At 49.6% G+C, this 56,542-nt stretch carries 55 protein-coding genes and 2 tRNA genes (1 of these 57 cut by a window edge); 38 read left to right on the forward strand and 19 right to left on the reverse strand.

The genetic code is table 11. The features are described 5' to 3' along the window. Positions 1-89 precede the first annotated feature (89 nt). The 6 genes from rplS to AC9UFE_RS03730 are packed head-to-tail and all read left to right on the forward strand — an operon-like array spanning position 90 to position 4,401. A complete protein-coding gene (rplS, locus tag AC9UFE_RS03705; protein WP_509545859.1) occupies positions 90-440 on the forward strand; it encodes a 50S ribosomal protein L19 in 351 nt (116 codons plus the stop codon). A 24-nt stretch (positions 441-464) separates the two neighbouring features. Then, positions 465-1,220 (forward strand): signal peptidase I, encoded by a 756-nt coding sequence (gene lepB / locus AC9UFE_RS03710; protein ID WP_509545749.1) that lies wholly within the window; start codon positions 465-467, stop codon positions 1,218-1,220. After that, positions 1,192-1,863, forward strand: coding sequence for a ribonuclease HII (rnhB, locus tag AC9UFE_RS03715; protein ID WP_509545751.1), 672 nt, complete (start codon positions 1,192-1,194; stop codon positions 1,861-1,863). The genes lepB and rnhB overlap by 29 nt, the downstream gene beginning before the upstream one ends. Before the next feature lie 23 nt (positions 1,864-1,886). Continuing rightward, positions 1,887-2,210 (forward strand): DUF2469 family protein, encoded by a 324-nt coding sequence (locus tag AC9UFE_RS03720; protein ID WP_509545753.1) that lies wholly within the window; start codon positions 1,887-1,889, stop codon positions 2,208-2,210. A 60-nt stretch (positions 2,211-2,270) separates the two neighbouring features. Then, positions 2,271-3,509: a DNA-processing protein DprA gene (locus AC9UFE_RS03725; protein WP_509545755.1), complete on the forward strand. Its 1,239-nt coding sequence runs from the start codon at positions 2,271-2,273 to the stop codon at positions 3,507-3,509. Beyond that, positions 3,493-4,401 (forward strand): tyrosine recombinase XerC, encoded by a 909-nt coding sequence (locus AC9UFE_RS03730; RefSeq protein WP_509545757.1) that lies wholly within the window; start codon positions 3,493-3,495, stop codon positions 4,399-4,401. The genes AC9UFE_RS03725 and AC9UFE_RS03730 overlap by 17 nt, the downstream gene beginning before the upstream one ends. Here the strand turns inward: AC9UFE_RS03730 and AC9UFE_RS03735 are convergent. Further along, the gene (locus AC9UFE_RS03735) at positions 4,398-4,925 is read right to left on the reverse strand and encodes a M23 family metallopeptidase (protein ID WP_509545759.1); all 528 of its coding nucleotides are present in this window, start codon (positions 4,923-4,925) and stop codon (positions 4,398-4,400) included. The two genes, AC9UFE_RS03730 and AC9UFE_RS03735, sit on opposite strands and share 4 nt — an antisense overlap. 284 nt (positions 4,926-5,209) lie before the next feature. On the opposite strand from AC9UFE_RS03735, the gene rpsB reads away from it, so the two are divergent. From rpsB to AC9UFE_RS03785, 10 genes are all read left to right on the forward strand, one after another. Further along, complete coding sequence (rpsB, locus tag AC9UFE_RS03740; protein ID WP_509545761.1) at positions 5,210-6,004, forward strand: 30S ribosomal protein S2; 795 nt, start codon at positions 5,210-5,212, stop codon at positions 6,002-6,004. Between the two features lie 2 nt (positions 6,005-6,006). Next, entirely contained in the window at positions 6,007-6,831 is an 825-nt protein-coding gene (gene tsf, locus AC9UFE_RS03745; protein ID WP_509545763.1) for a translation elongation factor Ts, read from the forward strand. Positions 6,832-6,920: 89 nt separating this feature from the next. Beyond that, positions 6,921-7,631 carry a UMP kinase gene (gene pyrH, locus AC9UFE_RS03750; RefSeq protein ID WP_509545765.1) on the forward strand — a complete coding sequence of 237 codons (711 nt, stop codon included), beginning with the start codon at positions 6,921-6,923 and terminating at the stop codon, positions 7,629-7,631. A 24-nt stretch (positions 7,632-7,655) separates the two neighbouring features. Further along, entirely contained in the window at positions 7,656-8,216 is a 561-nt protein-coding gene (gene frr / locus AC9UFE_RS03755; RefSeq protein WP_509545767.1) for a ribosome recycling factor, read from the forward strand. 2 nt (positions 8,217-8,218) lie between these two features. Next, entirely contained in the window at positions 8,219-9,070 is an 852-nt protein-coding gene (locus tag AC9UFE_RS03760) for a phosphatidate cytidylyltransferase (protein ID WP_509545769.1), read from the forward strand. Beyond that, positions 9,063-9,614, forward strand: coding sequence for a DivIVA domain-containing protein (locus tag AC9UFE_RS03765; RefSeq protein ID WP_509545771.1), 552 nt, complete (start codon positions 9,063-9,065; stop codon positions 9,612-9,614). Before AC9UFE_RS03760 ends, AC9UFE_RS03765 begins: the two co-directional genes overlap by 8 nt. Further along, entirely contained in the window at positions 9,598-10,392 is a 795-nt protein-coding gene (locus AC9UFE_RS03770) for an HNH endonuclease family protein (protein ID WP_509545773.1), read from the forward strand. The genes AC9UFE_RS03765 and AC9UFE_RS03770 overlap by 17 nt, the downstream gene beginning before the upstream one ends. 88 nt (positions 10,393-10,480) lie before the next feature. Then, the gene (locus tag AC9UFE_RS03775; RefSeq protein WP_509545775.1) at positions 10,481-11,143 is read left to right on the forward strand and encodes an aggregation-promoting factor C-terminal-like domain-containing protein; all 663 of its coding nucleotides are present in this window, start codon (positions 10,481-10,483) and stop codon (positions 11,141-11,143) included. After that, on the forward strand, positions 11,143-11,439 hold the full coding sequence (locus AC9UFE_RS03780) for an Rv1322 family protein (protein WP_509545777.1): 297 nt from the start codon (positions 11,143-11,145) through the stop codon (positions 11,437-11,439). Before AC9UFE_RS03775 ends, AC9UFE_RS03780 begins: the two co-directional genes overlap by 1 nt. Then, a complete protein-coding gene (locus AC9UFE_RS03785; protein WP_509545861.1) occupies positions 11,439-12,143 on the forward strand; it encodes an alpha/beta hydrolase in 705 nt (234 codons plus the stop codon). Before AC9UFE_RS03780 ends, AC9UFE_RS03785 begins: the two co-directional genes overlap by 1 nt. On the opposite strand, the gene AC9UFE_RS03790 is transcribed toward AC9UFE_RS03785, so the two are convergent. Both AC9UFE_RS03790 and AC9UFE_RS03795 read right to left on the reverse strand, forming a co-directional pair. Beyond that, complete coding sequence (locus AC9UFE_RS03790; RefSeq protein ID WP_509545779.1) at positions 12,140-13,195, reverse strand: AI-2E family transporter; 1,056 nt, start codon at positions 13,193-13,195, stop codon at positions 12,140-12,142. The two genes, AC9UFE_RS03785 and AC9UFE_RS03790, sit on opposite strands and share 4 nt — an antisense overlap. 6 nt (positions 13,196-13,201) lie before the next feature. After that, positions 13,202-14,290 carry a hypothetical protein gene (locus tag AC9UFE_RS03795; protein ID WP_509545781.1) on the reverse strand — a complete coding sequence of 363 codons (1,089 nt, stop codon included), beginning with the start codon at positions 14,288-14,290 and terminating at the stop codon, positions 13,202-13,204. A 78-nt stretch (positions 14,291-14,368) separates the two neighbouring features. Here AC9UFE_RS03795 and AC9UFE_RS03800 point away from each other — a divergent pair, with 78 nt between their 5' ends. From AC9UFE_RS03800 to ligA, 5 genes are read left to right on the forward strand one after another with little or no spacing between them, the layout of a single operon-like run. Next, positions 14,369-16,075 (forward strand): DUF8094 domain-containing protein, encoded by a 1,707-nt coding sequence (locus AC9UFE_RS03800; RefSeq protein WP_509545783.1) that lies wholly within the window; start codon positions 14,369-14,371, stop codon positions 16,073-16,075. Continuing rightward, positions 16,076-16,909 carry a tetratricopeptide repeat protein gene (locus tag AC9UFE_RS03805; RefSeq protein WP_509545785.1) on the forward strand — a complete coding sequence of 278 codons (834 nt, stop codon included), beginning with the start codon at positions 16,076-16,078 and terminating at the stop codon, positions 16,907-16,909. 8 nt (positions 16,910-16,917) lie between these two features. Continuing rightward, complete coding sequence (locus AC9UFE_RS03810; protein WP_509545787.1) at positions 16,918-18,090, forward strand: cysteine desulfurase family protein; 1,173 nt, start codon at positions 16,918-16,920, stop codon at positions 18,088-18,090. Then, complete coding sequence (gene mnmA, locus AC9UFE_RS03815) at positions 18,091-19,197, forward strand: tRNA 2-thiouridine(34) synthase MnmA (protein WP_509545789.1); 1,107 nt, start codon at positions 18,091-18,093, stop codon at positions 19,195-19,197. Then, positions 19,194-21,287, forward strand: a complete 2,094-nt coding sequence (gene ligA / locus AC9UFE_RS03820) for an NAD-dependent DNA ligase LigA (protein WP_509545791.1) — start codon at positions 19,194-19,196, stop codon at positions 21,285-21,287. Before mnmA ends, ligA begins: the two co-directional genes overlap by 4 nt. Here the strand turns inward: ligA and AC9UFE_RS03825 are convergent. Then, the gene (locus AC9UFE_RS03825) at positions 21,284-22,456 is read right to left on the reverse strand and encodes a DivIVA domain-containing protein (RefSeq protein ID WP_509545793.1); all 1,173 of its coding nucleotides are present in this window, start codon (positions 22,454-22,456) and stop codon (positions 21,284-21,286) included. The genes ligA and AC9UFE_RS03825 overlap by 4 nt on opposite strands. Before the next feature lie 153 nt (positions 22,457-22,609). Here AC9UFE_RS03825 and gatC point away from each other — a divergent pair, with 153 nt between their 5' ends. The 3 genes from gatC to gatB are packed head-to-tail and all read left to right on the forward strand — an operon-like array spanning position 22,610 to position 25,911. Further along, on the forward strand, positions 22,610-22,906 hold the full coding sequence (gatC, locus tag AC9UFE_RS03830; RefSeq protein WP_509545795.1) for an Asp-tRNA(Asn)/Glu-tRNA(Gln) amidotransferase subunit GatC: 297 nt from the start codon (positions 22,610-22,612) through the stop codon (positions 22,904-22,906). Continuing rightward, a complete protein-coding gene (gatA, locus tag AC9UFE_RS03835; protein ID WP_509545797.1) occupies positions 22,907-24,406 on the forward strand; it encodes an Asp-tRNA(Asn)/Glu-tRNA(Gln) amidotransferase subunit GatA in 1,500 nt (499 codons plus the stop codon). Continuing rightward, on the forward strand, positions 24,406-25,911 hold the full coding sequence (gene gatB, locus AC9UFE_RS03840; RefSeq protein WP_509545799.1) for an Asp-tRNA(Asn)/Glu-tRNA(Gln) amidotransferase subunit GatB: 1,506 nt from the start codon (positions 24,406-24,408) through the stop codon (positions 25,909-25,911). The genes gatA and gatB overlap by 1 nt, the downstream gene beginning before the upstream one ends. A 64-nt stretch (positions 25,912-25,975) precedes the next feature. Here gatB and AC9UFE_RS03845 read toward each other — a convergent pair whose 3' ends face one another. From AC9UFE_RS03845 to AC9UFE_RS03865, 5 genes are all read right to left on the reverse strand, one after another. Beyond that, on the reverse strand, positions 25,976-26,845 hold the full coding sequence (locus AC9UFE_RS03845) for a carbohydrate kinase family protein (RefSeq protein ID WP_509545801.1): 870 nt from the start codon (positions 26,843-26,845) through the stop codon (positions 25,976-25,978). Then, on the reverse strand, positions 26,842-27,750 hold the full coding sequence (locus tag AC9UFE_RS03850; protein WP_509545803.1) for a pseudouridine-5'-phosphate glycosidase: 909 nt from the start codon (positions 27,748-27,750) through the stop codon (positions 26,842-26,844). Before AC9UFE_RS03850 ends, AC9UFE_RS03845 begins: the two co-directional genes overlap by 4 nt. 41 nt (positions 27,751-27,791) lie before the next feature. Beyond that, a tRNA-His gene (locus tag AC9UFE_RS03855) sits at positions 27,792-27,867 on the reverse strand. A 44-nt stretch (positions 27,868-27,911) separates the two neighbouring features. Continuing rightward, positions 27,912-28,508, reverse strand: a complete 597-nt coding sequence (gene orn, locus AC9UFE_RS03860; protein ID WP_509545805.1) for an oligoribonuclease — start codon at positions 28,506-28,508, stop codon at positions 27,912-27,914. A gap of 12 nt (positions 28,509-28,520) precedes the next feature. After that, on the reverse strand, positions 28,521-31,736 hold the full coding sequence (locus AC9UFE_RS03865) for an efflux RND transporter permease subunit (RefSeq protein ID WP_509545807.1): 3,216 nt from the start codon (positions 31,734-31,736) through the stop codon (positions 28,521-28,523). Positions 31,737-31,879: 143 nt separating this feature from the next. Here AC9UFE_RS03865 and AC9UFE_RS03870 point away from each other — a divergent pair, with 143 nt between their 5' ends. The 3 genes from AC9UFE_RS03870 to AC9UFE_RS03880 all read left to right on the forward strand — a co-directional run bounded on the left by AC9UFE_RS03870 (position 31,880) and on the right by AC9UFE_RS03880 (position 34,728). Next, complete coding sequence (locus tag AC9UFE_RS03870; RefSeq protein WP_509545809.1) at positions 31,880-32,872, forward strand: alpha/beta fold hydrolase; 993 nt, start codon at positions 31,880-31,882, stop codon at positions 32,870-32,872. 67 nt (positions 32,873-32,939) lie between these two features. After that, positions 32,940-33,983, forward strand: coding sequence for an LLM class flavin-dependent oxidoreductase (locus AC9UFE_RS03875; RefSeq protein ID WP_509545811.1), 1,044 nt, complete (start codon positions 32,940-32,942; stop codon positions 33,981-33,983). Positions 33,984-34,065: 82 nt separating this feature from the next. Next, on the forward strand, positions 34,066-34,728 hold the full coding sequence (locus AC9UFE_RS03880) for an aquaporin (RefSeq protein WP_509545813.1): 663 nt from the start codon (positions 34,066-34,068) through the stop codon (positions 34,726-34,728). Here AC9UFE_RS03880 and gcvP read toward each other — a convergent pair. From gcvP to gcvT, 3 genes are read right to left on the reverse strand one after another with little or no spacing between them, the layout of a single operon-like run. Further along, the gene (gene gcvP, locus AC9UFE_RS03885) at positions 34,725-37,562 is read right to left on the reverse strand and encodes an aminomethyl-transferring glycine dehydrogenase (RefSeq protein WP_509545815.1); all 2,838 of its coding nucleotides are present in this window, start codon (positions 37,560-37,562) and stop codon (positions 34,725-34,727) included. The two genes, AC9UFE_RS03880 and gcvP, sit on opposite strands and share 4 nt — an antisense overlap. Positions 37,563-37,572: 10 nt before the next feature. Continuing rightward, entirely contained in the window at positions 37,573-37,947 is a 375-nt protein-coding gene (gcvH, locus tag AC9UFE_RS03890; protein ID WP_509545817.1) for a glycine cleavage system protein GcvH, read from the reverse strand. A 21-nt stretch (positions 37,948-37,968) separates the two neighbouring features. Beyond that, positions 37,969-39,069 (reverse strand): glycine cleavage system aminomethyltransferase GcvT, encoded by a 1,101-nt coding sequence (gcvT, locus tag AC9UFE_RS03895; protein WP_509545819.1) that lies wholly within the window; start codon positions 39,067-39,069, stop codon positions 37,969-37,971. A gap of 136 nt (positions 39,070-39,205) precedes the next feature. Between gcvT and AC9UFE_RS03900 the strand changes: the two genes are divergently transcribed. The 10 genes from AC9UFE_RS03900 (at position 39,206) to AC9UFE_RS03945 (ending at position 47,825) form a co-directional block, all read left to right on the forward strand. Continuing rightward, complete coding sequence (locus tag AC9UFE_RS03900; protein WP_509545821.1) at positions 39,206-39,676, forward strand: DUF3817 domain-containing protein; 471 nt, start codon at positions 39,206-39,208, stop codon at positions 39,674-39,676. A gap of 74 nt (positions 39,677-39,750) precedes the next feature. Further along, positions 39,751-40,839 (forward strand): fatty acid desaturase family protein, encoded by a 1,089-nt coding sequence (locus AC9UFE_RS03905; protein WP_509545823.1) that lies wholly within the window; start codon positions 39,751-39,753, stop codon positions 40,837-40,839. Between the two features lie 67 nt (positions 40,840-40,906). After that, positions 40,907-40,979: transfer RNA gene (locus AC9UFE_RS03910), tRNA-Arg, on the forward strand. 280 nt (positions 40,980-41,259) lie between these two features. Continuing rightward, entirely contained in the window at positions 41,260-42,264 is a 1,005-nt protein-coding gene (locus AC9UFE_RS03915; protein ID WP_509545825.1) for an ABC transporter ATP-binding protein, read from the forward strand. A 12-nt stretch (positions 42,265-42,276) separates the two neighbouring features. Further along, complete coding sequence (locus tag AC9UFE_RS03920; protein ID WP_509545827.1) at positions 42,277-43,455, forward strand: ABC transporter substrate-binding protein; 1,179 nt, start codon at positions 42,277-42,279, stop codon at positions 43,453-43,455. Positions 43,456-43,554: 99 nt separating this feature from the next. Further along, positions 43,555-44,433, forward strand: a complete 879-nt coding sequence (locus tag AC9UFE_RS03925; RefSeq protein ID WP_509545829.1) for an ABC transporter permease — start codon at positions 43,555-43,557, stop codon at positions 44,431-44,433. 4 nt (positions 44,434-44,437) lie between these two features. Next, on the forward strand, positions 44,438-45,247 hold the full coding sequence (locus tag AC9UFE_RS03930) for an ABC transporter permease (RefSeq protein ID WP_509545831.1): 810 nt from the start codon (positions 44,438-44,440) through the stop codon (positions 45,245-45,247). 56 nt (positions 45,248-45,303) lie between these two features. Continuing rightward, a complete protein-coding gene (locus AC9UFE_RS03935) occupies positions 45,304-45,906 on the forward strand; it encodes a LysE/ArgO family amino acid transporter (RefSeq protein ID WP_509545833.1) in 603 nt (200 codons plus the stop codon). A 34-nt stretch (positions 45,907-45,940) separates the two neighbouring features. Continuing rightward, the gene (locus AC9UFE_RS03940) at positions 45,941-46,423 is read left to right on the forward strand and encodes a YqhA family protein (RefSeq protein WP_509545835.1); all 483 of its coding nucleotides are present in this window, start codon (positions 45,941-45,943) and stop codon (positions 46,421-46,423) included. A gap of 103 nt (positions 46,424-46,526) precedes the next feature. Beyond that, entirely contained in the window at positions 46,527-47,825 is a 1,299-nt protein-coding gene (locus tag AC9UFE_RS03945) for a hemolysin family protein (protein ID WP_509545837.1), read from the forward strand. A gap of 24 nt (positions 47,826-47,849) precedes the next feature. On the opposite strand, the gene AC9UFE_RS03950 is transcribed toward AC9UFE_RS03945, so the two are convergent. From AC9UFE_RS03950 to AC9UFE_RS03975, 6 genes are all read right to left on the reverse strand, one after another. Beyond that, the gene (locus AC9UFE_RS03950; protein WP_509545839.1) at positions 47,850-48,863 is read right to left on the reverse strand and encodes an alpha/beta hydrolase; all 1,014 of its coding nucleotides are present in this window, start codon (positions 48,861-48,863) and stop codon (positions 47,850-47,852) included. Between the two features lie 29 nt (positions 48,864-48,892). Continuing rightward, complete coding sequence (locus AC9UFE_RS03955; RefSeq protein WP_509545841.1) at positions 48,893-50,551, reverse strand: DUF885 domain-containing protein; 1,659 nt, start codon at positions 50,549-50,551, stop codon at positions 48,893-48,895. Next, positions 50,548-51,546: a TerC/Alx family metal homeostasis membrane protein gene (locus AC9UFE_RS03960; protein WP_509545843.1), complete on the reverse strand. Its 999-nt coding sequence runs from the start codon at positions 51,544-51,546 to the stop codon at positions 50,548-50,550. Before AC9UFE_RS03960 ends, AC9UFE_RS03955 begins: the two co-directional genes overlap by 4 nt. Positions 51,547-51,567: 21 nt before the next feature. Further along, positions 51,568-51,981, reverse strand: a complete 414-nt coding sequence (locus AC9UFE_RS03965; protein ID WP_509545845.1) for a DoxX family protein — start codon at positions 51,979-51,981, stop codon at positions 51,568-51,570. A gap of 9 nt (positions 51,982-51,990) precedes the next feature. After that, positions 51,991-52,794: a heliorhodopsin HeR gene (gene heR, locus AC9UFE_RS03970; protein WP_509545847.1), complete on the reverse strand. Its 804-nt coding sequence runs from the start codon at positions 52,792-52,794 to the stop codon at positions 51,991-51,993. 124 nt (positions 52,795-52,918) lie between these two features. Continuing rightward, the gene (locus AC9UFE_RS03975; protein ID WP_509545849.1) at positions 52,919-54,550 is read right to left on the reverse strand and encodes a DHA2 family efflux MFS transporter permease subunit; all 1,632 of its coding nucleotides are present in this window, start codon (positions 54,548-54,550) and stop codon (positions 52,919-52,921) included. Between the two features lie 113 nt (positions 54,551-54,663). Between AC9UFE_RS03975 and AC9UFE_RS03980 the strand changes: the two genes are divergently transcribed. Continuing rightward, on the forward strand, positions 54,664-56,169 hold the full coding sequence (locus tag AC9UFE_RS03980) for an SDR family oxidoreductase (protein ID WP_509545851.1): 1,506 nt from the start codon (positions 54,664-54,666) through the stop codon (positions 56,167-56,169). A gap of 6 nt (positions 56,170-56,175) precedes the next feature. Here the strand turns inward: AC9UFE_RS03980 and AC9UFE_RS03985 are convergent, their stop codons facing one another. Further along, positions 56,176-56,542, reverse strand: the 3' portion of a protein-coding gene (locus AC9UFE_RS03985) for a Pr6Pr family membrane protein (RefSeq protein WP_509545853.1). It continues 281 nt past the right edge of the window; the window shows 367 of its 648 coding nt (coding positions 282-648); its start codon lies beyond the right edge, outside the window — the gene reads right to left on this strand; the stop codon is at positions 56,176-56,178.

The raw sequence follows: 56,542 nt of genomic DNA on the forward strand, positions 1-56,542 counted from the left end.
ATGGACTCTGCCGCAGGGGAGATAGGGCGAAGCAAAAACCCAACATAACCGTTTTTGACCTGCGTGCTAAAAACAGGAAGCGACACAAAATGCACATCTTAGATTCAGTAGACAAAGCCTTACTAAAAACTGATGTTCCAGAATTTAGAGTCGGTGACACCGTCAAGGTTCACGTAAACATCATTGAAGGTTCCAGGTCTCGTATTCAGGTTTTCCAGGGAATCGTTATTCGCCGTTCCGGTGAAGGTGTTCGTGAAACTTTTACTGTTAGAAAAGTTAGCTTCCAGGTTGGTGTTGAAAGAACTTTCCCAATACACTCTCCAATCATCGACAAGATCGAGCTTGTTTCAAAGGGTGCTGTTCGCCGCGCCAAGCTCTACTTCTTGCGTGATCTAAGAGGCAAGAAGGCAAAGATTCGCGAAAAGCGCGAAAACGTCTAAAGGCCTTAAGGGGACACGCTTAGCGTGAGTGAAGAGCTATCGCTAGGCGAGCCAATGCGTCAAAAGAAAACTAAGCGGAGCCGTAAACAAGACCGGCGCCGCAAAAGCAGCAATTTGTTCGTTGCATTCTTTGTTGACCTAGTAGTGGTTATCGGGGCAGCCCTGATTCTTTCGCTACTTATTAAGACTTTCTTGATTCGCTCCTTTTTTATCCCCACCGGTTCCATGCTGGAGACTCTTCAGATAGATGACCGTATCATTGTCAATCAGCTCACTCCGGCTCTGTATCCAATTGAGCGCGGCGACGTCGTGGTGTTCAAAGATCCAGGTGGCTGGCTTGGCCCAGACATTACCGAACCAACTGACCCAATAGTTGTTTCTGTTGATTGGTTCCTGTCCGCTTTTGGCATCACTGCACCAGACAGCAAGCAGCACCTAGTCAAAAGAGTTATCGGAACGGCCGGGGACAAGATTGTGTGCTGTGATGCCGATGGAAAAATAACGGTCAACGGAGTGCCAATCACTGAGCCATACATAAGCTCCGGGCAAGCCCCATCAGCAATTGAGTTTGACGTTGAAGTGCCTAGTGGGTCGCTCTGGGTAATGGGAGACAACCGAGGAAATAGTGAAGACTCTCGCTATCACGGAGATCTACCGAGTAAAGGTTTTGTTTCAACCGAATGGGTTGTTGGCCGAGCTATCTTGATCAGCTGGCCCTTTGAGAATTGGACCTGGTTGGATAACTACCCCGATGTCTTCAAAAACATACCCAAGCCTTGATTCCGAGCGTCGAATCTTCGAGCGAGGCAACCGCTTCGTAATCGGAATCGATGAGGTTGGAAGAGGAGCAATCGCAGGACCGGTTGCTGTAGGCGTGAGCCTCATTGATAAAACCAACCCCAACTTGGAATCTTGGCCAGAAAAGCTTCAAGATTCCAAGCTCATGACCGCTAAATCTCGGAGCGAGATCACGCAGCCACTTGTGGATTGGGTCAGTTCCTACGCTGTTGGATTTAGTGCCAACACTGAAATCGACGCAGTTGGCATTTCCGAAGCATTGCGATTGGCAGCAGGGCGTGCTCTCGATGAGCTTTTCAAAGACGCAAATTTTAGAAAGATGATCGCTGAAGATGGCGCCGTTATCTTGTTAGATGGATCACAGAATTGGCTGGGAAAAGTCTCTTACGGACTAGATGTTTATCTCCAGGTAAAGGCTGACACCAACTGCGTCAGTGTCGCAGCCGCCGCGGTCTTGGCCAAGGTAACCAGGGACTCACTGATGCAGGACCTCGATCAGCAATACCCGGGCTATGGGATAGCCGGTCACAAAGGCTACGCCTCAGCAGCCCACATTGCCGCCCTAAGAAGCCTTGGCCCATCGGCTATCCACCGAGTGACTTGGCTGACTAGGATTCTGGCCTAGGGCTGGAATAGACTGAAGGCCAGATGGAAGAAAACGAATACGAAGACTACGACAGACAGGCTGAAGTCGCGCTTTATCGCGAGTATCGGGATGTTGTTGGAACCTTCAAATATGTAATTGAGACCGAGCGAAGGTTTTACCTTGCAAACGATGTCGAACTCAAAAGAGTAGACACCCCAAACGATTTCTACTTTGAGCTAAACATGAGCGATGTCTGGGTTTGGGACATTTACCGAACCGACCGCTTTATAAAATCTGTAAGGGTTCTTACATTCAAAGACGTGAACGTCGAAGAGCTATCAGGCAAAGCCTATGAGCTACCTAAAGAATTGGCTGTCGGCGAGTAGTTTCTCCACATCTCTAGTTTTTTCAAACATCTACACTTCGCTTCTTGGAATAGTTCTTCCATGCCAATCCTTAGCGACCAAGAACTACAAGATCTAACCCTCAGCTTTCAAGGTGACTCCTATTCACGAGGGCGAGCCTTGGATTTGGTTTCGGCAGCCACCATCAGCCTCGTTACCGAGCCTGGCGATCGCATGGCTGGAGCGCTAGCTAAGGCGTTAGGTAGACAGGCACTCTTACAGCTTTTGATTGATGGTTTTGACCCACATCGAGTCCTTGAAGAAATATATAAGGTCAGCGCCTCTGATTATCTTGTAGATATATTTGGTGATCTCCCTGGAACTATTAGCGATTCTAGGCAACGCTGGCTTCCTAGATTCTCTAAGAAAGCGGTCGCGAGCACTCTTCAAAGAGCAAAGCAGCTACAGCTTTCTTTGCTGCTAGCAGGCGATGATTTCTGGCCCATCGGATTAGATGATCTAGCAGAAGGAGCACCAGCACTGATTTTTGCTCAAGGAAACTATAAAGTGCTTGGAAGATTAGCCAACGGGGTATCGGTAGTTGGCTCAAGGGCATGCACCGAATACGGGGCAAAAGTTACCGCGAAGTTAGTTTCAGAACTTGCCTTCCACAAGCGCCCAACTGTCTCCGGAGGAGCACTCGGAGTAGATAGTCACGTTCATAACCAGAGCCTCAGAAACTCACTTCCAACGGCAGCCGTAATGGCAGGAGGGTTGGATCGTAAGTATCCAAGTTCGAATTCAAATCTGTTTCAAGTCATAGCTCGAAATGGAGTTTTGATCGCAGAGCTTTGCCCCGGGGTTGCACCGAGTCGCTGGCGCTTTTTGCAACGCAACAGATTAATAGCTGCCCTGACTCCAACAACGGTCGTTATTGAGGCAGGTATTCGCTCGGGCTCGATACGCACTGCGAATAATGCAATTGAACTAAATCGAGAGCTATTTGCAGTTCCTGGACCGCTGACATCAGCCGCCTCGGCCGGAACAAACTCTCTGATAGCCGAAGGCAAAGCTCGAGCGCTAGTGGATACCAAGCTGATTACCGCTGAAGTTTCCGAACCGGCAAGATTCCAAGACGGATCTTCATTGTTAGTGCGAGCCCAAGATGCACTTCGAGAACTCAGGCAGGCAACGGGTGAACAAATTGCCAAAACAGCCGGTCTAACCAATTTTGAGCTCAGCTTGGCACTCGATGAACTAAAAGCGCGGAATCTATTGACCATCATTCAAGACTCCTATGGGTTGCTCCATTACGCTTTGAAATATGCCAACCGAGCTTGAATACCTTCGCGATCAGTTCAGCCTTGAACTAGAAAACGGCAAAGGATTCTCGCTAAACACGGTCAAGGCTTACATCTCTGATGTCACTGACTTATTCGAATTCATGGAATCAAAAAAGCAATCAGAGATTCAAGACATCGACCTGGAGCTTTTGAGGGATTGGCTCTGGCGAGTCAGCGAGAAAGGTTTAGCGAAGACAACTCTGGCCCGAAAGAGCGCAGCTGTTAGAGCGTTCACTGCGTGGTTGTTTAAAAATGGAAAACTTGATTCCGACCCTGGACTAAAGCTTCGATCACCCAAAGCCTCCAGAACCTTACCAAAGGTTCTTTCCCGAGAGGCGATGTCTGGAATTTTTGATGTCCTCGAGCCACTTTCCACCAAAGACAACCCAACCGGTATGAGTGATTTGCTGATGGTGGAGATTCTCTATGGAAGCGGTATCCGAGTAAGTGAGCTGGTGGGTCTAAACCTTGACGACATTGACTACAGCCGCAAGATTCTTCGAGTTACCGGTAAAGGTAACAAGCAGAGAATGGTTCCCTATAGCGATCCCGCCAACGACGCACTTGCCCAGTGGATTCGCGAGGGAAGAGTTCAGTTTGTGAATGAGACCAGCGGCAATGCGCTTTTGATTAGCTCAAGAGGAAAACGTATTGGCGTTAGACAGGTTTACGCTTTGGTGGCTGGTCTCTTAGCCGACACGGCTGTGGGCGCTGCAGGACCGCATGCCCTGAGACACAGCGCGGCAACACATTTACTTGATGGCGGCGCAGATCTTCGAGCAGTGCAGGAACTCCTTGGCCACTCTTCGCTTGCGACCACCCAGATCTACACACACGTATCGGTTGATCGCTTGAAGCAGGGTTACTTGAAGGCTCACCCAAGGGCTTAGCTAGGTTCGATCCAGGGAAGAAGTATTGACGGAGAAAGCTCTCCGGTGAACCAAAGAGGTGAAAGGTATTCACCGTCTTGTCTGGTTGAAAAGTGCAGACAGAGAATATCTTTGCAGTGTTGAACATAATCTTGCGAGGCTTCACAAACTTCCGCAACTAGATCCCCAGCTGCTACCTCTTGGCCAACAGTCAACGAACTACAAACCGGCTCATAAGAACTGATAGTTCCTCCTTGGTGCAACAGGCTCAAAACTTGCCTATCGACGACCTTTCCAACAAAGCTTACGGTCGCATCAGCTGGTGCAAAAACTCCTTGCCCCAAGGTCACTTGATAATCAACTCCTCGATGTCCATTTCCATAGATCGTCTCGGGGGCAAGGTAGCTATTTACAAGCCCTGATCCAATAACAGGGGAGCTCCAGGAGGGCTGGCTTCCAAGACTTGGAGAAGGCGTCAACCAGGTCAAGCTCAGCGTCAAAAAGCCTGCGAGCTGGAGCGCAGCAATCTTCTGGGGTTCAATCACCTTTCTAATGTGCTGGATTGGCGAGCCACGAGGCCCCTGTTTTGGCAATCTGGGGAAAACTCGAGCTGGCAAGAGGTGATTGCAGGCTGGTATGCTTGGGTCTAGCGGCATTCTCGCTAAAAATCTTTGATTTTGAGATGTCGACTTCGCGTGCCGACCAAGATGTTTCTCACTCAGTGGCCCTAACAGGCTTGTGAGAAAAATCCGGCACCAGGGGTAATTGGCAACCGCCAATAACCATTAACTGAGTGGGCGCTTAATCGCGCCGAAAGGAAGTTCGACTCATGTCAGTCGTAACCACCCGTCAGCTGCTAGACAGCGGCGTACACTTTGGGCACCAGACCAGACGCTGGAACCCAAAGATGAAAAGATACATCCTCACCGATCGATCTGGAATCTACATCATCGATCTGCAGCAGTCGCTTGCAATGATCGACAAGGCCTACGAATTCGTAAAGAACACCGTTGCAAACGGTGGCTCAGTTCTTTTCGTCGGAACCAAGAAGCAGGCCCAGGAAGCAATAATGTCCGAGTCACTGCGCGTTGGACAGTCATATATCAACCAGAGATGGTTGGGTGGACTACTAACTAACTTCCAGACTGTCGGCAAGAGACTTGCTCGCATGAAGGAACTAGAGACCATGGACTTTAATGACGCATCGAAGTCTGGACTAACCAAGAAGGAACTTCTTATTCTTCGCCGCGAGAAGGACAAGCTAGAAAAGTCCCTCGGTGGTATTAGAAACGTAACCAAGACTCCATCAGCGATCTGGGTTGTTGACACCAACAAGGAGCACCTTGCAATCACAGAAGCTAGAAAGCTTGGAATTCCTGTTATTGGAATTCTGGACACTAACTGTGACCCGGACGATGTAACCTACGGAATTCCTGGAAACGATGACGCTATTCGTTCCATTCAGCTACTAACTCGCATAATTGCCGACGCAGTTGCAGAAGGACTTATTGCTCGTCACTCCAAGCCAGAAACCGAAGCTGAGCCACTTGCTGAATGGGAGCGCGAGCTTCTAGAGCAGGGCAACAAGACTGAGGCTGCACCTCAAGAAGAAGCGAAGGCGTAATTATGGCTAACTACACCGCTGCAGATGTGAAGGCTCTTCGCGAGAAATCCGGAGCCGGAATGATGGACTGCAAGGGCGCTCTAGATGAGGCCGATGGCAATCCAGAGAAGGCTTTTGAGCTTCTTCGACTAAAGGGACTCAAGGGAGTCACCAAGCGCGAGGGACGAGCGACCAGCAATGGTTTGGTAGTTGCCAGGGTTTCCGGTGGAACCGGTTACCTACTTGAGCTTGCTTGCGAGACGGACTTCGTAGCAAAAGCAGAGCGCTTTGTTGCACTGGGTGAGCAAGTTGCTGACGCAATTGCTGCGGCCGGTGCCAAGGATCTTGCTACAGCCCTTGCTGCTCCTCTTGCCGGCAAGAGCGTTGCTGATGCAATCAACGACGAAGCTGCCATCTTGGGCGAAAAAGCTGAATTGCGCAGAGTATCTGTGATTTCAGACGTAGCAGTTGACGCCTACCTACACCGAACCTCAAAGGACCTTCCACCTCAGGTGGGAGTGCTAGTTGCGTTCGATGGAAATGCTGAAACAGCCCACGATGTTGCAGTTCACATTGCAGCGTTTAGCCCGTCAGTTCTTTCTCGCGATCAGATCTCGGAAGAGACCGTTGCTACCGAAAGACGGATCGCCGATGAGACTGCCCGCAACGAGGGTAAGCCAGAAGCTGCACTTGCAAAGATTGTTGAAGGAAGAGTAAACGGCTTCTTCAAGGAAAACGTTTTGCTTGAGCAAGACTTTGCAAAGGATAACAAGCTAAGCGTCCAGAAGGTCCTAGACCAGTCAGGAACCAAGGTTTCTGCCTTTGTACGCTTCAGAGTTGGAGCCTAAGTAACTTGAACCAGACAAAGACTCGGCCCAATAGGGCTGAGTCTTTTTCTTTGCTCGCCTAGACTAGTACTGAACCTTGGAGGATTGCCTTGCCACAGAAAAAACGCAGAGTATTGCTGAAACTATCTGGAGAAGCATTTGGCGGCGGCACAGTTGGAGTGAACCCGGATGTGGTCGCCTCCCTTGCAAAAGAAATTGCTGAAGGCGCAAAATCCACTGAGGTAGCAATCGTTGTTGGAGGAGGAAACTTCTTCCGCGGTGCAGAGCTTTCCCAGCGCGGCATGGATAGATCCAGAGCCGACTACATGGGAATGCTTGGAACCGTCATGAACGCACTAGCTCTTCAAGACTTTTTGGAGCAGGCCGGTGTTGATGTCCGCGTACAGTCAGCAATTAGCATGGCGCAGGTTACTGAGCCCTACATTCCACTTCGAGCCATGAGGCATCTTGAAAAAGGAAGAGTTGTTATTTTTGGCGCAGGTGCGGGATTGCCCTACTTCTCAACTGACACCGTAGCCGCGCAGCGAGCACTGGAGATAAAAGCAGATGAGGTTCTGGTAGCCAAGAACGGCGTAGACGGCGTCTATTCTGCCGATCCAAAGAAAGACTCTGCTGCCAAGAAGATTGACACCATTACGTACCAGAATGCTCTCGTGCAGGGGCTCAAGGTAGTAGACGCAACCGCTTTTTCACTCTGCATGGACAACAAGATGCCGATGAGGGTGTTTGGAATGCAGGGTAAGTCAAATGTGACCGATGCCATCAAGGGCAAGAAAATCGGCACGAGCGTAACTGCCTAGTTTTACAAGAAAGAAGAACAGAAAATGATTGATCAAATCTTGAAATCAAGCGCTGAGAAGATGGATAAAGCTCTCGAGTCAGCCAAGGACGACTTTGCTACGGTTCGGACCGGTAGAGCAAATCCGCAGTTGTTTCAGAAGATTATGGTCGACTACTACGGCACAATGACACCTTTGGCTCAGCTTGCATCGCTTCAGAACCCTGAGGCCAGAACTATCGTGATTACCCCTTATGACAAGAGTGCTCTTGGATCTATTGAAAAAGCTTTACGGGATGTCCCAAACTTGGGGGCCAATCCAACCAATGATGGAAACTTAATCCGAGTGAGCCTTCCAGAACTGACCGAGGAGCGCCGCAAGGAGTTTGTGAAGCTTGTGAAGACCAAGGCTGAGGACCACAGGGTTTCGGTTCGCAACATTCGCCGCAAGGGTAACGACGATCTTGACGCCCTAAAAAAAGATGGCCAAGCAGGCGATGATGATATTGCTAGGGCTGAAAAAGAGCTAGATACCATAACCAAAAATCACGTCGATGCAATCGATGACGCACTAAAGCGTAAAGAAGCCGAACTCCTAGAGGTGTAACAATGTCAAACGTGAGTGCACCACAGGGGAGGTCACTCTCCAAATCGGTTATCGTCGGTCTTTTGCTGGCTTCAGCTTTTCTGGCCTCACTCCTGATCTACAAAGAGATCTTCATCGTGTTCCTGTCTATCTCCACCGCTATCGGTGCGTGGGAACTTTCTACTGCACTTCGAGAGAAGAACTGGTACGTACCTCGGGTGCCCGCGGTGGTTGGTTCGGTACTGATTATGCCCGCCACGTACTTCGGTGGCGCATCAATTCAGTGGCTAGCGAGCATTGCAATCGTTGCCGCATTAATTCTTTGGCGAACCGTCCATCTTCTTTTTGAGAGGCGTAAAGCCAATTTCCAAACCTTCCAGAGAACGATACGAGATTTTGGTGCAGCGGCTTTCTTAGTAATCTATTTGCCGCTGACCTTAAGCTTTGCAATTCTGTTGCTTCGGCGCGACGATGGGCATTGGTGGGTGCTTGCTTTTGTGACCACGGTTGCCCTCATTGATTCAGCGGGCTACTTGTTTGGTCGAATCTTTGGCCGAAACAAGCTAGCACCAGGGGTGAGCCCCAAAAAAACCTGGGAAGGTCTTGCTGCTTCAATTGTGTTCGGAACAGTTTCCGCAGTGTCCTTCACGGTCTTTTTATTGGGCGGTCAGTGGTGGGTAGGAATAATCTTCGCCGCGGCCCTAATTCTTGCAGCCGTGTTTGGTGATCTCGCCGAGTCACTTATCAAGCGCGATCTTGGAATCAAGGACATGTCTAAATTGCTACCGGGCCATGGCGGAATGATGGATCGACTTGATTCGTTGCTTCCTGCGTCGTTGATGACCTACTTGGTTATGGTGGTGTTCTTTGGCTGAGAATTCTAAGTTCGCGGTGGTTTCAGGAAGGGGATACAACCCGAAACAAGTTGACGCACTTTTTGATCTTGCCAAGCGTCAGTACGAGAACCCCAACTTAGTGCTTGTAAGAGCTTCTGACCTCAGGGGTCTAAGGTTAGGTCTTGTTCGCGGAGGCTATGCAACGAACCAGGTCGACGCGGCTCTGGACAATCTAGAGGACCACTTCATAAAAACTGAAGTAGCGGCATTTAGAGAGCGTTTCGGGGATCAAGAACTAACAAAGCGCTACTCAGAGCTAAGGGATGCTTTGATTCCTAGACTCAAGCGAGAAAAAGCTCAGCGGTTCACCAAAGTTTCAGTATTTTCCAGAGGGTACGATAAGAAAAAAGTCGATGCCCTTTGTGACCAGCTACTTGGTCACTTTGAATCCTCTAGCAAACTCAAAGTTGGAGAATTAAGAAGAGTCCAATTTAGCTCCACTCGACTTGGATACTCGATGCCGCAGGTAGACAGTTTTATAGATCGCGCCATTGAGGCAATGCAGCTTGAAATCACTGAGTAGCACAAACCTGATTGTCGGTGTCGTTGGCACCGTGTTCATTCTTGCAAGCTTCTTTGGCTGCACTGACTCATCTGATTCAAATCTGACTACTCCGACTCCGCCGGCTGTACAAATCCCAACGGCAGAACCGCCTACGGATACTTCTACTCCAAGTCCAAGTGGTGCAAGTCCCGCTCCTTCAGCCACAACCGATACAGCTACCGAAGCATCCTCTCCCGCCCTGGCCGCGCTTGCGACCATACCAATCAAGGGGCGGGCGCCAAAGACAGGTTACGACCGAGATCTGTTTGCTAGCGACTGGGATTACAGTTTTGGCTGTGACATGAGAAACAAGATTCTTAGAAGGGACTTTATAAAGTTTGAGTTTCGCTCCGACTCCAGTTGTATCATCGCAACTGGTGTATTGCAAGATCCATACACCGGTCAAACCATCAACTTCGTGAGAGGAGTTGGAACCTCTAATGAGGTGCAGATCGATCACGTTGTTTCCCTTAGCGATGCTTGGCAAAAAGGTGCCCAGCAGCTATCAAGTGCTCAGCGCTACGCCCTCTATAACGATCCGCTGAACCTGTTGGCAGTTTCAGGCTCGGCTAATGCACAAAAGAGCGATTCTGACGCTGCAAGCTGGTTGCCTGCCAACAGGGCATACCGCTGTTCCTTCGTCGCAAGGCAGGTAGCGGTAAAAATCAGCTATAACCTTTGGGTTACCCAGGCCGAACATGACACCATTTATCGCGTGCTCCAGGAGTGCCCTAATCAGGCCCTTCCTGCCGGCTAAGCCCTAAATAACTGCGCCCTAGCCCGAATTCAACACTAAAGATAGACTTGAAGGTCGTTGGCACAAACTTGTTTTGGAAAGGGCGGGTATGGGAAAGTACGAAGCTGTTCGCGTACCGTTTGCCAAGCGACTCATCCTTTCTTTCGACGAGCGGTTGGCTCAAAAAGGACTTACGCGTCCAAACCTGCCTCGAGTAACAAGAGCCGGTTCATTTCCGGCGCTAGGTTTCTTCTTTGTTATGGCGTTCACCATGGTTTACACCTTTGACCCATACGCCGGTAACTTAGCTAGTGCTTCAACAATGCAGGTGTTTGATCCCAACAAACAAACATCTGAAGCATTCGGATTTGACGATGAGTATTCTGTCACCTTCGAGCGAGGCGGCTTCAGGATGATTTCTGGAAATGAAGCAACCAGTTACTTCGTCCTGGCAGCGCCAATGCCGGAGGCCGGAACAGCAAAAGCTTATGCCTACAACTACATCCAGTCTTATGACTGGGGCTTAGATCAGTATTCCTGTCTTGTGAATTTATGGACCAGAGAGTCTCAGTGGCGAACCCTTGCCAGAAACCCATCTAGTGGTGCATACGGAATTCCACAGGCCTGGCCAGCTTCAAAGATGGCAACCGAGGGAGCCGACTGGATGACAAACCCGGAAACACAAATTCGCTGGGGGGTCAAGTACATTGCCGCTAGATACAAGACTGCTTGTGGAGCTTGGGCTCATTCGGAAGTTCACAACTGGTACTAATGAAAAGCCGACGTAATCGTGAATCAAAGTGGGGTGCGCAGTTTCAGCCACTTGATTTGGATCGAGTTCGAATCGGAGTAAAGCGAACAGAGACAAAGCGCGGAGTTGAGTATTCGGTTCAAACTACTTCTGGCCAAAGTGCAGAGGAAGATAAGAGCTGGCTCTGCCCACATTGCAACTTAGCAATTTCAAAAGGTCAAAACCACACTGTTGCTTGGGATTCAGTACGTGGCGTGGACACCCGAAGACACTTTCACAATTCTTGCTGGAAGGCCTTCCAGGGACCACTGCTGTGATCGAAATAACCTCATCCACCGAGCTTCCTTCCAGGCGTGAGGCCATCACCTTACGAACTTCGGACAACTTAAATCTCGTTGGCGAATTAGCCATGCCGGTTGAGTCCGCGCCATCAGCGGTGTTGCTAACTTTGCACCCACTACCCACTCACGGTGGATTTATGGATTCACACATCCTTAGAAAGGCAGCAAACCGATTGCCAGCCCTGGCAAACTTAGCTGTTCTTAGATTCAATACCCGCGGGACATCTAGCCCACACGGCACCAGCGAGGGAAGCTTTGGCGAGGGAGTCTCCGAAAGATTGGACCTTGAAGCCGCCCTTGAATTTCTTGAGGCAAGAAAGCTGGGTCCGGTGTGGCTAGTGGGGTGGTCCTTCGGAACTGAACTCGCGATCAAATACGGCTTCGACAAAAACATTGCTGGTGCAGTTTTACTTTCCCCGCCTCTTCATAGAGCTACCGAAGCCGATCTGGCAAAGTGGATCGGCACAGACAAGAAATTGGTTGCAATCGTTCCAGAGCATGACGAGTTCCTAGCTCCAAAAGAAGCAACCGTTCGATTTGCGGCGGCTCCCGGGGCCCAAGTTATTGCAGTTGATGGCGCAAAGCACCTCTGGGTTGGCGAGTCAGCAACTAAGACAGTGCTGAATGAAATAGTTAAAGTGGTAGCACCTAGTAGCTATCCGCTACCTGAATACTTCTAGAGAGAGTTTTGTCGAGGGATGAATATCTCTCGAACGATAAAAATCATCGATGCTGCAAACGGAATTGCAACGAGCGCTCCAAGGATTCCAAGCAACGCTCCACCAGAAAGTGCGGCGATAACAACAATTGGGGCTGGAACCGATACGGCAACTTTCATAACCCTTGGGCTAACTACATAGGCTTCAATCTGAAGGTATATCAGGAAGTAGATCGCAAGAGCAATAGCCGAGGTTGGGTTTACTGCAACCGCAACGATAACCACTAACGCGGCGCCCGAAACCGAACCAACAAGAGGGATGATTGCAAGTAAGAAAACAATGAACGCCAATACCAAAGCAAACGGAAGCCCAACAACACTCATCGCCACAAATGCCAGAGTTGCATTTAGCGCGGCAACTGATACTTGACCGATTACATACCTTCCAACAGAGGTAGATACCTGCTGAGATATCTTGGTGTAACGCTCACGACTGCTGGCAGGAACCAATTTCGTAAGGGACGCCTTGAAGCGTTCGAGCGATGCAAGGAAGAATACGGTCAGTACCAAAATAATCAGGAATCCAAAAGCGCCGTTAAACAAGCTAATTCCGACCTGAACGACTCCTCCAACCAGGGTTGGCCAGTTAGCCGAGTCGCTTAAAAAGCTTCCGGCGTTGGCAAGCGCTCCACCCACTGCTCCACCCAATTGCTCGTCTAGGCCTACAACCAAAGGGATCTTGGTGATGTCCTGAATAAGCTCCGGAGCTGTTGCCAGGAAGTTTGTGCCTTCAGTAATCAGAGCTGGAGCTAGCGCCCAAACCATAAGAGCTAGAAAGCCCAGCAATGAAACAATCACCGTAAGAACCGCAAGCGGTCTTGGAAGTTTCAGTTTTTCTAGGCTGGAAACCAGAGGGTCAAGGCCTAGGGCTAGAAACACTGCCGCGAAGATGTAAGTGATTACATTGGCAAGAGTGGCCACAGCCCCACCAATAACCAAAGCAGTCAAAACCCCAAGGCCACCAAACAAGCCCAACTGAAAGGCGCTGGCTATTTTCATATTTTGAACGGTCATGATCAGCTACTTTAACGAATTCTTGGAAGCAGCAACCACTTTTTCTAGCTGCTCCAGGTAAGAACCAACAGTTCTACGCTCAACCTCAAGCTGTTTTAGCTTTGCGCTTGACTCGTCCAGCTCTTTGGCAATTTTTGCTTTAGCGTCGGCAATTAGATTTCTTGCTTCTGCCTCAGCACTGGCGATAAGTGTCTCGGCCTGCAGCTTCGCCGCATCGGTTGTCTTTTTGTTTATTGAGCGAGCAGCAGATTCGATGGTCTCGGCCTCGAGCTGAGCGGCGTTGGCTCTAGCAATAGCGGTTTGTAGCTGAAGCTTGGCATCGTCTAGGTACTTCTGTGTTTGGTGGACTGCTTCCTGGTGTTTTTCCAGGTACTGCTTCTCAGCCTCGACTCTTCTTCCGGTCAGCTCAAGCTCAAGATCGATTCTCGACTGCTCACCGATAAGTAAGGCGGCTTTTTCGGCATCAATTTCTCTTACCGATTGTTTTTGTAGCAGTAGACGTTTTTCGACAACGTCCTTCTCAGCTTCGGCTTTTTGTAATTCTGTTTGCCTCTTGGTGTCAGCTCGAAGCTTGGCGACCTCGGTTGCTATTTCCCCGCGGATCGCGGATGCTTCGCGCGAGGCTTCCTCAAGTAGGCGCTTGGCCTCTAGTTCAGTTTTAGCTAAAAGCTCGTTAGCTTCTCCGCGAGCGACGTTTATTGCTCTTTGACCTTTACGGTCAGCTTCTGCAACGAGCGATTCGTAGTAGCTGTCAGCTTCAGATTTTTTTGTTTCAACTTCCTCGTTAATGCTGCCAAGAATTCTAATTTTTTCACTCTCAGCATGAGCCATAAGTCGAGTTGCCTGATCCTCGGCAGAAGCCAAGATAATGGCGGCTTGGTTTCCAAGACCTGCATAGGTCGGGGACTGGCTCTCGCCTAGCCTGGTGCTAAGAGCCTCAATTTCGAGCTTGGCTTGCTTGAGCTCCTCAACCAACTGAGCGTTTTGGGCAGAAAGTCTAAGAATGTCTCTATTTAGGTCCAGAACCGCCTCGTCAACAGCAGCCTTGGCATACCCACGCATGGCAGAGGGGAACATCTGGTCCTCACCTGACATTTTCGTCCTCCAGCTGGGTTGGTTAGAATAGGGAGGGCTCTTCGGCCCAAGTAAATAGTTTAGCTGGAATGGATAATCATGCGTTTTTTGATTGCGGCTACCCTATTTATCGTCTCCATTTCCTTCTTATTGCTTGGACTCGCCCAGCGGACCATCTGGGCACCACCTGCAGTTTTTGCGGTAAATCTAGTGGGCCAGCAGTCCCAGCCATACTTGATTATTCCGGCCGAGGCTCTGGCCATGATGCCAGGCGATGCGACCATTAGCACCTCAGGCTCTGGCCCAGTCTTCTTGGCGGCTGGAAGAGATGCAGATATCTTGGCGTGGGTTGGCAAGACTAGCCACTCAATCGTTGAAAGCTCAGTCGAGAACCAATCCCTAAAAGTGGTAGAAAACCAAGGAACTGGCGACTTCATTAGCCCGGTCGGCTCAGATTTGTGGATCAGCGAGTTTTCGGCAGAGTCATCGGGCCAGCTTGTGGTTCCAGAGGGTCAAGATTTATCGGTTCTGGTGGCAAGTGACGGTCTAATTCCAGCGCCGGAGCGAGTTAGGGTTTCCTGGCCAACTGAGAACTCGACAACGGTTTCAGACATCTTCTTGGGTGTCGGCCTTGGCTTTTTGATACTTGCCATATTCTTCAACGTCTTGGCTCTTGGCAAGATGATTCGAAACCGAGGCCCTAGAAGGAAAGTTCCTAAAGCTCCTCAGGGTCCAAGATACAAACCAAAGAACAAGGGTTACGACCTTCCAAAACGCGGCAGGAGGTCTGCGAGCAACAAGATTGCCCTAGTGCCAGTTTCAGTTGGATTAGTGCTGGCGCTAAGCGGTTGCCAAGTTGCCGGGGTTCCTCTAGCTTCCCCAACACCTTCCGAGTCACCCACGACTTCAGTTGTTGATGAGATTGCACCAGCGTTGAACGAAGAACAAGTGACTCGAATTCTGGCTGACATACAACGTGTGGTGGCTGAAGCTGATGCATCAGGTGAGACTAGCTTGTTGCAAACCCGGGTAGAGGGTCCAGCGCTTTTGTTCAGAGAAGCAAACTATTTACTGCGGTCAAGATCACCGGATGTTCTACCCTTGCCGCCAATTTCAACTTCAGTGGTTTCAATCACCATTATTTCTAAGACTGAGTCTTGGCCAAGAGCTCTTATGGTGGTAACCCAGGACGGCGATGAGTTACCCCAAACCTTAGTCATCCAGCAGCTATCACCACGCGAGCCTTACAAGCTCCTTTACAACATGGCACTGCTTCCTGGGGTGGAGTTTCCAGATGTTGCCGCGGCTAGCGATGGAGCAATTCCAGTTGAAGTCGATTCACTGTTCTTGAAGATTTCACCTATTAACCTGGCACCTACTTACGGTGATCTGATTGATAACGGTCCGGCGAGCGAGTTTTATAGCCAGTTTGATCTGGCTACAGATAAGTTCTATGAGCAGATATCTCAAACTCAGGCAGATCAAGCTGAAAACCTAGATGAGGCAACCACGGTGTTTTCACATGAACTGGGAGATGCCAACGTGGTTTCTCTGACAACTTCGGACTCGGGTGCGATTGTGGCTTTGATGATGGTTGATACTTGGGAGATTGTGCCCACAAGTCGAAACTCTGCAGTGACCGTTTCGGGAGATGAGCTACTCCTTCTTGGGGTTGAAGGAAGCCGAAGTGGCGTTAGCACTCGTTACGGAAACATGTTGCTCTTTTACGTTCCACTGGCTAGCTCTGATCAAAAAATTAGACTCCTTGGGGCAACTCAATCACTTCTTAGCATCGAGGTTTTGTAGGTGACTATCGAATTTGGTAAGTCAACTGACCAAGCGCAGACAGTTCCGGCTTTAGTAATTGAGGTAGATTCCACTTCAATTCGGGACTACCTAGCAATTTCTGACAGTCTTCCCGTTCTAGTTTTGTTCGTACAGGAAAATGATCCTTCCAGCCAGTCACTTCTAAGAACTCTAAAGATCCTCACAGAAAAAACCGCAGGCAAGATCTTGACCTTGGTGGTGGACGCAGTAAAGTCACCAGAACTAGCCCAAGCATTTGACCTCAAACAAATTCCAACACTGCTTGGAATGCTGAAAGGTCAGCCTGCTCCGCTTTTTACCGGAGACCAACCGGTCGAGCAGGTTCAACAAATAATCGAGCGAGTTCTTGAAGTCGGAAAAGAAAACGGACTTACCGCAACCGTAAAGGTTGCAGAGCCACAGCCCGAGCTTTCAATCACCCACCAGCAAGCCTTTGCGGCGATTGAAGAAAACAATTACCCGCTTGCTAAATCTCTCTACGAGAAGGCTTTGGTTGAAAACCCTAATGATCAGCTAGCTGAAGCGGGACTAGCCCAAATCAAGCTGCTGATTCGCCTGGAAGGCAAAGACCTCCCATCCCTGGCCAGCTCTTCGGGACAAGAAAGTGAAACAGTTTTAGATCGAGTAGACGCCTTGGTTGCCACGGGGTCTGCCAAGGAAGGATTCGAGCAGCTGCTTGAACTGTTTGAAAAGACGGCTAAGGACCAGAGGGAGCCCATTCGCCTTAGATTTGTCGAACTGTTTCTAGTTGTTGGAAACGAAGATCCTGCTGTTATGCAAGCCAGGAAAAATCTAAGCTTGCTGCTTTTCTGAAAGAAACCATGCCGGTATATCTAGATCACGCAGCCACTTCTCCGATTCGCGCAAGCGTTCTTGAGCTGTATGTGGCCACACTTTCTGAAATTGGCAATCCGGCATCAGTGCACAGTTTCGGCCAGCGCTCAAGGCAGATTCTTGAGCAGTCAAGAGAAGAAATCGCCAAGGCAATCAACTGTGACCGTAACGAGGTCATATTCACATCCGGTGGAACCGAAAGTGACAACCTGGCAGTAAAAGGGCTCTATTGGAATGTAAATTCCAAGGACTCAAAAAAGAATGTGATTGTTAGTGCTGCAGCAGAACATCACGCTGTGCTCGACGCAATTAATTGGCTTGTCGATTCTCAAAATGCAGAGCTTTATCTAATTCCAAGTGACGATCAGGGTGTGCTGGATATTGCAGAACTAAAGAACTTTTTGGAGCAAAACGCCTCAAGGGTGGCGCTTATCAGTGTGATGTGGGCCAACAATGAAATCGGAGTTATTCACCCCATTTCGGAAGTCACCAGGGTTGCAAGTATTTATCAGATCCCAGTTCACTCGGATGCGATCGCTGCTCTTGGGCACATCCCCGTGGACTTTCTAGAGTCTGGATTGGCTGCCATGACAATCACTGGACATAAACTTGGCGGTCCAGTTGGCTCGGGAGCACTTATTTTGAGACGCGACCAGAATCTAACCCCCGTGAACCACGGCGGTGGTCAGGAGCGAAACCTGCGCTCAGGAACCCCGGACGCTTCTTCAGCTGCCGCCCTGGCGCTCACGATAACTGAAGCGGTTGCAGAGCAAGCAGAATTAGCTGCCGAGCACAAATTGATGACCGAGAGACTCATTGCTGGAGTGAAGCAAATCGCTTCAGATGTGATCGTCTCTTCCGAGAAAGCGCTCCGGCTACCTAATAATGCCCACTTCCGATTCCCCGGCTGCCTTGGAGATAGCTTGCTGTTCCTATTGGATAGCGAAGGGGTTTCTATCTCCACTGGATCTGCCTGTACGGCTGGTGTCAATGGCCCATCCCACGTAGTTTTGTCTTTGGGAGCTAGTAATGATGAGGCTATGGGAACACTACGAATTACCCTTGGTCATAGCACCCAAGATCAGGACATAGAAGCATTTTTGAAGGCATTTCCAAAAGCCTACGAGGGTGCAAAAAAAGCTGGACTTACTAGGAGATAGATGAAGATACTTGCAGCAATGAGCGGTGGAGTGGACTCCGCAGTAGCTGCCGCACGCGCTGTGGAAGCTGGCCACGAAGTTGTTGGCGTGCACCTTGCACTATCTCGAATGCCAGGAACTCTAAGAACTGGATCAAGAGGCTGCTGCACAGTAGAAGACTCGATGGATGCACAGCGCGCAGCAAACAAGATTGGCATTCCTTTTTATGTTTGGGATTTCTCCGAGAGATTCAAGCAAGATGTGGTCGATGATTTCATTAGCGAATACCAAGCTGGTAGAACCCCGAACCCATGCATGAGATGCAACGAGCGAATCAAGTTTGCAGCTCTTTTAGAAAAAGCGCTAGCTCTAGGTTTTGACGCGCTTTGCACCGGCCACTATGCATCTATTGAAACTGACTCCAAGGGAAACCTAGAGCTGCACCGATCGCTTGCGATGGCTAAGGATCAGTCTTATGTTCTTGGAGTGCTAACCAAAGACCAACTTGAGCACTCCCTATTCCCACTTGGCAAAGCAGCCAACAAGGACGACATTCGAGCTGAGGCGAAAGCTCGAGAGCTTTCGGTTGCGCAAAAACCAGATAGCTATGACATTTGCTTTATTCCAGAAGGCGATACCAGGGATTGGCTCTCGGACAAGATTGAAAGAACCGAGGGTGCAATTGTTGATCTCGAGGGAAACCAACTGGCAACTCACGATGGAGCGATTGGTTTTACGGTTGGTCAGCGCAAGGGGCTAAACATTGGTAAACCTGCCTCAGATGGAAAGCCAAGGTATGTGCTTTCGATTAGACCCAAAGACAACGTGGTTGTGGTGGGCCCTGACGAGGCGCTTCTAATCTCGGAGCTCAGTGGATCAAAGTACTCCTGGTGCGGTGAGGCACCTTCGAACACCACCGATTGGCTTGACGCCGAGGTTCAAGTTAGAGCCCATGGCCTCTCGCACCCTTGCCGAGTCAAGGTGGCAGAGAATCAAATGGTGATTGCGCTTGTGGAGCCAATTAGGGGGGTATCACCCGGCCAAACGGCCGTTGTCTACTTGGGCTCAAGAGTTTTGGGCCAGGCAACAATTGATAGAACCGTCTCTGCAGTAATGGAGAAGGTTTGAACTCGAAAGAACAAGCTCGAGCTAATGAGCTAGTTGATCTAATCAATAAACACCGGGCGGCCTACTACCAATCAAACACCTCGCTTATTTCTGATGCCGAGTATGACGCACTAATGCGTGAGCTTGAAAAACTAGAAGCGAAGTATCCGCAGCTAATCACAGGCGACTCTCCAACTCAAAGCATTGGGGGAGAAGCCAGTCAGACCTTCCAGCCATCAATTCATCTAGAAAAGATGATGAGCCTGGATAACGTTTTCTCGATGGAAGAATTGGATACCTGGTTAGAAAAAGCTGGCGCTGGACCATTTCTTTGTGAGCTAAAAATCGACGGTCTAGCTATCAACTTGCGCTACGAAAAAGGCAAGCTAGTCTCGGCTGCCACCAGAGGCGATGGAACTGTCGGCGAGGATGTCACCCGCAACGTCATGACAGTAAAGGGAATCCCGCACGAGCTTTCAGGAAAAGCTATTCCAGAGGTAGTAGAAATCAGAGGCGAGGTGTTTTATGCACTGGAAGATTTTGCCAAGCTCAATAAGTCTCTAATTGATCAGGGCAAGGCTCCCTTTGCTAACCCTAGAAATTCAGCTTCTGGTTCTTTGCGTCAAAAGGACTCGAGCGTTACGGCTTCCAGGCCCCTGCAGATGATTGTGCACGGTGTTGGTGCACTAAAAGATGACTCAGTGAAGGCCCAGTCAGATCTCTATCAACAGCTCAAAACCTGGGGTCTTCCGACCTCTTCTCGCTACAAGGTCTACAAAACCACCAAGGAAGTAAAGCAGTACATTCAAGACTTCGAAGCCAAGCGTCACACTCTCGAGCACGAGATTGATGGCGTTGTTATCAAAGTCGACGAGTTCGTAAAGCAGCAAAGTCTTGGCTTTACCTCTAGAGCCCCAAGGTGGGCAATTGCTTATAAGTACCCACCGGAGCAGGTCAACACCAAACTGTTGGACATCAAAGTCTCCATCGGCAGAACCGGTCGTGCCACCCCCTATGCGGTTTTGGACCCAATTCGGGTGGCAGGTAGCGAGGTTGAGTTTGCAACCCTACACAACCAAGAAGTGGTTGCAGCCAAGGGAATCCTCATTGGCGACACCGTGGTCCTTCGGAAAGCCGGAGATGTCATTCCCGAAATTTTGGGTCCAGTAGTTGCGTTGCGTGATGGCTCAGAGCGCAAGTTTGCAATGCCAAAAAAGTGCCCAGAGTGTCACAGCCTGCTTGCCCCAGCTCAAGACGGTGACGTTGACCTTAGATGCCCAAATGCTAAAAGCTGCCCGGCACAACTTCGCGAAAGAATTGCATACATCGGTTCCAGATCCGCTCTTGATATTGAGGCTCTAGGTTTTGTTACCGCAGTTGCCCTCACCCAGCCAGTTGAACCCAAAGAACCTCCAGTGAAATCTGAAGCAGACCTGTTTACTCTGACGCTAGAAAAACTCCTGCCCATCAAATCACGCGTGGTTGACGCTGACACTGGTGCCGCCAAGCTTGATGCCACGGGTAAAGAAAAAGTAGTCGAGTACTTCCGCAAAACAGACGGTTCGGCCGCCGCTGTTGCGACCAAATTGCTGGAAGAGCTAGAAAAGGCAAAGTCTCAACCAGCTTGGAGAGTTCTAGTTTCACTTTCGATTAGGCACGTTGGCCCAGTTGCTGCAAGATCACTCATGAACGCCTTTGGTTCTATTGAAGAGATTTTTGATGCCAGCGAAGAACAGCTTGCGGGAGTGGACGGAGTTGGGCAAGTAGTTGCCAAAACCATCAAAGAGTGGATTGCGGTTGATTGGCATCAAGACATTGTTAAGGCCTGGAAAAAAGCGAATGTGAATTTCACTCAGGAGATAGCTCAAGGCGAATCAGGCATTTTTTCTGGAATGAGCATCGTTGTCACAGGAACCCTGGATGCGCTAACCAGAGATCAAGCCGAAGAGGCCATTATTCTGGCTGGCGGCAAGGCTGCTTCATCAGTTTCCAAGAACACAGCTTTTGTATTGGCAGGAGCCAACGCAGGGTCCAAATTAGCCAAGGCAGAATCACTTGGTGTTGAGGTAATTAGTGAAGCAGAGTTTCTAAAGCGCCTGAAGGCGAATTAGTCTCTCTTGTTGTCCTCGTAGGACTCAACTTCGATTGGCTCATAGCTGGCTCTGGTGCCCTCGCTGTAGTCAACCTCTGAAGTGTCTGACCCATCGGTGATGGAAGCCGAAGTGCCTTCTAGCTCACTCTGAACGATGGTCTCATCGGCTGCCACCATGGACTCGGTGGACATCAAGGACTTCATGGTGTTTAGGAAGTCCTCGATCTCGTTCGACTCTGACTCCCAGCGAGACAGGCGCTCCTGGCCATCCACGATTACTGCGTTAGCGTAAGCCTCAGACTTTCGAGCAAGTAGCTCTGCGCGACGACGTGACTGGTTGATTAGGTTTCCAGCGTTTCGCTGGGCGTCTTCAGTTACATTGGTGGCTTGCAACTTCGCCTCGCGAAGAATTCTTTCGGCTTCTGCGTTCAATTCGGCTGACAATCTGGAAGCTTCTGCAACGGCCTTGTTGGCTTCTTCGGTAGCTTGCTGAGCCTGCTTTACTGCTGACTCATACATGCGAAGTGCTTCTTGCTCGCTCTCGTCACGCTTGGTCTTGAGTTCCGCTTCTAGCTCAACGCGAAGCTGAGCTGTTCTCTGGGAAAGTTCGGTTGCAACCGCTCTTGCTTCCTCTGTTTCGCGGTGGACCTGAGCGCGCAGTTCAGCAGCAAATCTTTCACCCTCTGAGCGAATAGCCGCAGCTTCACGCTGTGCGTGCACAGTCTTCTCTGCAGCTTCTGCAGCCTGGGTCTTAGCGGCAGAAATAGTTTCAGCACTCTTTCTTTCTGCTTCTAGACGGATTTCCTTAACTTTGCTTTCAGTTTCGGATAGAAGTTTCTGGGCAGCAGCTTCTGCTTTACGGCTTAGTTGCTCGGCTTCGGCCTTAGCGGTCTCGCGAACACGAAGTGCATCTTGACCGGCATCGGTCATAAGTTTTCTTGCCTGCTCTTCGGCAACGCGAAGAGTCTGCTCGAACTGGGCACCAAGCTCTGCGTATCCGGTTCCGGAATCGCGCTTTAGGCGCTGCTTTAGGCTAGCGATCTCGCTTTTTAGAAACTCTACTTCGCTGGCAGCTTTGTAGTTGTACTCGCGTACGTGCTCGAGTTCCTCGCGCATGGACGCAAATGTGGTGTCTACCTCATCTTTGTCGTAGCCTCTAAATGCGACCGTGAATTCTGAGTTTTCCAATTGAACTGCCTTTTCTTTCGGGAGTGACTGTTTAGCCTAAGTCTCTACTTTAGCGCCCAAAATGACCCCTAAATCAAGCAATTTCTATGTTGCTAGAATGGCCTTCGGGCCCAACGGCCAGAACTTAATCCGATTAATCAACCGAGAGCTTTCATGACGGAAATCACCCCCGAACTGGTCCGGCACCTAGCTGGGTTAGCCCGTATAGAGGTAACCGAGGCCGAGGTTGCCCAATTCGCGAGCCAACTAGCCCTGATTGTTGATTCGGTGGCCACCGTCAAGGCGGTTGCCAGTCAGGACATTGTGGCCACCAGCCACCCAATTCCAATGGCCAACGTCTTCCGAGACGATGTTGTCACCCCTTCGCTCACCCAGGAGCAGGCTCTTTCCGGAGCCGCTGACAGCGACTCCGGACGGTTCAAGGTCTCCGCGATTTTGGATGAGGACTAAATGACTCTGTTGTCTAAATCCGCAAGTGAGCTTGCCGGCATGCTGGCCAACAAGGAGATTTCCTCGGTTGAGCTAACCAAAGCTCAGCTTGAAAACATCGACAAGCTAAACACGAAAATCAATAGCTACCTCACCGTTACCCACGAGTTAGCCCTTTCCCAAGCCAAGCAGGTCGATGACCAAAGAGCAAAGGGTGAATCTCTTCCGGCGCTCGCGGGAGTTCCAATTGCCGTAAAGGACAACCTGGCAACTATTGGAATTGCAACAACCGCAGGTTCGAAGATCTTGCAGGGCTGGGTGCCGCCCTACGATGCCACCGTTGTCAAAAAGATTCTTGCCAACAAGATGCCGATACTTGGTAAAACAAACCTGGATGAATTTGCAATGGGTTCCTCAACTGAAAACTCCGCCTACGGGCCTTCATTGAACCCTTGGGATCTAACCCGCACCCCAGGTGGTTCTGGCGGTGGATCATCCTCGGCTGTTGCTTCCATGCAAGCTCCGCTTGCAATCGGTTCGGATACCGGTGGATCAATTAGATTCCCAGCCGCTGTCACTGGAACCGTCGGGGTAAAGCCAACCTACGGAGCTGTTTCAAGATACGGATTGATTGCACTTGGTTCTTCGCTTGATCAGGTTGGCCCAGTAACTAGAAACGTTCTGGACGCGGCCATGTTGCAAGACGCGATCGCAGGTCACGACCCTATGGACGCCACCTCTTTGCCTGAGGGCTTGGGTTCAATGACCGAAGCCGCCAAGAACGATTCAGTCAAGGGCTTAAGAATCGGAATCATCAAGGAACTTACCGGTGAGGGTTTCCAAAAAGGAGTCTCTGAAAAATTCACTGAGGCACTGGATCTTCTAGTTGCAGCTGGAGCTGAAATAGTCGAGGTCAGCTGCCCAAGCTTTCAGTATGCAATCGCTGCTTACTACTTGATTCAGCCAGCAGAAGCTTCTTCAAACCTGGCTCGGTTTGACTCAGTTAGATTCGGTCTTCGGGTTATGCCAGAAGGTGCCGCAACGGTTGAAAAGGTAATGTCGGCAACCCGGGAGGCAGGCTTTGGTCCAGAGGTAAAGCGAAGAATCATCCTGGGTACATATGCACTTTCTTCTGGTTACTACGACGCTTACTACGGCAGTGCCCAAAAGGTGAGAACGCTTATTCAAGCTGATCTTGCAAAGGCATTTGAAAAAACCGATGTGTTGGTTTCCCCTACCGCCCCAACCACCGCATTCAAACTAGGTGAGAAGCAGGAAGACCCACTTGCGATGTATCTAAATGACATTGCAACCATTCCTGCCAACCTGGCAGGAATTCCTGGCATGAGCCTTCCGGTTGGTCTTGCCAAAGAAGATAACTTGCCAGTCGGCGCACAATTTCTAGCACCAGCTCGTGAGGACGCAAGGCTTTACAAAGTCGGAGCGGTGCTAGAAAAACTACTTGAAGCCAAGTGGTCCAAGAAGATGTTGGATTTTGCTCCAGAGCTGAAGGTGAACTAATGGCCAAAGACCAGCTAATGGATTACCAGAAAGCACTCGAGACCTACGAGGTCGTAATCGGACTCGAAGTTCACGTAGAGCTAAACACCAACACCAAGATGTTTTGTGGCTGTGCAAACGTTTTTGGCGATGAGCCGAACACCAACGTTTGTCCAAATTGCCTTGGCTTTCCAGGAGCAATGCCTGCCGTAAACGGCAAGGCAATTGAAAATTCAATCAAAATCGGTCTTGCCCTGGATTGCGAGATCGCAGCAACAGGCCGTTTTGCCAGAAAGAATTACTTCTACCCAGATTTAGCCAAGAACTTTCAGACTTCACAGTATGACGAGCCGATTGCCTTCGAGGGAAAGATCGACATCGAAGTTCCTTCTGGAAAAGTCTTCACCGTTGAAATTGAACGCGCTCACATGGAAGAGGACGCTGGAAAGCTAACCCACGTTGGCGGTAGCACCGGAAGAATCCAGGGGGCTGAGTATTCACTGGTTGATTTCAACAGGGCTGGTGTGCCACTTGTTGAAATCGTTACTAAGCCAATCTACGGCGCAGGCGATGAGGCACCTGAGCTCGCGGCAGCGTATGTGCGCTCAATTCGTGAAATTGTAAAAAACCTTGGGGTGTCTGACGCTCGTATGGAAAGAGGAAACGTTCGCTGTGATGCGAACGTTTCAATTCGACCAAAGGGCGAAGTCAAGCTTGGCACCAGAACGGAAACCAAGAACGTGAACTCCCTTCGTAGCATCGAACGAGCTGTGAAGTATGAGATCCAAAGACAGGCGCATCTACTTTCACAAGGCGTTGCAATTATTCAAGAAACCCGTCACTGGCACGAAGACCGCGGAGCAACCTCTTCTGGTCGACCGAAATCAGACGCTGATGACTACCGCTACTTCCCTGAACCAGACCTTGTGCCAATCCAGCCGTCAAAAGAGTGGATCGAACAAATTCGAGCCACCTTGCCTGAAAAGCCAGCGATTCGGCGCAAGAGACTTATGGAACTTTGGGGCTTTAGCGAACTAGAGTTCCGAGATGTTGTGAACTCAGACCTACTCGACGAGATTGACGAAACCGTCAAAGCCGGAGCTAAGCCACAAGCTGCTAGAAAGTGGTGGACCGGCGAGCTCGCAAGGATTGCAAACAGCGAAGACAGAGACATCACTGAGCTTTCAATAACTCCAGTTCAGGTTGCTCAAATTGCCGAACTAGTTGAATCGGGAAAACTTACCGACCGACTGGCCCGTGAAGTGCTAACCGGAGTCTTGGCAGGCGAGGGAGACCCGGCAGCAATCGTTGCTGCGCGAGGTCTTGAAGTTGTTTCTGACGATGGAGCACTCCTTGCGGCAATAGATAAGGTGCTTGCTGAGCAGCCAGATGTTCTAGAAAAGATTCGAGAAGGAAAGCTACAGGCTGCAGGGGCAGTGATTGGTGCCGTTATGAAGGCCATGTCTGGCTCCGCAGATGCTGCCAGGGTCAGAGAGCTTGTAATTCAAAGAGCCACCGAGGGCTAATTTGGCCCTTTCGGGCGGTGCATAACCCTGTGGATAAGTTCAAGCTTTCCCTGAAGGTTAGGGGCTATGTGCTGGGGAGAACTTCTGGCCTAGCTCCCATAGTCTCTACCGCCTTGGATCCAGCCTCTGCACCGGCCCGGAGGGCACTTGCTACCACTTCAGAAGAAAGCTGCTGAAAGCCAGGCTCTTTCACTAGCTGAGCCAGGAACCCTCCACAAAACGCATCTCCTGCTCCTGTGGGGTCCACAAGGTTTGAGCCTATGGAGGCTACTTCTATAAACCCGCCATCGCTTTTATACGCCTTGGCTCCGAGGTGACCAGAGGTAACAACGTTGAGTCGCACTTGCCCTGAAAGCTCTAGAAGATCTTGTTCTTCTTGGTTCGGAAAGGCGATGTCGGCAAGGCTAATCAGTCCACGAAAACTAGCCACACCGTGATCGTTAATGAATCCGTAGGAGCCAGGATCGATTGCTAAGAGTGCACCAGTTGATTTCACTTTGGCAGCGAACGCTGACACTTCTTCAAGTGACCTTCCGAGCAAACTGTAGCCAGAAACGTAGATAACTCCAAAACCGGTCGTCTCTACTTTCCCTAGATCCAAATCTTGGTTTGCGCCGCGGTCAGTCAACATTGATCTACTCTGTCCATCAACTAGCACTACCAGCGATCCGGTTGGTTTATTACTTTTTTGCAACTGGCTCTTTATTCCCTGAGCCTTTAGATCCTGCTCCAGTTTGAGAACATCAGCGCTACCAACGCAGCCGACAAAACTAACGTCTGCTCCTTTGTGCGCAACCCAAGCGGCGACGTTAGCTGCTTGGCCCCCCATGGACTTTTGAATCTGAGCTTTAGTATCTGTGTTTGGTCTAATGGTTTCTTCTGGGATTACTATTAGGTCTTCGATTACATCTCCGATAACCAAGATCTTGTTCACGAAATTGCCGTCCAAGCCTTCGCAATCTCGCCAGCAACTCGCACGTTGTTTCTTGCTAGATCGAGATTGACTTCTAGAGAGCGGCCACCAGATTCTTCAACAATGAACCCAAGCAAGAATGGTGTTACCGCTTTGCCGGTAACACCGGCTTTCTTAGCAGCTTCAAATGCAATTGCTAGCACGCGATCGTGCTCTTTTGGATCCCACTGCTTCTCAACAGGAATTGGATTGGCAATAACGATTCCCTGACCGTGTCCAAGTTCGTCTTGGGATTTCATTGCTGCTGCAATTTCTGCAGCTGAGTCCAGGTGCCAATCCAGGGTGTAACCAGAGTCAGTTAGCCAAAACGCTGGGAACTTGTTTGTCTTGTAGCCGATCACTGGCACTGATAAAGTCTCTAATCTTTCGAGAGTCGCCGGAATGTCCAGCACGGACTTAACCCCTGCGGAAACAACAGTTATCGGGGTTACGGCGAGAGTTGAAAGATCAGCAGACTCATCGAAAGTATCAATTGCCCCGCGGTGCACCCCACCCAAGCCCCCAGTTGCGAAGACTCTGATTCCAGCAAGAGCTGCCAGGTGCGCTGTCGCGGCAACAGTTGTAGCACCGGATGCTTTCTTGGCCGCAAGAATCGGAATGTCCCTAACGCTGGCTTTTGCCAAATCCTCATTAGCAATCCGGTCAATCCCTTTGGCGTCAAGACCAATCTGTGGGACTCCATCAAGAATGGCGATAGTTGCTGGGATCACGCCACTGGATCTAAGAATTTCTTCGAATTCTTTGGCTGCTTCTAGGTTTCTAGGTCTTGGAAGACCGTGAGAGATGATTGTTGACTCCAGTGCCACAACCGGCTTTCCAGTAGCGAGTGCCTCTGAAACTTCGGGGGAGAGAACGAATGAGGTCATGAGATAAAGCTAGCTCTCTTTGTTTGATGAAAATCATCTATTGGGGTGAGTAACGGGACTTGAACCCGCGACATCCTGGACCACAACCAGGCGCTCTACCAGCTGAGCTATACCCACCATGTCTTTGGGGCTAGCCCCAAAGCTTCTATATTCTATTGCGTTTAGAGCTGGTCGGCTATTTGCTTGGCCGCTTCAGACTCTGGGCCCGGCTGCGGAACAAAGACGGTTTGACGGTAGTAGCGAAGCTCCGCAATCGACTCTCTAATGTCAGCTAAGGCTCTGTGGCCACCTGATTTTTTCGGTAGCTGGAAATAGACCTTTGGGAACCAGCGCCTTGTTAGTTCTTTCACCGATGAGACATCGATGTTTCGATAGTGCAGGTGCGCATCGAGTTTTGGCATATAGCGATTCAGGAACATCCGGTCGGTGCCAATTGAGTTTCCAGCCAGTGGAGCGGTTCTAACCTCCGGTGCGAAACCTTTGACGTAATCCAGAATCTTTTGTTCTGCGTCTGCAATTTCTAGACCATCGGCAAGCAGAGGTAGGAGTCCTGACTCTTGGTGCATTTGAGTCACAAAATCACCCATTTGCGCAAGTGAATCTGGTCTTGGTTTGATTACAACGTTTAGCCCAGCCTCATCGAGAATGTTTAGGTCGGAGTCAGTTACCAAAACGGCAATCTCGACCAATGAGTCTTTTTCGACGTCGAGACCGGTCATCTCGCAGTCAATCCAGACTAAGTTCTCCAAGGACTTCATAACTTAGAAAGCTTAGCGTTTGAGCGCTACTAGCTTTCTTGCCTTGGCCTTTGGCTTGCGCTTTCCTTTAGCTTTAGCCTTTAGTACCTTTCGCTCAGCACGTCCTTCGATGAGCCAGTAAAGAACTGGCACAATAACCAGGGTCAGTACTGTCGAAGAAACCAAACCACCAATAACAACAATTGCCAACGGCTGGCTAATAAATCCTCCACCGGTTATGCCAAAAGCTAGTGGGGAAAGGGCAAATATTGTTGCTAGTGCTGTCATCAAAATAGGGCGAAGACGCTGTCTTGATCCATCCATAATGGACTGCTGAATCGACTTGCCTTGCTTTCGGTATTGATTTATCAGGTCAATAAGCACAATGGCATTTGTGACCACCACACCAACCAGAAGTAGCATTCCAATAAGTGCTGGCACACCCAAAGGAGTATCGGTTATTAGTAGTAGACCCAGCGCACCGGTAGCGGCAAATGGGATTGAGATCAGCAAGATAAGTGGCTGAACCAAGCTGCTGAAGGTGGCAACCATAACCAGGTAAACAATGGCAATCGCTGCTAGCAAGGCCAGCCCTAGCTGACCAAAGGACTCTGCTTGATCAGCAGATACTCCACCGATGTTTGCGCTAGCCCCTATCGGCAGTTCAACGGTATCCAGAGCTTCAGTAACTGCTCTAGTTACGGCACCTAAGTCATCGGAGTCAGGCGTTAGCGAGACGGTAGCCACACGGTCACCCTTTTCACTTGTGATTGCTACCGGAGCCTGAACTTCTTGGATGTCAGCGATGCTGTCCAATGAGATTACTCCAGTGGCCGTAGGGATTCTAATGTCACGAATCTCTTCAAGTGTCGCCGGAGAGTTCTCCTGAACAAGGAAAATCGGAGTTAACTCGTTGTCAATGTTCACGTCGCCAATCGAGCCTGGTCGAAGGGTTGCCGCAACGATACCGGAAACTTGGATCTCGGTTAGTCCGGCTCTGGCTGCTGCCAAGCGGTCAACGGTGATCTTGAGGGTTCGCTGTTGCTCAGAGAGTGAAGATGAGATGTCAGAGATCCCCTCAACTTCAAGCATCCCTAAACGGACTTCCTCAACCGCTGCAAACAATGCTTCGTCGCTATTAGCAGAGAGTTTGATATCGATTGTTCCGGAACCACCAAAGCCACCGCCACCTTGCGGAAGGGTTACTTCACCAATGTCATCACGAGAATCAAACTCCGCCTGGACAGCAGCTTGGATCGCAGTGTTGTCAGCGTCTTTACTTACAGATACTTGGATGGTTGTTGCATTGGTGTTACCACCGAAGTTCACTCGACCATCGGCTCGTCCACCAAAGGTTGCAAGAACAGTCTCAACGCCTTCTTGCTCAAGGATGAGATCTTCAACAATCCGGGAGGCTTCGTTGCGCTGTTCAAATGTGCTGCCGGCTGGTAGTTCCTGGCGGACCACAAAAGTGTCTCCACCAAAGTCACCGATGAAGTCGGTCTTTAGCTGTGGAACTAGTGAGAAAGTGAACATCAAGATTGCACCTGCTGCCAGCAGGGTAAGCCCAGGCTTTGCTTGGGTCTTGGTTAGCACCGGGATGTAACCGCGCTGTAACCAGCTGCGCTTTTCTTTCTCTTCTTCAAGCTTGCGAGCTTTCTCCATACGGGTTGCTGCAGTCTTAGCGCTTTCTCTCAGGCTTTGCTCTTCGCTAACTGGGGCTTTTAGGAACCAGTAAGCAAGCACTGGAACGATGGTTAGGGACACCACTAGCGAGGCCAGCAAGGCTATGGTGAAGCTGAAGCTAAACGGTCTAAAGAGCTCTCCTACAATTCCTCCAACCAGGGCAACCGGCAGGAATACCGCAACGGTGGTGATGGTCGCCGAGGTAATGGCTCCGGCAACTTCTTTTACGGCGTCAATAATGGCGCGCTTTTTCGGCTCGCCATATGAAAGATGCCGGTTGATGTTTTCAATAACCACAATCGAGTCGTCCACGACTCGACCAACCGCAATAGTTAGCGCGCTCAGGGTAAACAGGTTCAGGCTGTAGCCAGAAACCCAAAGACCGATAAAGGTAACCAGTAGAGAAGTTGGGATCGAGATTGCTGTAACCAAAGTGGATCTAATCGAGGTCAAAAAGACCAAGATAATCAAAATTGCAAAGGTGAGACCGAGCGATCCTTCGATGCTTAGGTTTTCAAGCTGCTTCTCAACAAAAGGACCCTGATCAAAAACTTTAGTGATCTCAACATCGCCACCTAGTTTTTCGACCAGTTCATCAATTTTTGCTTCAACACCATTTGAAATGGCTACGGTGTTACCTTCTTGAGTTTTTGTAACTTGGATGCCCAGTGAATCAAGGCCATTGGTTCTTGAAATAGATGTAACCGGCTCGTAGTCATAAGTTACTTCCGCAATTTCGCCAATGGTCAAAATTCGAGGAGTCGATACAATTCCAGGAACTCCACCTAGCCCAGCTGGAATTTGACTAAAAGATGTGGCAGAGGGAATCAAGGGTAGATTTTCAAAGTCCTCAAGAGAGTTGACGTTGGTGCCAATTTCAATCTGGAGTTCCCCCTCGGTGTCAGTGATTGATCCGGCTGGAAGAATAAATCCATTAGCTCTTAGTGCATTGGTTATCGAGGTTTGAGATAGTCCATTTGCAGCTAGCACGCTAGTTCTAAGATCAAGAGTGATCTGCTTCTTTTTTCCTCCCGCTACCGTGATTTCCTGAATGCCTGGAACTTGGGACAAAATCGGAACAGCGATGTCTTCCAAGACTTCAGAAATAGCTTCGTTGTCACCGGTTGTTGAGGCAACAGACAAGACAATAATTGGGACGCTATCAAAAGAACCAGAGATAACCCTTGGTTCAACATCGGCAGGTAGCGAGTCTTGAACATTTGCAACAACTCGGTTTAACTCTTCTTCAACCTGGGCGGTTGTAACCCCAAAATCAAACTCCACGCGAACAACCGAGACGTTGGCTCTCGAGGTTGATGTGACGTTTACTAGGTTCTTTAGAATCCTGACCTCGTCTTCGATAATCGAAGAAACTTGAGCGTCGACAACTTCCGGGGATGCACCGGGGTAAGCGGTAACGATTGAAGCCTGTGGCACCTCGAAAGAGGGGAGCAGCTCTTGCTTTAAGGACCCTAGAGAGATCAAGCCACCAACAGTGAGGATTATGGTCAAAAGCCCCACAACTGAGCGGTTGGCAAGAGAAGCGGTTGAGAGTCTAAACAAAGATGTCCCCTAAATTAAGTGGTGGGTTTTTGTACCTACTAAGCAAACCACCTATCGGGCAAGGTAGCAAAAGCTTTACCCAAGCTTTCAGGCACTTCCCAGTAACTTGCCTTGTGCTCAGGGCTCGGGCGTAGGCTGAAGGGGTGAAAAAAGCCCTGAAGTTCCTTTCTCGAGCGTTGCTTGGACTACTGGTAGCCGCCCTAATCGTTCCTTTCCTTATCCCCGTTGAAACCAGCGGAACCAAGACCTATCAAGAAGCAGCAGGAGCCCAGGCAACCTTCGCCAAGGCCGAAGGCATAGACGTTTACATTGATGTAACCGAATTTGATTGCCAAGAGGAAGCTATTTGCGATAACCCGCCGGTGTTTATCTTGCTGCATGGGTTTGGGGCTAATACGTTTTCCTACCGCTTTGTCTCGGAGCCACTAAGTGCCTACGGAGATGTCATTGCTTATGATCGGCCAGGCTTTGGTTTCACGGAAAGACCAACTAGCTGGGAAGGAGAGAACCCATACGGTTCAGCCGGTAACGATTTAATTCTTGATGAGCTAATTCAGACCTATGCGGCAAATAGAGATGTCTATCTGGTCGGACACTCCGCTGGAGGAACACAAGCGGCTCAGTATGTGGTGGATAACCCAGGTGCTGTTACTGGTCTTGTTTTGATATCTCCTGCGATACTAACCACTGGCGGATCACCTTCTGGATTCAACTGGATCTATAGCATCCCGCAATTAGATCACCTTGGACCATTACTTGTTTCCTCAATTGCCTCTAGTGGCAAGGATCTACTGGATCGGTCTTGGTTCGATAAGTCGAAGATCACCGATGAGATCAAAGCGGGATACCGAGCCCCGCTAGATATCATCGGCTGGGAAGAAGGCTTCTGGGAGTTTAACCGAGCCCCGCGAAGCTTTGATGTCAAAGACCGGTTATCCGAAATCAAGATTCCAACACTTCTTATAACTGGAGACACCGACGTTGTTGTGGCAACCGCCGATACCGAGGCGCTCGCAACCATGATTGAGGGCTCAAGCTTGGTTGTAATCCCACGATCAGGTCATCTTGCTCAAGAGGAGAACCCAATAGAGACCATGCAGGCAGTTGATGAATACTGGAACAGCCTTTCTAGGTAGTTTGGGAACAAAATAGATAGCAATTGGTTGACCTCTAAGCGATAGACGAGAAGAAGGAAACTAAAGAGTGGACATCAAGTTCGGCCTAGATACTTTCGGGGACATGACCCTAAAAGACGACGGCACGCCTGAAACTGCCGGGCAAGTTCTTCGAAACGTTGTCGAGGAAGCGGTTCTAGCCGAAGAGGTTGGCTTAGATAATTTCAACATCGGGGAGCACCACCGCGATGACTTTGCGGTAACTGCCCCAGACACAGTCCTTGCCGGTATCGCTACCAAAACCAACAGAATTACTCTCGGATCTGGTGTTACGGTCTTGTCCTCGGAAGATCCAATTCGGGTTTACCAGCGCTTTGCCACCCTCGATGGCTTATCAAACGGCCGCGCTGAGATAACCGCCGGAAGAGGATCCTTTACCGAGTCGTTCCCACTGTTTGGTTACGAGCTATCTAGTTACGCAGAATTGTTCGAACAGAAACTTGAAATGCTCGTTGAGCTTCTCAAAGAAGGACCGGTTAACTGGTCAGGATCGATCAGGCCGCCGCTAGTAAATCAAGAGGTGTATCCAAAAACCGAGCGCGGCCAGATTCCTCTTCGAGTAGGTGTTGGTGGTTCTCCAGAGAGTGTTATTCGCGCCGCCAGGCTAAATGCCAATCTGGCATTAGCAATTATTGGGGGAGACCCTGCAAGGTTCTATCCGTATGCGAAGTTGTATCACGAGCAGATGGAGCACTTTGGCAACGAGGTTCGTGAGATTTCTATTCACTCACCAGGTCACATTGCAACAACGGATGAGCAGGCAATTGAAGAACTTTGGCCAAGCTACGAATCAAGCTTTGGTCGCATTGGAAGAGAACGAGGCTGGGGCCCAATGACTAAAGATCACTATTTGAATGAGGTCTACAACGGAAGCCTCTATGTAGGTTCACCTGAAACAGTTGCCAAGAAAATCGCTTACGCACTGCAGTCAGTTGGGGCTAACCGCTTTGACCTGAAGTACTCAACAGGACCAATGCCACACTCCAAGCTCATGAGTTCAATTGAACTACTAGGAACTGAAGTTGTTCCCATGGTGAGACAAATTCTTGCTGAGTCTCTAGCGAGCAAATAAGTCCTGCTTGTCGCTAGCCAGGCATTTATCTTTGCTGAGCTAGCCTAAATACTGACCAGTTAGACACTTAGTTAGGGCCAGCATGAATTACAAGGCATTGTTCGCAGAGTTTTTAGGAACTGCACTTCTTGTTACAGCCATAGTTGGCTCTGGAATCATGGGAAGTAATCTCTCGGGAGATCTACTAGTAGCCCTTATCGCAAACGCACTATCTACCACTTTGGCTCTTGGTCTGCTAATCCTCACTCTTGGCCCAGTAAGCGGAGCCCATTTCAACCCAGTTGTTTCGATGGCCCTGGCTATCGACCAGAGAGCCAAGGCTGTAACTGTGGCTCCCTATCTTGTTAGCCAATTTGCGGGGGCAGTCGCCGGAGCAGTACTTGCTAACGTGATGTTCGGGTCCGAAGCCATCCAGGTATCGAGTAAGCCGATGGCAAGCGAGGGAGCTGCCATCGGCGAGGTTGTTGCTACCGCAGGGCTGGTGTTTATCATTTTGAACTTGATTCAAACCAAACGAACCGAGCTGATAGCAGTTGCTGTTCCAGCCTGGATTGGCTCAGCATACTTCTTTACATCTTCAACGTCATTTGCAAACCCAGCTGTTACCGTGGGAAGAATCTTCACTGACAGTTTTGCGGGTATCGGACCGCAGTCGGTCCCAAGTTTTGTAATTGCGCAACTACTTGGAGCAGCACTTGGAATAGTTCTAGCCAAAACCTTGGCTAGCAGCAAAAAGAAGCTTTAGGCGAAAGCTTCCGGTGGTGGGCACGAGCACACCAAGTTACGATCTCCATAAACCGAGTCAACTCTTCTAACCTTTGGCCAGTACTTCCACAAATGCTGCGACTTAACAGGGAACACCGCTAGCTCGCGTGAGTAGGGGTGGTTCCACTCTTCGGTCAAGATCTTTGCAGTGTGAGGGGCTTGGCGTAGTGGGTTATCTTCTGGGCTCCACGTGCCAGCACCGAGCTGGTTGATCTCATTCTTGATGGCAATCATGGCGTCGATGAAACGATCGACTTCCTGCTTTGGCTCTGACTCCGTTGGCTCAATCATTAGTGTTCCAGAAACTGGGAAGCTCATTGTTGGAGCGTGAAAACCGTAGTCAATCAGTCGCTTCGCAACGTCGTCAACGCTTACTCCGGTGTCTTTTGTGATTCCACGAATATCGATGATGCACTCGTGAGCAATCAACCCAGCATTACCGGTATAAAGCAGCGGGAAGTGATCTTTTAGCTTTAGAGCTACGTAGTTGGCTGACAACACGGCAACCGAGGTTGCATCTCGCAAGCTCTGGTTACCCATCATGCGAATGTATGCCCATGAAATAGGAAGGATCGAAGCTGAACCAAAAGGGGCTCCAGAGATAGGGCCAAAGTTAGGAAGCTCTATCTGAGCCAGCGAGTGTCCCGGCAAGAAAGGAGCCAAGTGAGCCCTAGCTGCTACCGGACCAACACCTGGGCCACCGCCACCGTGAGGGATGCAGAAGGTTTTATGTAGGTTCAGGTGCGATACATCTCCACCCAAAAGTCCAAACTTTGCGTAGCCAACTACAGCGTTGGTGTTAGCGCCATCAATGTAAACCTGACCACCGGCTGCGTGCACCATGTCGCAAATGTCAGCGATAGCTTCTTCGTAAACACCGTGGGTAGAAGGATAGGTAACCATCAGAGCTGATAGCTTGTCGCTCGCTTCAGCGATCTTCTGCTTGATGTCTTCTAGGTCTACGTTACCCAGTTCGTCACAGGCAACAACCACTACCTTCATACCCGCCAAGATCGCAGATGCTGCGTTGGTTCCGTGAGCAGAGGAAGGAATCAAACAAACTTCTCGCTGGCTATCTCCTCTAGATAGGTGATAACCGCGGATAGCCATAAGACCAGCTAGTTCTCCCTGGCTTCCAGCGTTTGGCTGCAGTGAAACCGCATCGTAACCAGTTACATCGCAGAGCCAACCGGTCAGCTCTTCGATTAGGTTCAGATACCCTGCAACATCTTCTTTAGGAGCAAATGGATGCATGTTGCCAAACTCTGGCCAGGTGACTGCTTCCATTTCGGTTGTGGAGTTAAGCTTCATGGTGCAAGAGCCAAGTGGGATCATCCCACGATCTAGTGCGTAGTCGTAGTCAGCAAGACGCTTTAGGTAGCGAAGCATTGCAGTTTCGGAATGGTGAGAGTTGAAAACCTGGTGGCTTAGGTACTGATCCTTGCGAGAAAGTGTTCCTAGCTTCGTGGTAGCTGAAGAATTGAAGACGTAGTCAACCTTGCCGGCGCCGAAGGCAGCTGCAATTTTGTTGAGCATCTCGCCATCGATGGTTTCATCAATAGAAACGCCAACAGTTTTGTCATCAAGAACCAACATCGTAATGTCATGATTTCTAGCGGATTCATAAACAGTTTTAGAGCTTGGAACCGTCACCTGGAAGGTGTCGAAGAACTCATTCGGTGAAACTGTTAGCCCGGCTTTTTTGAGAGCCTCAGCCAAAGCAAGAGTCTTGTGATGAACTTCGAGCGCAATAGAGCGCAGTCCTTTTGGACCGTGGTACACGGCGTACATGCCAGCCATAACGGCGAGCAAAACCTGAGCGGTACAGATGTTAGATGTTGCTCGCTCACGGCGGATGTGCTGCTCACGCGTTTGCAGAGTTAGTCGGTACGCAGGTGCGCCGCCTGCGTCAACTGATACTCCAACGAGTCTTCCTGGCATTGAGCGCTCAAGATCATCGCGAACTGCAAGGTAACCAGCGTGTGGTCCGCCAAAGCCCATTGGAACACCAAAGCGCTGGGTGGTGCCAACGGAGATGTCCGCTCCAGCACTGCCAGGAGATTCAATTAAACAAAGAGCCAATAGGTCGGCAACTGCCACCGAAAGCGCAGAGACTTTCTTGGCGGCTGCGAAGATCGGCTTGAGATCAGTTAAGTTTCCAGATGATCCTGGGTACTGAACCAAGACGCCAAAGTATTCGCCAGCTAGACCCGCGGCACCTTTGTTTGCCTCAAAGTATGCAATTTCAATTCCAACGGGAGCTGCTCGGTGCTCCAAAAGAGCCTTGGTCTGAGGGAAGCAGTCGCTGTCAACATAGAAAATCTTGCTTTCACTGGATGATCCTCTTCTTGCAAGCAGCATTGCTTCGGCGGCAGCCGTTGACTCGTCAAGCATGGATGCGTTAGCGGTCTTCATGCCAGTTAGGTCGTTAACCATAGTCTGGAAGTTGATGATTGCTTCTAGGCGTCCCTGAGAAATTTCTGGCTGGTAGGGAGTGTAAGCGGTATACCAGGAAGGGTTTTCCAAAACGTTTCGCTTGATAACAGAAGGAGTCAGGGTTCCGTAGTAACCCTGACCAATCAAACTTGTGGTGACCTTGTTGTTGTTCGCGTGCACGCGGAGAGCTTTTAGGGTGTCTGCTTCTGAGAGCGGATCAGGAAGTTTTCCATCACCCTTGAACTGAATTGCTTTTGGCAAAGCGGTTGCCATCAGCTTGTCTAGGGATGAGTAGCCAAGCTGCTTGAGCATTTCAGATTGTTCTTGAGGGGTAGGACCGATGTGTCGGTACTTGAAATCTTTGTGCCCAGGAAGCATTTGTTGGTAGTTACCCCTCGTTGGTTAGTTGAGCGTATTCTTCATGGGTTAGCAAAGCGGGTAGTTCTGTGAATTTGATCTTGATCAACCATCCGGCACCCATTGGGTCCTGGTTTACTAGTTCTGGTGCTGCAGTGACGCTGTCATTTACTGCCACTATTTCACCATCTACCGGGGCGTAAAGCTCTCCGACACTCTTGGTGGATTCAATTTCGCCGCAAATTTTCATATAAGTAGTCGAGCTACCAAGCTTGGGCAGGTCAACAAAGACGATGTCTCCTAGCTTCTCGGCCGCATATTCGGTGATTCCAACGGTGGCCACATCGCCATCGATGGATAGCCACTCGTGCTCTTTGGTGTAGTGAAGGCTCTCGGGATTAGTCATCAGCCATATTCCTTTACTTTGCTAGTTGTTCGTTCTCTTATAGAAGGGAAGTTTTACTACTTTATAAGTTGCCTTTGTTCCTCTGATGTCAACGCTAACTGAGGTCCCAATTTCAACAAAATCGGCCCCGACCATTGCCATGGCTACTGGATAGCCAAGGGTTGGAGAGAGTGCTCCTGAGGTGATCACTCCCATAGACGTTTCTGAACCCTCTGGAAAAACCTCGTAATCAGCTCTAGCTGCTCTCTTACCTTCTCCGGCAAGGCCAACTAGCACCTTCAATGGCTTAGATTCTGAAATCTTTGTCAGAGCCGTTTTTCCAACGAAATCACCGGGCTTGTCGATGCGAACCACCTTGCCAAAACCAGCTTGGTATGGGTTCACATCTTGGTTCATCTCGTGGCCATAAAGTGGCATGCCAGCCTCGAGCCTGAGGGTGTCGCGGCAGGCGAGCCCGGTTGGCATCAAATCAAACTTTGATCCAGCGTCCATAAGGGCATCAAACACCTTTTCTGCTGCCGCCACTGGGATGTAAATCTCGAAGCCGTCTTCTCCGGTATAACCAGTTCGAGCAAGCCAGCAATCAAAATCTGCAATCTTGGCCTCTGATATCGCGTAATACTTCAAGTCTGAGAGCGGGGCAGAAGTAATTTCCCCAAGAATCTCAACAGATCTAGGCCCTTGAATAGCAAGTAGCACCCAAGAGTCACTTTCGTCTCTTACCTCAGCATCAAAGCCTGCTACTCGGTTCTGAAATGCTCCGAACACTACATCTTTATTAGAAGCATTTGCTACCACCAGGTAGCTAGCATCTCCGAGGCGATAGACAATCAGGTCATCAATGATTCCGCCTGCTTCGTTGCAGATTAGAGAGTACTTGGCTCTTCCAACTGCAATTTCTGAGGCGGCTCCAACTAGGGCGTAGTCAAGAAAGCTAGCGGCGTCTTTGCCCTCGATGAAGATCTCACCCATGTGGGAGATGTCGAATAGGCCCGCTTTGGTTCGAACCGCTTCGTGCTCGGCTAGATCAGAGCTGTACCTGACCGGCATTTCCCAGCCACCAAAGTCGGTGAAGCTAGCGCCAAGATTGGCGTGTTTTTGCCTGAGTGCAATGGATTTCATGAGACTAATCTAAGGCAGAATTTTGTCGTTTTTGACCAGAGCTTCGCCAGGCATAGGACGGAAGATGACCTCGAGTATTTTGGGGCGATCACCTATCGATGCAACCTTTCGCTAGTTGGGCCAATAGGCTTGAAGGATGAACGGAACTCCTAAAGCCATATTTGGAACCTTTGCACTTATTGAAATGATGACCTGGGGTTTGCTTATTGCAGCCATCATCGCCCGGGAAACAATAGGTCTGGCTTCCAACATCTTCTTTATTGCCGGTGCTACCCACGGCTTTGCCTTCATCGGCTACTCCGCTACCGCAGTCCTAGTGGCCGTGAATCAGCGCTGGCCAATTGTTCGCGGCACTGTCGCCGTGATGCTCGCAATCGTTCCTTTTGCGACCGTGCCATTTGAAAAGTATCTCGAGAAGCGTAAGCAGCTTGATGGCGAATGGCGAACCGAGAAGTCCAAGAACCCTTCGGATAACACCAAATTTGACCAGCTATTTCGTTGGTTTATCAACCACCCGATTATTTTGGTTTTGACCCTCGTTGTGTCCGTAATTGCCCTGTTTTCCTTCTTGCTCTGGCTTGGCCCTCCGGGGGAGTGGGGAAACTAGAACTTACAGGAGCTTTTTCCTGAGACTTGAGACTTTCTGGCTGAATTGATTCAACGGCCACATACACTTGGCTAATGAGCGTAATGACTGGCATTCAAGCCCCAACTCAGTTTGCCGAGATCATGCACCGCGTGAGAAACGCTGGGTTACTCGAGAAAAAACCAAGTTTTTACATCATTCGCCTAATTGCCATATCAATCATCTCGGCAGGCCTCTGGGTCCTGGGTGGTTACATCTCTACATTGGTGGACCAAAGCACAATCTTTATTCTCTTAGCTTTCTTATTTGTGGGGCTGCTCGGAATTGTCTCGGCTCAATACGGCTTTATTGCCCACGAGGCAGCGCACAGACAGATCTTCCGCAGCAATAAAGCCAACGACTGGTTTGGTTTGGTGTTGGCAAATCTTTTCGCGGGTTTAAGTTATGGGTTCTGGCTTCGCAAGCACAACAAGCATCACCAAAAGCCAAACCAAATCGGCGAAGATCCAGACATCGCCATCAGAGTTCTTAGCTTCACTCCCGAATCAAGGGATGCCAAAAAAGGGATAGAGCGCTGGCTAACTGAGCGACAGGGCTACTTGTTCCCACTACTTCTTTTGTTTACCGGATTTGACCTATTGGTTGACAGCTTCGCTGGCTTGAAATACAAAGAGCGCAAGATTGGAACCAGGTTCTTGGAATTTGGTTTGATGATGATTCGCCAGATTGCTCCTTATCTGGTCTTCGCAATTTTGTTTGGCTGGGCCTGGGCCATAGCCCTTTGGGTCTTCATGATGATGATCTTTGGATTCTTTATGGGAGCAGCCTTCGCACCAAATCACAAAGGAATGCCGCTAGTCGAGCGCGACGCAAAGATTGACTTCTTCACAAGGCAAGTTCTTACCAGCAGGAACATTAGAGGTAGTTGGCTAACAGACAACTTAATGGGGGGACTGAACTATCAGGTGGAACACCACCTGTTCCCGTCGATGGCAAGGCCTTACCTAAAAAGAGCACACAAGATTGTTCTTGATTACTGCAAGGAGCACTCCGTGCCACTAGTTGAGATGAACTTACTTTCTAGCTACGTGGCGATTATGAAGTACCTAAACAATGTTGGTCTAAGCAAAAACTCCGACCCTTTTGTTTGCCCGATGGTAGCAACCCTGAGGCCACGAAACTAAAGCTTCTTACACCTGGCGCCTCTGCGCAACATTGTCTCTTTAGGTAGACTTGGCAATGCATCATTCAGCCTTCGTAGCTCAGTGGATAGAGCAAGAGCCTTCTAATCTCTTGGTCGCAGGTTCGATTCCTGCCGAGGGCACTTTGATCTATGGGTATTCCCTTTTAGCGCTGCAGACAAGCTGACACTAGTTATCAGGCCAGAGGCCCCAAAAGCTTTACAAAACCGCAACAATTTGGGCCATGGATTGCAAACCCTTTTTTTTGGTCGGCGGTAGGCTTATCAAAGCTTGGGAGCTAAGGGGAAGCTCCAAAAGACAATGAAGTCCATGAATTGATTAGGTGATATGTTGAGCACTAAATCCTCTAGTAGTCCCACTATTTCCAATTCACTATCTCCGACTTCGGCAGTGGGCCTGACCATGCTGAATAAGACTTTTGGCGATGTCACGGCTGTTGAGAACCTTAACCTTGAGATTCCGCAGGGTGAGTTTTTCTCTATGCTTGGTCCTTCGGGTTCAGGTAAAACCACAGTTCTTCGAATAATTGCTGGCTTTGAAACGGCTAGTAGCGGGAAGGTATTTCTCGAAGGCGCCGATGTTACAGATCTTGCACCCTTCGATAGAGATGTGAATACAGTCTTTCAGGACTACGCACTGTTTCCACACATGAGCATTCAACAAAACGTCGAGTATGGTCTTCGCGCCAGAAAAATTGCCAAGGCTGAGCGAGCCCAGCTCGCGTCGGAGGCAATTGAATCCGTAAAGCTAACTCACCTAGCCGATCGACTGCCTCACCAGCTATCCGGAGGTCAGAGGCAGCGCATCGCCCTGGCCCGTGCTTTGGTGCTGCGTCCCAAAGTTTTGCTTCTTGACGAACCCCTTGGAGCTTTGGACAAGCAGCTTCGGGAAGAGATGCAGGTTGAGCTAAAGCGCATCCAACGAGAAGCGGGAATCACCTTCGTATTTGTTACACACGATCAAGAAGAAGCAATGCGAATGAGTGATCGGATAGCGGTTTTCAACCAAGGAAAAATTGAGCAGATAGGAACCCCTCGAGAGGTTTACGAAAACCCTTCCTCTGCCTTCGTCGCAAGCTTCCTGGGAGTTTCAAACTTAATTTCTGGACCCGCTGCCAAAGAGTTGTTTGGCTCTGACCAGCTTGTGAACGTAAGGCCGGAGAGAATCATTCTGCTGAAGGAAAACACAAAGGTTTCTGAGGGTGAAATCGGAGTCAAGGCGTCCATCACGGATGTCGCGTACACCGGGGCCAACACTATTTATGTGCTGGAATCCGATACCGGACTTAGGTTGATTGCCACCAGATTAAATGAAGAGTTACCGGGACAAGACTTAGCTCTTGAATCGGGTGACAGGGTATTGGCTTCCTTCCGAAAGGAACATGTTGCCAAGATTCCAACCAAATAATGAGAGGAAAAAATGAAGAGAAGCAAATTAGCGCTTCCAGCACTATTCGCAGCTAGCATCTTGGTGCTATCTGGGTGTGCGACAACAGCAACAGAAGAAGGAAGTGGAGAACTGACCCTTACAGTGCCAGACGTGCCAATGAAGGCCGAACTCGGTGAGTTTGAGGGCGAACTAAACATTGTCAACTGGTCTGGTTTCGTAGATCCAAAGTGGTCGGACCCATTCACAGCTGAGACTGGTTGTGTTGTCAACTCTCGTGTTGCCGGCACTAGCGACGAGATGGTAACTCTAATGCGCACAGGCGAGTACGACATCGTGTCGGCTTCCGGTGACGCAGCTCTTCGCTTGATTGTTGGTGGAGACGTTGCACCACTAAACATGGAGCTAATCCCAAACTTTAGCGATGAAATTGCTGAAGGTATGAAGGGTCAGATCTATGACGTTGTGAACGGAAAGCCATACGGTGTTCCCATTGGCCGTGGCGCAAACCTTCTTCAGTACAACGAAACAGTGACTGGTGGAGCACCAGAGAGCTGGGACGTTGTTTGGGAAGCTGACAGCGCTTACGCTGGCAAGATCACCGCTTATGACGCACCAATTTACATTGCTGACGCAGCTGTGTACTTGATGTACCACAAGCCTGAGCTTGGCATCACAAACCCATACGCACTAGATGAGACTCAGCTAGCCGCTGCAGTTGAGCTGCTACAGCAGCAAAACACAATCATTGGTGAGTACTGGTCAGATCCAGTAGCTCAGATTACTTCCTTCGTTGGTGGCAACACCGTAGTTGGAACTAGCTGGGAGATCCTCAAGAAGTTTGCGGCTCAGGACAACCTGAAGACCACCTTGCCTATTGAGGGTTCAACCGGATGGTATGACACCTGGTTGGTTTCATCAACCTCCCCAAACTCGAACTGTGCTTACGCATGGATCGATTACACAAGCCAGGCAAGCGTTAACGGAGCAATTTCAATGAACTTTGGAATGGCGCCTGCAAACATTGCCTTCTGTGCAACCGATGCCGAGACTCAGGCTCACTGCGACCAGTTCGCAGCTGAGGACGAGGCATTCTGGGACCAGATCTGGCCATGGACCACTCCAATTGAGGAGTGTGTTGATGGACGCACTGAGGTTAAGTGCACCAGCTTCCAAGACTGGACCAATGCGTGGGTAACCGTTAAGGGCTAATTCCAACGCTTTGTCGGGTGGGGGTAAAACCCCACCCGGCAGTACCAGCTAATCGGCTTTAGAAAAATCAACACACTTTTTTATTAGGCAGGTGAGAAATTGAGCGCTATCCAAAAATTGCCTAAGCGCCCGCTTTCGACCTACCTGCACAGAAGACCCAACACCAGGCTGATCGCACTCCTTGCGCTTCCCATGACCTGGCTGGTTGGGGTCTACATAATCTCACTAGGACTTTTATTAGTGACGGCTTTTTGGTTTATTAACCCATTCACTTCCAAGGTGATTCCTGGATTCACCCTCGATAATTTCGTAAACATTTTTACCGTTCCGGCCTACTTTGCAACTTCAATCAGGACCCTGGGTATTGCGGTTGCTGTGACAGTGGTTTGTATTGTATTTGCCATTCCGCTTGGAATATTCATGGCGAAGATTGCTAAGCCCTGGGTTAGAAATTTACTTGCAGTTGCCATAACCTTGCCGCTTTGGGCAGGCTATCTTGTAAAGCTTTTGGCTATGCGCCTCACCTTCACCGAAGAGGGATTATTCAACTGGCTCATGAGCCCATTTGGAATCACTGGGCCTGGGTTTGGAATACCGGTAACGATTTTAACTCTTGCCTACCTTTGGTTTCCATACATGGCTCTTCCAGTGTTCACTGCGATTAGACAATTACCACACAACTTGTTCGATGCATCTGCTGATCTAGGAGCCAAGGGCTGGCCAACGGTTTTTCGGATGGTGCTACCACTTATAACTCCAGCGATTATCGCCGGCAGCGTCTTCACGTTTTCCTTGAGTCTTGGTGACTATCTTGCGGCCAAATTCGTTGGCGGTTCGACACAGATGATCGGTTCGATTATCGCCTCCAACATCAATCTGAATCCTCCTGTTGCTGCAGCTTTCTCTATGGTTCCAATTGCTTTTGTGGTCATGTATCTAATGATCGCAAGGCGCACTGGCTCACTGGAGAGGATGTAGCTAAATGCTTAGATTCTCCAAAGTTTCCAAAGGGTTCCTGATAGCCATAGTTGCTGTTGTCTTGATTTTTATGTACGCGCCACTATCGGTTCTTATCTTGAATGCATTCAATGAGCGCCAGATTTCAGCCTGGCCAATTCAAGAGTTTTCATTCAAGTGGTGGGTTGTGGCATTTGAGTCCGAAGACATACGAGCAGCGCTTCTGAACTCAGCGATCGTGGCTTTCGGTGCCATGACTATTGCCATGATTCTTGGATCCCTGGTCGCCTTCGCCCTCAGTAGATATGAGTTTTTTGGCAAAGGCACAGTCAACTTATTAGTTGTTCTTCCAATCGCTCTACCTGGTGTAGTTACCGGTGTTGCTTTTAGCAACACCTACAGCAACTTCTTAACTCCGGCTGGTTTTCAAATTGGATATTTTGGAATGATTGTCGCTCATGCAACCTTCTGTATCGTGATGGTCTTCAACAATGTATTTGCGAGATTGAAGCGCATGAACCCCTCGCTTCAGGAGGCTTCTATGGATCTCGGGCAAGGTCTTTGGGGAACCTTCAGGCTTGTAACCTTCCCACAATTCCGAACAGCATTTGCAGCCGGTGCACTTTTGGCCTTTGCCTTGAGCTTTGACGAAGTAGTTGTGACCATATTTACTGCACCTCCCGGAGTGGACACCTTGCCGCTTTGGATATTGAAGGAGATGGCAAGACCTAATCAAGCTTCTGTGGTTAACGTAGTTGCAACAGTTGTAATTATCTTGTCGCTTATCCCTGTTTACGTATCCCAGAGACTATCTAGGACTGAAAACGAAAAATAGTGAAGTAGCCGCTTCAAGTTAGGCGAGAAGTTTTTTGTCCCGTGTAGGCTCGAAGAATGATTGCTTCAATTCCTGGTTTCTTCACCGGACTTTCGTTGATTATTGCAATTGGCGCTCAAAACGCATTCGTTATTAGGCAAGGGCTCACCCGAAAACACGTTCTACTTGTAGTGGCAATTTGTGCTGTCTCGGATGCATTCCTAATTGTTTTGGGTGTTGCAGGCCTGGGAGCCTTGATTTCTGGACTTCCTTGGCTATTGGAAATCATTCGCTGGTTTGGCGTTTTGTATCTGACCTGGTTTGGTATCAAATCCCTAAGATCCGCTTTCAAGGTTCAGGCGCTTGACGCTTCAGGAGCTCAAAGCGCTAGTGCCAAGACCGTTGTGCTGTCAGTTCTTGGCTTCACTTTCTTGAATCCTCATGTCTATTTGGATACCGTCATCCTGCTTGGTTCGATCGGAAATCAGTTTGGACCGGATAAGTGGTGGTTTACCCTTGGGGCAGTAGTAGCAAGCTTTGTCTGGTTTAGTTCAATTGGTTTTGGAGCTAAGGCAGCCTCCAGGTTCATGGCGAAGCCAGTTTTCTGGAAAGTCCTGGATATCTTGATCGCAGTTGTTATGTTCAGCATCGCAATAATGCTGGCCTTCTATAGCTTTTAGGGCGGTTTTGGCCGGTGGCTAGTACCATGAGTAAATGCGAAAAATTCTAGGACTTACCCGCTACGCGGTGATTGTTCCCTCAATAGCGTCCATAATTGGAGCCTTGCTATTGATGGCTCAGGGTTCAATTTCAATCATGATGGTGATTGTTGATGCGGTTCTCAACGATGCATATCTCAAGGACACCATCGTTGATGTTCTAACTGCGGTAGACGCAATCCTGCTTGGAACGGTACTTCTTGTTATCGGCTACGGACTTTACGAATTATTTGTCGACACTAGGCTCGAAGTTCCCGCCTGGTTACAGGTTCGAGACCTGGACGATCTAAAGTCGAAACTCATTGGTGTTGTCGTGGCCATCATCGCGGTGGTCTTTGTTGGTGTCTTTGTGGATGCCAACCGCGCTTCCGATGTCGTTTCCTACGGACTAGGTGCTGGGGCTTTGGTAGCGGGATTGGCGCTATTTGCTTATGCAACACGCAAAGACGGAGCAGCAAAGAAGCCAACAAAGAGCTAGTTTGCCTGTAATTGGGCCGCCAATTCCAAAAATTTTGTTTTTTGGTGTTTTATCCGGCATTTTTATGGAAACATAGTAATTCAACGCCTAAACAGCAATTGGGGTGAATCGAAACAGGTCCTTGGAAATAATCCTGCTGTTTTCTCTCATAGTAATTAATGGTGTTCTAGCCATGTCTGAGGTTGCTCTGCTGACCTCAAAACGAGCCAAGCTTTCTGCAATGGCTGCCCGTGGTAAGAAATCTGCTGAAGTAGCAATTCGCATCAGCGAAGACCCAACCCAGTTCCTTTCCACAATCCAAATCGGTATTACCTCGATTGGTCTACTTAGTGGAATCGTCGGAGAGTCCATATTTGCTAAGCCGCTGGCTATTTGGCTTCAGAGCGTTGGGGTGCCCGACGGAGTTGCCGATGTGTCGGCAACAGTTTTTGTGGTTCTAATCGTGACCTTCATAGCAATCACTGTTGGAGAGCTAGTTCCTAAGCGAATTGGCCAGTCCAACCCCGAGCAGATCGCCACCGTCATTGCTACTCCGATGCTTATTCTTTCAAAAGTCACCAAGCCATTTGTTGTAATTTTGACCGTCACCACAAACACTCTTTTGAGGCTTTTTGGAATCGGTAAGCACAAAGAAGCCACCGTTACCGAGGACGAGATTGAGGCCATCCTGGACGAGGGCTCGGTTGCCGGTTTGATTGAAGACCAAGAGCGCGAACTGGTAAAAAACGTCTTCCGTCTGGACGATAGAAAACTGGGTTCTCTGATGGTCCCAAGATCAGAAATCGTGTTTGTTGACATCAACGACCCTGAAGCCGAAAGCTTCAATCAAATTGCGCAATCCGTAAGGTCTAGAATTCCAGTTTGTGACGGCGGACTTGACTCGATTATTGGTGTTCTTACAGCGAAGACCGCTTTGTCTACTGTTGCCAGGGGAGAAAAGCTCAGCCTCCAAGAAAACTTAGACCCACCGCTTTACGTGCCAGAAACCCTAACGGGAATGGACCTGCTAGAGCAGTTCAAGCAATCTAAAACTCACATTGCTTTCGTTGTGGATGAGTATGGTGGCCTCGAAGGGTTAGTTACCATCCAGGACATCTTCGACACTTTGATTGGTGAGATTGTTACCGAAGGTGAAGAAGCCACAGACCCAGTTCAGCGCGACGACGGATCTTGGTTATTCGAGGGAGACACTTCGATTCCTGAGATTAAGGATTGCTTGACAATTGACGAACTGCCTGAGCAGGATAAGGGTCGCTATCACACAGTCAGTGGACTTATCTTGCTGCTACTTGGAAAGATGCCGGTTGCTGGAGACAGCGTGGTACTTGCAGACTGGAAACTTGAAGTAGTTGACATGGACGGCCGCAGAATCGACAAGATTCTGGCAACCCGAATTCAATAGGTAGCTAGTAACGGAGAAACTGTTTTAGTTCTTTAGTGCCCTATTAAAAAAATCGGAAAGCACATCAGCATAACGCTGACTCTCAGTTAGCATTCCCTCGGTGTGATCAGCCCCGACAAAGGTTTCTAGCTTGATATCTGCACCCTGTTGCTTGGCGTAAGCATAGAAATCAACCGATGACTGGTAGTCAAGCCGCTGATCTATATCCCCGTGCAGAATAAGCATTGGTCGATCCCCAGCTGCCTCAATACCTTGCATCGCAGAAGTCTCAGTTAGGTTGACTCCGTGGAATAACTGGGCCGATATTAGAGCCAGCTGCCACAAGAATCCTGGAAAGCCTTGAAACTCAACTTCTCTTGTGGCGGCAGCATTGAAATCGAAAATTGTTCCCTCCATGGCAAAAGCCGAAACGTTATCGGTCTTTGCGGGAAGCAGTGATGTTGCAATAGCGCCTCCGGATACCCCAAACATTCCAAGTGATTCCGGCTTGACGCCCTTGGTCTCAACTAACCAGTCGGCAACGACTGCAAAGTCAGTGGACTCTTCTTGTCCCGCCGAGTGACGACCGTCGGTGCAAGTGGATTCACCGGTGTCTCTAGAGTCAACCAGCAAAACCTGGAAACCATTTTTTACCAGCATGGCCGTTGGAAGCAAAGCATTGAAATCTCTTCTTGATGTTCCTATGCCGTGTGTGACAATAACGCTTTTGCCATTTGAAACCTCAGGCTCTATCCACCAGGCTGAAAGAGTCACTTCTTCGCTGACCGGTATCTCAACTGCCTCATACTCGTTTTCCGTTAGCCACCATTCGCTTAGGTCGTAATCGACCCACTTCTCCCAACCTTCTCCGGGAAACGGGCCATTTCCAGAAGCGGGGGTATAAAAGGCCTCAGGGGAGTTAGCTAGGTCGTCTTCATTGATTGCGCAGGGAACCACCGTTCCTGAGGTGTATACATAGTTTCCGGCAGCGAGTGCTCCACCTGAAACCACCACAACTAATACTCCGGCGGTTATTGCAATCCACTTTGATGCACGCATTCCAAAAGAGTAGCACCGAGTAGTTTGATTTAGGCCCTAGACATTGCTTCCTTGAGAGCGTCCAGCCCCAAGCCACCTAAGTTCAAGGCGGTCGAGTGGAACTTCTTCATGTCGAAAGCTGAACCCTTGCGCGCTTGGTAGTCGTCTCTGATTTGCTCCCATATACGCTGGCCGATTTTGTAGCTAGGAGCCTGGCCTGGCCAACCAAAGTACCTGGTTACCTCAAAGCGAACAAACTCAGGACTCATGTTCACGTTCTTGGACATGAAATCAAGCGCGTAGTCAAAGTCCCAAACGCCAGTTCCATCCAGTTTTGGCTTACCAAGGTGCACGCCAATATCCAGCACAACTCGGGCAGCTCGCATCCGCTGGCCATCGAGCATTCCCAGGCGATCCGCAGGGGTAGCAAGGTAGCCCAGCTCATCCATTAGACGCTCGGCATAGAGCGCCCAACCCTCGCCGTGACCGGAGGTCCAGGAAGCCAAGCGACGCCAGTCGTTTAGGGTTTCGCGTATGTACGTAGCCTGGGCTACCTGTAGGTGGTGACCAGGAACACCCTCGTGGTAGACGGTTGTGGTCTCACGCCAAGTGTCAAATGATTCGACACCCTCAGGAACAGACCACCACATTCTTCCAGGCCTGGAAAAATCATCACTTGGACCGGTGTAGTAGATACCGCCGTGCTTGGTAGGTGCAATCATGCACTCAAGCTTTCTAATCGGCTCCGCGATATCAAAGTGAGTCTTACCCAGATCTTCAATAGCCTTGTCGCTTAGCCGCTGCATCCACTTCTGAAGTGCATCGGTGCCCTCCAGCTTGGTTGCCGGGTCGTTTTCTAGGTGCTCAATTGCCTCGGCAACGCTTGCCCCTGGAAGTATCTCGTTGGCCACAGCTTCTTGCTCGGCTACCACGCGGGCTAGCTCTTCAATTCCCCACTGATAAGTCTCATCGAGATCAATTTCTGCGCCTAAGAATCTTTTGCTTAGCAATCTGTATCGCTCGCGACCAATTGCGTCTTTCTCACTTGATTTTGCAAGCATGCTCTTTAGAAACTCCCCAAAGGCAGCATATGCATTGGTCGCCTCCTTAGCAGCGGCAACTAGCTCATCGCGAAGCGTGGCTGGCAAATCTGTGTCTGCCTTGGCGTCTCTAGCGAACTCATGGAAGAAACCTTCTGGCTTGTTGATTTGATCAACCTGGGTGATTACCTCGTTGAGCTGACGCCGTGCCGGACCGTCATTCTTTCCGAATCCAATAGCCAGCGTCTGCTGGTAGCCAACTAGAGAGTCCTTGACCTTTCGCATTCTAGAAGCCAGGTTCTCCCAATCAACCACGGTGGCAGTGGGAGAGAGATCAAATACATCTCTAATACCCTGAGCGGGGGAGGCAATGTTGTTTAGGTCTCGATACGGCAAACCCGCAGCATGGAATTCAATGTCAAGCTCTAGTTGCTGAGTCATGGCATCTTTGGTGACTCTGTCAACATCGTCAGTTGGCTCTAAAGCAGCAAGAGCGGACAGAGTCTCCCGATTGAGCTTGAGATCGCGCTTGATTGCCTCTGGTGAGTAGTCATCCATTTGATCTGCACCAGAAGCAAGTCCGATACTGGTTGCAAAACTTGGATAGTTGGCTGCGAGCTGTGCCAGGTAGCTATCCGCCAGGTTGTCTATCGCTGACTTCTCTCTCATACGGGCCCCTTCTTTGCTTGGTTAGTCTTTCTTGTTGCCGCAACAACACTCACAGCTGCTGAAACCGCAATTGATACAACAATCACCCCAAGGGAGGTGATGCTGTCAATATTAGGCGCCCACTCAATGTGCTCACCACCATTTATAAACGACAGCTCATTCACGTGCATAGCGTGCGTTATGAGCTTGAAGCCTATGAATGCCAAGATAAACGATATTCCGTACTTCAGGTACTCGAGACGATCGAGTAGTCCACCAAGCAAGAAGTACAGCTGACGTAGACCCATAAGTGCAAAGAGATTGGCCGTGAAGACAATGAATGGGTCAGTTGTAATGCCAAAGATGGCTGGTATTGAGTCAAAGGCAAACATGACATCTGTAATTGCAATTGCGGCAAAGACGACGAGCATTGGTGTGAATGCTCTTCGTCCATTAACTATTGTGGTTAGCATCGCCCCATCAAAGTGGTCAGAAACATGCACTCGCTTCCGAAGCAGTGTAACTAGCTTGGATTCGGTCTGGTGCTCATCCTCGTGGGTTCGAAATGCTTGGTGATAGGCGGTGTAAAGCAAGAAAGTGCCGAACAGGTAAAAGATCCAACTGAACTGTTCGATAAGGGCTGCACCAACCAAAATGAATACCCCTCGAAGGACCAGCGCCATTATGATTCCTACCATTAGCACCTGTTGCTGATAAATTTTTGGAACCGCAAATCTGGACATAATCAACACGAACACAAACAAGTTATCAATCGACAGGGAGTACTCGGTTAGCCAACCGGCGATGAACTCGGTTGCTCGAAGGTGACCAAACAGCAACAAGAGCACGGCTGCAAAAGCCAGCGCCAGTCCAGCGTAGAATCCCACCCAGGCTGTTGATTCCTTGGCGGAAGGGGTGTGCGGTTTCTTAATTGCAAACACGAGATCGGCAATCAAGATTGCCAGTAGGAAACCAGACGAAATTGCCTGAAACCAAAAATATGAGGTGGATTCCATGAGACCCCAATTCTAAGGGCCTTATTTGGATCTAGAGAGCAACTTTCTAAGCAACGCAATAGCCGAAGTTGACCATAGTGCCCAGACGACTAATAGCGGTTGAAAAAAGAGTCTGGTGAGCCTTGCCTCGTCCGTTGATAAACCAAAGGCATCGATGCCCTCAATGTATTGGTTGATGTTGCCAGGAAAAATCGCAATAAAGAAAGCCGCTGTTGCAAGACCAAAATACGCACTAACTCTTCCAGCCGATAGTAGACCCAGGCCGAGAATGATTTCAACAGCGCCAGAAGCTAGAACTACAAAGTCTGGATCAAGCGGTAGCCATACCGGAACTTGAGCTTGGAACTCTTGGCGCGAAAACGTGAGATGACCAATTCCTGCATAAACGAGGGCGGCACCAAGTGCCACCCTCGCTAGCAGTCGAGCTATTTTCAATCTGTTTTTCTAGGCGGTTAGGGCCGGAATGATTGCTCCGGAGAACACTTGCCAGGCAAGAATGCTCTTTGCTACCAAGGACAGAGTGATGTAAGTTCTTTCTCCCTTTAGGTAGTTAGCCCATGATCCCCACTTCTTGTATTGCAACGCCTGGTTGATAGCGAAGGTGTTGAAAAACACAAACAGCGAAATGATGATTCCAATAACAAACCCTGGAACCTCTGCTGCACTGGTTGATCCTGGCTGCAGAGTGTAGACACCGATAAGAATCCAAGGAACAATTCCGGTGATGGAACCCATGATGAATGGCAAACCTTGGCCGTTTCCTGGAGTTTCATACTTCTCCTGAAGGGCCCCAAAGAAGATCATCGAGGCGTTTACCGCAAAGATTCCTACTAGGGCTGAGAAGTCAGAAATTCCAGTTAGCTGAGCAATCAACCAAATCATTACCGACGAGCTAAGTGAGTACTCGACCCATCGGAAGTAGTTACGGTTCTTTTTTAGCCCCGCAGAATATCGCCCAAAGAACTGTGGGGAAGAGATCAAGAAGTGGAAGAACGCCGATAGCGCCAAGAACGCTACTACTCCAATTCCTAGGTTCACTTCAAATAATGTCACGCGCTCAGTTGGTAGTGGTGATCCTGGAGGGCCAGTCATGTAATCAACTGTGGTTCCAAACAAGACCTGGTTATCCAGTAGCGATAACGCCCAGCCAAAAGCCACAGCCTGGAACAGGTGCAGCAGACCAGCGACGATGTTATATGTTCTTAGTCTTTTGATTTGCTCAGTAACTGAGCGTTTCTTTTGTGCCATGAGAAATTCCCCTTCGTAATCGTTCTTGGCTTCAGTCTAGGCTCGCGGCCATTTTTTTTCGGATAACCGCGCTGTCACCACTGATGAGATCCCCGGCACTTTGACTGGATTCCAAAGAAGCGAGCTAGCTCTTCCTCACTGATTTGCTCTTGGTTTTGGTCATTCGTGAACCGAGATAGAAAGTAGAAGCAAAACCCAGTAGCAAGAAGCCAGCAGCCGACCAGGCTGCCAACTTGGCCCCATCTGTGAATGCCTCACCTGCCGCTTCTGTGATGTCCTCAGCAAGTGACTGTGGAACTTGCTGGGCAATCAACCAATCGGTTAATCCTGGAATTGCTGATCCTGCGGAATCCACTACGACATCAACTAATACAACGCTTTGAGCGGTTGGAACCTCAAGATCGCTGAGGCGTTGCTCGAGAGACGATTGTGTTCCGGTAAATAGGAGTGTTCCAAGAACTGCAACTCCAAGAGCGGAGCCAACTTGTCTAACAGTTGACTGCGAGCCCGAGGCTTGACCGGTACTAGTCATTGGAACATCAACCATGATCACACCGGTTAGCTGAGCGGTAGCCAAACCGATACCGATTCCATAAAGGAACAAGAGTGGTGCAAGCGTAATCCAGCCTGCTTCGGTGGAGGAAAATAGGGCTACTCCCAAAACTCCTATGAGCTCAAGCCCGACACCGATTTGTACTGCCCTTGCAGGTGGCAACTTGCCACTTAGAGCACCACCGATCGCAGAGGCCAAGAAAGCTCCAGCAGCAAGCCACAGAATCACTAGGCCAGAAGAAATTGGGCTAAGGCCAATGACGTTTTGGAGCCAAAGTGGGATCGCAAACAAGATCCCAAATTCTCCCATGGAGATGATTAGGGCAGCGATTGATCCGTTTCTAAAGGAATTTATCTTGAACAACCCCAAATCCAAAAGAACATTCTTCTTCTGGGCTTCGCGCTTTCTTTCCCACAGCACGAACACCACTGCAGAAATTACAAAGATCAGCAGCGACACTGGAATTACAGAAATTCCAGTAGTGGGCCAGGCAAAGTCACCGATCATGAACTGGTTGTTGGGATTAATGTCCCACCAGCCATAAATACGGCCTTCAATTAGACCAAATACCAAAGTGGAAAACATCACAACGGAAATGGCTGCGCCAATAAAGTCAATGCCTCCTGCACGCTGCGGAGCCTTGGACTCGGAAACGTAGTAGGCAAGACCAGCCAGGATCAAAACTCCAAGAGGCAAGTTAATTCCAAACGCCCAACGCCAGGTGAAGTCAGTGGCTAACCAGCCACCAAGCACAGGACCAACGGCAACCATGCCACCGATGGTGGCACCCCAAACGGCAAATGCTATTCCTCGCTCTTTACCTTGGAAAGTAGCATTTAGAAGCGACAGGGTTGTTGGCAAAACCATCGCGCCACCGATACCTTGAATTACTCTGGCAAGAATCAAGGCATTTGGTGTGTCGGCAACGCCGGCCCAAACCGAAGCCAGGATAAAAACAATGATTCCGATGTTTAGCAGGCGCTTTCTTCCGAAACGATCAGCCAGTGAACCCCACACCAAAAGTAGTGACGCAAACACAAGAACATAGCTTTCCTGAACCCACTGAACTTCTGTTGAGGTGAGGCTAAGGTCATTGATTATTGAAGGAAAGATGGTGTTTACGATTGTGCCATCGATGATCACGAGGGATATGGCCATGGAGATAAAAACAAGCCCCACCCAGCGATTGCGAACTTTTGTCAATTGATTCCTGATTTCTGGTCATTTCTAGCTGATGCCTACTAGATTGCTTGGGCTAGGAACTAGCCGTCTCAAAGTCTATGCGGGGGATGGCGTTTTGGGAGTCATAATTGGATATGACTGAAATCACCGAAGGGCTCCCGCTACCTGTCAAAACCAATGGGCTAGCGCCACTTTGCTTGGTCACTGGAGCCAATGGCTACATCGGCGGCAGGCTAATTCGAGAACTACTCACCTTCGGCTACCGAGTTAGGGTGCTCGCCAGAAACGCGTCACGTTTGACTCAGTATCCATGGATTAGTCAGGTTGAAGTTGTCGAAGGAGACGCTCACGACGAAAAAGCCCTAGAGCAAGCACTTGCAGGCATAGATGTTGCTTACTACTTAATCCACTCACTGCTTGTCAAAGATGACTTTGAAGCATCGGAACTAAAGATGGCAAAGCTGTTTGCTGACGTTTCTGCAAAAGCCAAAGTCTCTAGAATTGTTTACCTCGGAGGCATCATCAACGGCACCGAGGAGCTATCTGATCACATGAGTGCTCGGATGAACACCGGCACAATCCTTGCCCAATCGGGAGTTCCTACAATCGAGTTTCGAGCTGGGGTAGTAATCGGGTCAGGCTCTGCTTCATTTGAGATGCTTCGCTATCTAACTGAGCGCTTGCCTATTATGACTACGCCAAAATGGGTCAACAACAGAATTCAACCAATTGCGGTTCGCGATGTTCTGAGATACCTAATTGGCGCAGCCGGATTGCCCTCTTCTGCCCAAGGGGTTTTTGACATTGCAGGACCTGACATCTTCACCTATGCCGACATGATGCAGCACTACGCAGCCGCGGCCGGGCTAAAGCGAAGAATCATTATTCCCATTCCTGTATTGACTCCAAGACTTTCGAGCGGTTGGGTGGGACTCGTTACTCCGGTTCCATACCGACTGGCCCGCAGACTAGTTGAGAGCCTCAAGCATGAAGTTGTGGCTGCGCCATCAAATATCAATGAGTTGATTCCACCATCAGCTGCTGGCCTGACTTCCTTTGATGTTGCCGTGAAGCTGGCACTGGTTCGAATCAAAGAAGCTAATGTCGAAACCCGTTGGACCAACGCCTCGGTTCCTGGAACCCCTAGTGAACCGCTGCCAACTGACCCAGACTGGGCCGGTGGGTCTTTGTATAAGGACGTTCGGGTGGTTCGAGGAACCGATTCTATGGAGAAGGTCTGGTCCAGAATCGAATCAATTGGTGGCAAGAATGGTTACTCCATGGCCAGCTGGGCTTGGGAGCTACGAGGTCTTATGGATCGCATGGTCGGGGGAGTTGGGCTAAGGCGAGGAAGACGTGATCCAGATCACCTAAGAATTGGTGACGCCGTGGATTTCTGGAGAGTCGAAGAACGTATTCCCCAAAAGCTTTTGAGACTGCGTGCCGAAATGAAAATGCCAGGGCTGGCCTGGCTTGAATTCAGCATCGAAAAAGATCCTGATACACAGGAAACGGTCTTGACTCAAACGGCGACATTTGCACCAAAGGGTTTATTTGGCCAGCTTTATTGGTGGGCAGTGTTACCGATGCACGGTCTAGTGTTTCCGTCTATGGCTAAAGGCGCCATTTCGGGATCCTAGAACTACCTATTTTCGCGCGGCAACTTTCTGAATCAACTTCTTGATTCCCAACACCAGGAACCCAAGAATCAAGAAGAAGGAAGTTATTGCTGCGATGTAGGTAAGCATTCCAGGAACGCCACCTTCTTCGTTCGGGTTGATAAACCAGTAAGGCCACCAGTTAGTAACAAGACCTCGAATTACTGAGAACATCAACCAAGTTAGAGGAAACACTGCAACCCATAGAGCTGCGCGAAGTTTTAGGCGAAAGGCTTTGTGGGAAAGCAAGTAGTCAATCACTATCAAGATTGGCCCGTAGGTGTGAATTACCTCGTTTGGAAGAACCGGCCATACATAATCGCCATCCCGCTCATCTCCTGGGGCATTAGCTAAC

The sequence above is a fragment of the Rhodoluna sp. genome, assembly GCF_044239955.1.
Taxonomy (GTDB): domain Bacteria; phylum Actinomycetota; class Actinomycetes; order Actinomycetales; family Microbacteriaceae; genus Rhodoluna.

What these genes read in the sequence shown, in the direction of transcription:
- rplS (WP_509545859.1), top strand. Translation starts at nt 90, where the DNA reads ATGCACATCTTAGATTCAGTAGACAAAGCCTTACTAAAAACTGATGTT.
- rnhB (WP_509545751.1), top strand. Translation starts at nt 1,192, where the DNA reads ATGTCTTCAAAAACATACCCAAGCCTTGATTCCGAGCGTCGAATCTTC.
- AC9UFE_RS03720 (WP_509545753.1), top strand. Translation starts at nt 1,887, where the DNA reads ATGGAAGAAAACGAATACGAAGACTACGACAGACAGGCTGAAGTCGCG.
- AC9UFE_RS03725 (WP_509545755.1), top strand. Translation starts at nt 2,271, where the DNA reads ATGCCAATCCTTAGCGACCAAGAACTACAAGATCTAACCCTCAGCTTT.
- AC9UFE_RS03730 (WP_509545757.1), top strand. Translation starts at nt 3,493, where the DNA reads ATGCCAACCGAGCTTGAATACCTTCGCGATCAGTTCAGCCTTGAACTA.
- rpsB (WP_509545761.1), top strand. Translation starts at nt 5,210, where the DNA reads ATGTCAGTCGTAACCACCCGTCAGCTGCTAGACAGCGGCGTACACTTT.
- tsf (WP_509545763.1), top strand. Translation starts at nt 6,007, where the DNA reads ATGGCTAACTACACCGCTGCAGATGTGAAGGCTCTTCGCGAGAAATCC.
- frr (WP_509545767.1), top strand. Translation starts at nt 7,656, where the DNA reads ATGATTGATCAAATCTTGAAATCAAGCGCTGAGAAGATGGATAAAGCT.
- AC9UFE_RS03760 (WP_509545769.1), top strand. Translation starts at nt 8,219, where the DNA reads ATGTCAAACGTGAGTGCACCACAGGGGAGGTCACTCTCCAAATCGGTT.
- AC9UFE_RS03775 (WP_509545775.1), top strand. Translation starts at nt 10,481, where the DNA reads ATGGGAAAGTACGAAGCTGTTCGCGTACCGTTTGCCAAGCGACTCATC.
- AC9UFE_RS03780 (WP_509545777.1), top strand. Translation starts at nt 11,143, where the DNA reads ATGAAAAGCCGACGTAATCGTGAATCAAAGTGGGGTGCGCAGTTTCAG.
- AC9UFE_RS03790 (WP_509545779.1), bottom strand. Translation starts at nt 13,195, where the DNA reads ATGACCGTTCAAAATATGAAAATAGCCAGCGCCTTTCAGTTGGGCTTG.
- AC9UFE_RS03795 (WP_509545781.1), bottom strand. Translation starts at nt 14,290, where the DNA reads ATGTCAGGTGAGGACCAGATGTTCCCCTCTGCCATGCGTGGGTATGCC.
- AC9UFE_RS03800 (WP_509545783.1), top strand. Translation starts at nt 14,369, where the DNA reads ATGCGTTTTTTGATTGCGGCTACCCTATTTATCGTCTCCATTTCCTTC.
- AC9UFE_RS03810 (WP_509545787.1), top strand. Translation starts at nt 16,918, where the DNA reads ATGCCGGTATATCTAGATCACGCAGCCACTTCTCCGATTCGCGCAAGC.
- mnmA (WP_509545789.1), top strand. Translation starts at nt 18,091, where the DNA reads ATGAAGATACTTGCAGCAATGAGCGGTGGAGTGGACTCCGCAGTAGCT.
- gatC (WP_509545795.1), top strand. Translation starts at nt 22,610, where the DNA reads ATGACGGAAATCACCCCCGAACTGGTCCGGCACCTAGCTGGGTTAGCC.
- gatA (WP_509545797.1), top strand. Translation starts at nt 22,907, where the DNA reads ATGACTCTGTTGTCTAAATCCGCAAGTGAGCTTGCCGGCATGCTGGCC.
- gatB (WP_509545799.1), top strand. Translation starts at nt 24,406, where the DNA reads ATGGCCAAAGACCAGCTAATGGATTACCAGAAAGCACTCGAGACCTAC.
- AC9UFE_RS03850 (WP_509545803.1), bottom strand. Translation starts at nt 27,750, where the DNA reads ATGACCTCATTCGTTCTCTCCCCCGAAGTTTCAGAGGCACTCGCTACT.
- orn (WP_509545805.1), bottom strand. Translation starts at nt 28,508, where the DNA reads ATGAAGTCCTTGGAGAACTTAGTCTGGATTGACTGCGAGATGACCGGT.
- AC9UFE_RS03880 (WP_509545813.1), top strand. Translation starts at nt 34,066, where the DNA reads ATGAATTACAAGGCATTGTTCGCAGAGTTTTTAGGAACTGCACTTCTT.
- gcvP (WP_509545815.1), bottom strand. Translation starts at nt 37,562, where the DNA reads ATGCTTCCTGGGCACAAAGATTTCAAGTACCGACACATCGGTCCTACC.
- gcvH (WP_509545817.1), bottom strand. Translation starts at nt 37,947, where the DNA reads ATGACTAATCCCGAGAGCCTTCACTACACCAAAGAGCACGAGTGGCTA.
- gcvT (WP_509545819.1), bottom strand. Translation starts at nt 39,069, where the DNA reads ATGAAATCCATTGCACTCAGGCAAAAACACGCCAATCTTGGCGCTAGC.
- AC9UFE_RS03900 (WP_509545821.1), top strand. Translation starts at nt 39,206, where the DNA reads ATGAACGGAACTCCTAAAGCCATATTTGGAACCTTTGCACTTATTGAA.
- AC9UFE_RS03905 (WP_509545823.1), top strand. Translation starts at nt 39,751, where the DNA reads ATGAGCGTAATGACTGGCATTCAAGCCCCAACTCAGTTTGCCGAGATC.
- AC9UFE_RS03915 (WP_509545825.1), top strand. Translation starts at nt 41,260, where the DNA reads ATGCTGAATAAGACTTTTGGCGATGTCACGGCTGTTGAGAACCTTAAC.
- AC9UFE_RS03920 (WP_509545827.1), top strand. Translation starts at nt 42,277, where the DNA reads ATGAAGAGAAGCAAATTAGCGCTTCCAGCACTATTCGCAGCTAGCATC.
- AC9UFE_RS03930 (WP_509545831.1), top strand. Translation starts at nt 44,438, where the DNA reads ATGCTTAGATTCTCCAAAGTTTCCAAAGGGTTCCTGATAGCCATAGTT.
- AC9UFE_RS03935 (WP_509545833.1), top strand. Translation starts at nt 45,304, where the DNA reads ATGATTGCTTCAATTCCTGGTTTCTTCACCGGACTTTCGTTGATTATT.
- AC9UFE_RS03940 (WP_509545835.1), top strand. Translation starts at nt 45,941, where the DNA reads ATGCGAAAAATTCTAGGACTTACCCGCTACGCGGTGATTGTTCCCTCA.
- AC9UFE_RS03950 (WP_509545839.1), bottom strand. Translation starts at nt 48,863, where the DNA reads ATGCGTGCATCAAAGTGGATTGCAATAACCGCCGGAGTATTAGTTGTG.
- AC9UFE_RS03955 (WP_509545841.1), bottom strand. Translation starts at nt 50,551, where the DNA reads ATGAGAGAGAAGTCAGCGATAGACAACCTGGCGGATAGCTACCTGGCA.
- AC9UFE_RS03960 (WP_509545843.1), bottom strand. Translation starts at nt 51,546, where the DNA reads ATGGAATCCACCTCATATTTTTGGTTTCAGGCAATTTCGTCTGGTTTC.
- heR (WP_509545847.1), bottom strand. Translation starts at nt 52,794, where the DNA reads ATGGCACAAAAGAAACGCTCAGTTACTGAGCAAATCAAAAGACTAAGA.
- AC9UFE_RS03980 (WP_509545851.1), top strand. Translation starts at nt 54,664, where the DNA reads ATGACTGAAATCACCGAAGGGCTCCCGCTACCTGTCAAAACCAATGGG.